The sequence below is a fragment of the Helicobacter felis ATCC 49179 genome, from assembly GCF_000200595.1.
Lineage (GTDB): Bacteria > Campylobacterota > Campylobacteria > Campylobacterales > Helicobacteraceae > Helicobacter > Helicobacter felis.
The window spans coordinates 1,552,580-1,610,250 of sequence record NC_014810.2 but is presented as its reverse complement, the minus strand read 5'-3'; the positions used below and the strand labels follow the sequence as shown (position 1 = coordinate 1,610,250).

General features: G+C 41.6%; 39 protein-coding genes and 2 pseudogenes (1 of these 41 cut by a window edge). 24 read left to right on the top strand and 17 right to left on the bottom strand.

The window, feature by feature from the left end; all coding sequences use genetic code 11:
- Positions 1-129: 129 nt before the first annotated feature.
- Both HFELIS_RS09080 and HFELIS_RS09075 read left to right on the top strand, forming a co-directional pair.
- The gene (locus HFELIS_RS09080) at positions 130-2,046 is read left to right on the top strand and encodes a coiled-coil domain-containing protein (RefSeq protein WP_013470066.1); all 1,917 of its coding nucleotides are present in this window, start codon (positions 130-132) and stop codon (positions 2,044-2,046) included.
- A gap of 94 nt (positions 2,047-2,140) precedes the next feature.
- On the top strand, positions 2,141-2,305 hold the full coding sequence (locus tag HFELIS_RS09075; protein ID WP_158305103.1) for a hypothetical protein: 165 nt from the start codon (positions 2,141-2,143) through the stop codon (positions 2,303-2,305).
- A 244-nt stretch (positions 2,306-2,549) separates the two neighbouring features.
- Here the strand turns inward: HFELIS_RS09075 and HFELIS_RS08060 are convergent, their stop codons facing one another.
- Positions 2,550-3,632, bottom strand: a complete 1,083-nt coding sequence (locus HFELIS_RS08060) for a replication initiation protein (protein ID WP_049776978.1) — start codon at positions 3,630-3,632, stop codon at positions 2,550-2,552.
- Between the two features lie 2,303 nt (positions 3,633-5,935).
- On the opposite strand from HFELIS_RS08060, the gene HFELIS_RS08045 reads away from it, so the two are divergent.
- Both HFELIS_RS08045 and HFELIS_RS08040 read left to right on the top strand, forming a co-directional pair.
- Complete coding sequence (locus tag HFELIS_RS08045) at positions 5,936-7,135, top strand: DUF4135 domain-containing protein (RefSeq protein ID WP_231844169.1); 1,200 nt, start codon at positions 5,936-5,938, stop codon at positions 7,133-7,135.
- On the top strand, positions 7,123-8,889 hold the full coding sequence (locus HFELIS_RS08040; protein ID WP_013470063.1) for an ATP-binding cassette domain-containing protein: 1,767 nt from the start codon (positions 7,123-7,125) through the stop codon (positions 8,887-8,889). The genes HFELIS_RS08045 and HFELIS_RS08040 overlap by 13 nt, the downstream gene beginning before the upstream one ends.
- Before the next feature lie 209 nt (positions 8,890-9,098).
- On the opposite strand, the gene HFELIS_RS09250 is transcribed toward HFELIS_RS08040, so the two are convergent.
- The 3 genes from HFELIS_RS09250 to HFELIS_RS08025 all read right to left on the bottom strand — a co-directional run bounded on the left by HFELIS_RS09250 (position 9,099) and on the right by HFELIS_RS08025 (position 13,907).
- Complete coding sequence (locus HFELIS_RS09250) at positions 9,099-11,453, bottom strand: coiled-coil domain-containing protein (protein ID WP_013470061.1); 2,355 nt, start codon at positions 11,451-11,453, stop codon at positions 9,099-9,101.
- Between the two features lie 62 nt (positions 11,454-11,515).
- Entirely contained in the window at positions 11,516-11,875 is a 360-nt protein-coding gene (locus tag HFELIS_RS08030) for a hypothetical protein (RefSeq protein WP_013470060.1), read from the bottom strand.
- A gap of 346 nt (positions 11,876-12,221) precedes the next feature.
- On the bottom strand, positions 12,222-13,907 hold the full coding sequence (locus HFELIS_RS08025; protein ID WP_013470059.1) for a replication initiation protein: 1,686 nt from the start codon (positions 13,905-13,907) through the stop codon (positions 12,222-12,224).
- On the opposite strand from HFELIS_RS08025, the gene HFELIS_RS08020 reads away from it, so the two are divergent.
- The 9 genes and pseudogenes from HFELIS_RS08020 to HFELIS_RS07985 all read left to right on the top strand — a co-directional run bounded on the left by HFELIS_RS08020 (position 13,894) and on the right by HFELIS_RS07985 (position 24,107).
- Entirely contained in the window at positions 13,894-16,155 is a 2,262-nt protein-coding gene (locus HFELIS_RS08020) for a tetratricopeptide repeat protein (protein ID WP_158305102.1), read from the top strand. The genes HFELIS_RS08025 and HFELIS_RS08020 overlap by 14 nt on opposite strands.
- A 241-nt stretch (positions 16,156-16,396) precedes the next feature.
- Positions 16,397-16,546, top strand: a pseudogene (locus tag HFELIS_RS09615) (hypothetical protein); the annotation flags it as partial.
- On the top strand, positions 16,519-17,976 hold the full coding sequence (locus tag HFELIS_RS08625; protein WP_013470057.1) for a tetratricopeptide repeat protein: 1,458 nt from the start codon (positions 16,519-16,521) through the stop codon (positions 17,974-17,976). The pseudogene HFELIS_RS09615 and the gene HFELIS_RS08625, both read left to right, overlap by 28 nt.
- 233 nt (positions 17,977-18,209) lie before the next feature.
- Positions 18,210-18,893, top strand: coding sequence for a tetratricopeptide repeat protein (locus tag HFELIS_RS08010; protein WP_013470056.1), 684 nt, complete (start codon positions 18,210-18,212; stop codon positions 18,891-18,893).
- The gene (locus HFELIS_RS08005) at positions 18,863-19,903 is read left to right on the top strand and encodes a tetratricopeptide repeat protein (RefSeq protein WP_013470055.1); all 1,041 of its coding nucleotides are present in this window, start codon (positions 18,863-18,865) and stop codon (positions 19,901-19,903) included. Before HFELIS_RS08010 ends, HFELIS_RS08005 begins: the two co-directional genes overlap by 31 nt.
- Before the next feature lie 771 nt (positions 19,904-20,674).
- Positions 20,675-21,250, top strand: coding sequence for a hypothetical protein (locus HFELIS_RS08000; RefSeq protein ID WP_013470054.1), 576 nt, complete (start codon positions 20,675-20,677; stop codon positions 21,248-21,250).
- Positions 21,243-21,503 (top strand): ribbon-helix-helix domain-containing protein, encoded by a 261-nt coding sequence (locus HFELIS_RS07995; protein ID WP_013470053.1) that lies wholly within the window; start codon positions 21,243-21,245, stop codon positions 21,501-21,503. Before HFELIS_RS08000 ends, HFELIS_RS07995 begins: the two co-directional genes overlap by 8 nt.
- 302 nt (positions 21,504-21,805) lie before the next feature.
- Positions 21,806-23,254 carry a glutamate decarboxylase gene (locus HFELIS_RS07990; protein WP_013470052.1) on the top strand — a complete coding sequence of 483 codons (1,449 nt, stop codon included), beginning with the start codon at positions 21,806-21,808 and terminating at the stop codon, positions 23,252-23,254.
- A 235-nt stretch (positions 23,255-23,489) separates the two neighbouring features.
- Entirely contained in the window at positions 23,490-24,107 is a 618-nt protein-coding gene (locus tag HFELIS_RS07985; protein ID WP_013470051.1) for an outer membrane beta-barrel protein, read from the top strand.
- Positions 24,108-24,167: 60 nt separating this feature from the next.
- Here HFELIS_RS07985 and HFELIS_RS08620 read toward each other — a convergent pair whose 3' ends face one another.
- The gene (locus HFELIS_RS08620; RefSeq protein WP_148229953.1) at positions 24,168-26,054 is read right to left on the bottom strand and encodes a hypothetical protein; all 1,887 of its coding nucleotides are present in this window, start codon (positions 26,052-26,054) and stop codon (positions 24,168-24,170) included.
- 211 nt (positions 26,055-26,265) lie between these two features.
- Here HFELIS_RS08620 and HFELIS_RS09525 point away from each other — a divergent pair, with 211 nt between their 5' ends.
- Entirely contained in the window at positions 26,266-28,386 is a 2,121-nt protein-coding gene (locus HFELIS_RS09525; RefSeq protein WP_013470049.1) for a methyl-accepting chemotaxis protein, read from the top strand.
- 53 nt (positions 28,387-28,439) lie between these two features.
- On the opposite strand, the gene HFELIS_RS08825 is transcribed toward HFELIS_RS09525, so the two are convergent.
- Positions 28,440-30,116 (bottom strand): phosphoethanolamine transferase, encoded by a 1,677-nt coding sequence (locus HFELIS_RS08825; RefSeq protein WP_013470048.1) that lies wholly within the window; start codon positions 30,114-30,116, stop codon positions 28,440-28,442.
- Between the two features lie 246 nt (positions 30,117-30,362).
- Here HFELIS_RS08825 and HFELIS_RS08615 point away from each other — a divergent pair, with 246 nt between their 5' ends.
- Together HFELIS_RS08615 and HFELIS_RS08820 are read left to right on the top strand one after the other, a co-directional pair.
- Positions 30,363-31,214 carry an SEL1-like repeat protein gene (locus HFELIS_RS08615; protein WP_013470047.1) on the top strand — a complete coding sequence of 284 codons (852 nt, stop codon included), beginning with the start codon at positions 30,363-30,365 and terminating at the stop codon, positions 31,212-31,214.
- A gap of 55 nt (positions 31,215-31,269) precedes the next feature.
- Positions 31,270-33,468, top strand: a complete 2,199-nt coding sequence (locus HFELIS_RS08820; protein WP_158305101.1) for an SH3 domain-containing protein — start codon at positions 31,270-31,272, stop codon at positions 33,466-33,468.
- On the opposite strand, the gene HFELIS_RS07955 is transcribed toward HFELIS_RS08820, so the two are convergent.
- Entirely contained in the window at positions 33,465-34,916 is a 1,452-nt protein-coding gene (locus tag HFELIS_RS07955) for an outer membrane family protein (RefSeq protein WP_013470045.1), read from the bottom strand. The genes HFELIS_RS08820 and HFELIS_RS07955 overlap by 4 nt on opposite strands.
- 1,536 nt (positions 34,917-36,452) lie before the next feature.
- On the opposite strand from HFELIS_RS07955, the gene HFELIS_RS07950 reads away from it, so the two are divergent.
- From HFELIS_RS07950 to HFELIS_RS08610, 3 genes are all read left to right on the top strand, one after another.
- A complete protein-coding gene (locus HFELIS_RS07950) occupies positions 36,453-38,024 on the top strand; it encodes a replication initiation protein (protein WP_013470044.1) in 1,572 nt (523 codons plus the stop codon).
- A 368-nt stretch (positions 38,025-38,392) separates the two neighbouring features.
- Complete coding sequence (locus HFELIS_RS07945; protein ID WP_013470043.1) at positions 38,393-40,387, top strand: methyl-accepting chemotaxis protein; 1,995 nt, start codon at positions 38,393-38,395, stop codon at positions 40,385-40,387.
- Between the two features lie 168 nt (positions 40,388-40,555).
- The gene (locus HFELIS_RS08610; protein ID WP_013470042.1) at positions 40,556-41,173 is read left to right on the top strand and encodes a tetratricopeptide repeat protein; all 618 of its coding nucleotides are present in this window, start codon (positions 40,556-40,558) and stop codon (positions 41,171-41,173) included.
- A gap of 62 nt (positions 41,174-41,235) precedes the next feature.
- Here HFELIS_RS08610 and HFELIS_RS07935 read toward each other — a convergent pair whose 3' ends face one another.
- The 6 genes and pseudogenes from HFELIS_RS07935 to HFELIS_RS07915 form a co-directional block, all read right to left on the bottom strand.
- A complete protein-coding gene (locus HFELIS_RS07935) occupies positions 41,236-41,610 on the bottom strand; it encodes a hypothetical protein (protein ID WP_049776975.1) in 375 nt (124 codons plus the stop codon).
- Positions 41,601-41,828, bottom strand: coding sequence for a hypothetical protein (locus tag HFELIS_RS08605; RefSeq protein ID WP_049776973.1), 228 nt, complete (start codon positions 41,826-41,828; stop codon positions 41,601-41,603). The genes HFELIS_RS07935 and HFELIS_RS08605 overlap by 10 nt, the downstream gene beginning before the upstream one ends.
- A complete protein-coding gene (locus tag HFELIS_RS08600; protein WP_148229952.1) occupies positions 41,806-43,014 on the bottom strand; it encodes a hypothetical protein in 1,209 nt (402 codons plus the stop codon). Before HFELIS_RS08600 ends, HFELIS_RS08605 begins: the two co-directional genes overlap by 23 nt.
- A gap of 81 nt (positions 43,015-43,095) precedes the next feature.
- Positions 43,096-43,908, bottom strand: a complete 813-nt coding sequence (locus HFELIS_RS07925) for a hypothetical protein (protein WP_148229951.1) — start codon at positions 43,906-43,908, stop codon at positions 43,096-43,098.
- A 64-nt stretch (positions 43,909-43,972) separates the two neighbouring features.
- Complete coding sequence (locus tag HFELIS_RS07920; RefSeq protein WP_041302915.1) at positions 43,973-44,521, bottom strand: hypothetical protein; 549 nt, start codon at positions 44,519-44,521, stop codon at positions 43,973-43,975.
- A 568-nt stretch (positions 44,522-45,089) separates the two neighbouring features.
- Positions 45,090-45,797, bottom strand: a pseudogene (locus HFELIS_RS07915) (hypothetical protein); the annotation flags it as partial.
- 847 nt (positions 45,798-46,644) lie between these two features.
- Here HFELIS_RS07915 and HFELIS_RS07910 point away from each other — a divergent pair.
- The 5 genes from HFELIS_RS07910 (at position 46,645) to HFELIS_RS07890 (ending at position 54,068) form a co-directional block, all read left to right on the top strand.
- Complete coding sequence (locus HFELIS_RS07910) at positions 46,645-48,240, top strand: type I restriction-modification system subunit M (protein WP_041303413.1); 1,596 nt, start codon at positions 46,645-46,647, stop codon at positions 48,238-48,240.
- 103 nt (positions 48,241-48,343) lie between these two features.
- Positions 48,344-49,141, top strand: coding sequence for a hypothetical protein (locus HFELIS_RS07905; protein ID WP_013470037.1), 798 nt, complete (start codon positions 48,344-48,346; stop codon positions 49,139-49,141).
- On the top strand, positions 49,110-50,447 hold the full coding sequence (locus HFELIS_RS08595; RefSeq protein WP_148229950.1) for a restriction endonuclease subunit S: 1,338 nt from the start codon (positions 49,110-49,112) through the stop codon (positions 50,445-50,447). Before HFELIS_RS07905 ends, HFELIS_RS08595 begins: the two co-directional genes overlap by 32 nt.
- 4 nt (positions 50,448-50,451) lie before the next feature.
- A complete protein-coding gene (locus HFELIS_RS07895) occupies positions 50,452-51,195 on the top strand; it encodes a restriction endonuclease subunit S (RefSeq protein WP_013470035.1) in 744 nt (247 codons plus the stop codon).
- The gene (locus HFELIS_RS07890) at positions 51,174-54,068 is read left to right on the top strand and encodes a type I restriction endonuclease subunit R (RefSeq protein ID WP_013470034.1); all 2,895 of its coding nucleotides are present in this window, start codon (positions 51,174-51,176) and stop codon (positions 54,066-54,068) included. The genes HFELIS_RS07895 and HFELIS_RS07890 overlap by 22 nt, the downstream gene beginning before the upstream one ends.
- A gap of 331 nt (positions 54,069-54,399) precedes the next feature.
- On the opposite strand, the gene HFELIS_RS09245 is transcribed toward HFELIS_RS07890, so the two are convergent.
- The 4 genes from HFELIS_RS09245 to HFELIS_RS07860 all read right to left on the bottom strand — a co-directional run.
- Positions 54,400-55,830, bottom strand: a complete 1,431-nt coding sequence (locus HFELIS_RS09245) for a coiled-coil domain-containing protein (RefSeq protein ID WP_013470032.1) — start codon at positions 55,828-55,830, stop codon at positions 54,400-54,402.
- A 14-nt stretch (positions 55,831-55,844) separates the two neighbouring features.
- Positions 55,845-56,060, bottom strand: coding sequence for a hypothetical protein (locus HFELIS_RS07875; protein WP_013470031.1), 216 nt, complete (start codon positions 56,058-56,060; stop codon positions 55,845-55,847).
- Positions 56,061-56,470: 410 nt separating this feature from the next.
- Complete coding sequence (locus tag HFELIS_RS08590; protein ID WP_013470029.1) at positions 56,471-57,040, bottom strand: replication initiation protein; 570 nt, start codon at positions 57,038-57,040, stop codon at positions 56,471-56,473.
- Between the two features lie 525 nt (positions 57,041-57,565).
- Positions 57,566-57,671 carry the 3' end of a hypothetical protein gene (locus HFELIS_RS07860; protein WP_041302913.1) on the bottom strand. Its footprint extends 179 nt past the window's final position, so the window shows 106 of its 285 coding nt (coding positions 180-285); the start codon falls outside the window, past its right edge; it ends in the stop codon at positions 57,566-57,568.

Here is a 57,671-nt window from a genome sequence, read left to right as displayed (position 1 = left end):
CTTGTGAGCGCACCCTTTAGGGTTGCCTAATCAAATTAGGCGACCCTAAAAGAGTTTCGTTTCGCAAGCTCACCGCCTAGTTTGCCCCTGCAGGGGGCTAAGAGAAAATTTTAGGAGGCATTGGTTGAAATGGGTAGCATCGCATCAATCAACTTTAAACCCACAAACAACATACAGCTACACCATAACGACCGCACAATACCACCTACATATTTGCTAGCCAAAGAATTGGGTTATGGTTTGGGTTATGGTTGTGAATGTGATAGAAGCGGTGATGATGCGTTAGCATTAAGACATGAACTAATTACTCAGGCTATTGAGAGGTATAGGCGCACTTTCAATCAGCCCTTTAAATCCAGGGGTGTTGATAAACGCATTAGCAAGGTTAAACGCATTGAGCCTAGAGCTTATGCGCAGATCATGGAGCAAGAGAAAACAAGGCGCAAAGAATTAGAAAGAGCACATAAAGAGCAGTTAGAAAGTTTGCAAGCTAACACAGAGAATCAACAAACAGAGTTACAAGCTCTACAACAAGAAAAGACAACGCTAGAACAAACCAACACCGCTTTAACACAAGAAAACACAGAACTTAAAAATTTAAACGCCACACAAGAGCGCACACACCAACAAACTTTAACAAACAAAGAACAAGCGTATCAGCAAGCTTTAGAGTTAAAGAATGCAAGCATCCATGCACTTTATCACAAGAACACTACTCTATCTCAAGAGAATCAAACACTCAAAGACAACAAGACAGAACTAGAAACCACATTGATAGACCTTGTTACAATCTTTGTCTCACAAGACAAACAAGACAAAAAGCTCACTATCAAAGAAGCTAAACCCTTACTTGAGAGTGTGAGAAAACAAATGATTACCATTAATCAGGGCTTAGGTGATCTCAAACTCTTTACACAAGAGGATTACAGAGCTTTGCGAGCCTTAAAAGATGATGGCTTGAGTATTAATGGTTTAAAAAAACGCATCACACAGATAGAGCAAGAAGCTAAGAAGCGTTATGAGAAATTACAAGAGCAATACAAAGACTATCTAAGCCCCAAGCAAGTAGAGGATAAGATAACAGCCACAAAAGCCCTATACGAGGATTATCTAAGCCCTAGTGCTGTGCAAGAGCTCAAGCAAGAACACACTAAAGAGCTTGAGAGCAGAGAGCAAAGCCACAGCAAAGCTTTGCAAGAAAAAGACATAGAACATGCTCAAGTATTAAAAGAGAAAGATAAGACCTTAGAGAAAGTGGCACAAGAACTGAAGGCTAAAGAAAGGCAAGTGCAAGAGCATGCTAGAGATTTGGCTGATAGTAACAAAGCTTTAGAGAAACTAACACAAGAACTAAAAGCCAAAGATACAGAACACACCAAAGAGTTAGAGGCACTACAAACACAACACGCTAAAGAACTAGAAAAGGCTAGAAACGAGATTGATAAAGATACAAAGCTACAAGGGTATGTGGGCAAGGTAAAAGATCTGTTGCAAAAGTTTGTGGATCAAGTCATTAATCCTATGTTAGAGAAACTCCAAACAGAGAAAGGAGCAGAGCTTAAAGCTGTGATCCAGTGGAAGAAAGATAATGAGAAAGAAAAGGCTCAATACCACGCACACCTAGCAACCCTTGCATATGATTTACTTGCAGGGAAATTCCCAAAAATAAACGCGATAGCTTTACTAATAAGCAGAGGGGGGGTTAAAAATGCAATGAACCCAGAATACTTTGAGAGCATCGCCAAAGATAGGCGAGATAGGTTTTTAAACAAACACATCAATGAGATTGAAAAAAGCCTCAATCAAGAACTCAAGCCCATTCTTGCCAAGATAGAACAAACTAGAGAATGGGAGCATAAAGCCTTGTTAGGGGGGATAAGGGGACTAGAAAATGGCATAGCCAAACTAGCTGAAGAGTTTAAGAACAGCGATGCATATGGGCAAATGCTAGAGACAGCCAAAGGGGATGCCCAATACTATAAGGGCAAAACCTTGAAGCTCACAACGGAGCTAGAAGAGAAGGACAAAAGGATTAAAAACCCTTGAGGATAAGAATACCAAGCTTAGAAACACCGATCTACGCTTGTAGAACAATGCACAGAAAACTAAGATTACAAAGCTAGAAAATCAAGTAGAGAGCTTGCAAACACAAAAAGATGATTTACAAAGAGAGCAAGACAAATTACGGACAGAGCTTATAAACACGCAAACGCAATTAAACGAGCAAGTTGCCATAACTACACAACTAAAGGCGGACTTAGAAAAATCTTTAGCGAATCAAAAAGGCAAGGGGAGAGGGATTTAATATTGATAAAAATGTTTTCTAGCCACACTAGAAGCCACTCTAAGTGGCAAAAGAGCTTGAAGTAAGGGTGGTTTATGAATGACTTAAAACCTAAAAACCCTAGCAAGACACAAGACAACACCATACAAGGCATGTTTTGTTGTTTTTTAGGCTTTAATCTAGAGCTAATCGAGCTTTTGTAAATACTCTGCAAGGATTATCTCTAGCTGTTTTTTATTGATTTTGTCTGTGGCTATATCTACCCTTAATGGCTAAATAGATCGTGTTCAGCTTGTTCTCTGTCTTTGCTAGTCTTTGTAACGGGCTGGAAGTAGAATTGAATGTGAGTGATACGATTGCCCATGCCTTTGGTTGTTAACTTTTTGTAGCAAAGATTTTCAAAGTGAGGGAGTTTGCTGAGTTCTTTGAGGGCGGGTTTGAGGATGTCGCGCTCAATTACTTCAATTAGCTTAATATTGCTAGAGATTCCCATCAATTCCCTAAACTCACTACACTCTTTCTTTGGAGGCACTCCCGTGCTTCTCCATTGCTTAAGAAGGCGATATAGGGTCTTAGCGTATTTGCTACGAATATTCTGAAACTCTAGCAATTCAAAAGAAGTGAAGTTAGCGTTTAAAAAATTGAGCAAATAACCAAAGTAGGGCATATTCACTTGGATTTCTATGCTCTTGATTTGAGTTTTTTTGGTGTCGTGATAGTTGATGGCAAAAGTCTTAAAGAGCATGTAGCTTTCATCTCTCTTGGGTAGGAGCATCCAAAAGTTAGCTAGTCTGATGTTTTTCCAAAGTCTTTTAACAACACCGCTTAATTCATTCTTACTGATTTTAACCGCATGCACCATTGTTTTGATCTCATCACAATCAAACACCAAGAGCTCATCTTGTTTGTCTTTGAGCTTGTTGAAGATTGCAAAGAGCAAGTTTGTTTCTAATGTACCTAGTTTGCCTAGAGAGACAGAATTGACATCGTTATGAAAAGTAACATACTTTTCAGAGATGGTATGGGGGATTGTGGGTTGGGGTTGGGTGATGACTTGGGTTTCTAGGGGTTGTTGCTCAGCGTTGGTTGTATTGGATTCTATAGTTGCCGGTTGCCGGTTTGGTGTATTTTGTGTGGCTGTGTCTATGACTTTGAGTTGGTTTGGAGTTGCAATTTGAGAAGTGGGCGTTGTTGAAACTTGCTTAGTTAGTTCTAATAGTTTTTTTAGGCAATCTGCTTGTTTTTGTTCTAAAGCATTTTTAAATACAGCGTCTGTTTCGACACTGATTAGGGCTTGTAGATCGTTGAGCTGTCGCATTAAAATTTGCTTTTGTTCCACCACATCCACATCTACACCTTAGAGAAAATTTGCAATGAATTATATAGATATTTACCTTAATTCTAGGTATTAGTGCGGATTTTACTAGGTATTAGTGCGGATTTTACTAGGTATTAGTGCGGATTTTACTAGGTATTAGTGCGGATTTTACTAGGTATTACCCCCCAACGAGCCCCCCACCACACGAGCCCCGCGGGGGGTCTAAAAGGTTAAAAAGAGCTTCGCTCTTTTAAAAGGTTAAAAACACGCGCGCGTATGCATGCGCGCATGGCGCGGGCGCGCATAATGCACGGGAGTCGCGCGCGCATGCGCGAGATTTCCTTAAAAAAAATGAAAATTTTTACGAAATTCGGTGTGTGAACGAATCGGTAAGCCAAGCTTACGCTTGGCATTTATTTGAAATCTTTCTTGGGGGGAAACCCCCCAAACCCCCTTTAGCTTTTGAGATGAGAAAATTGAGCTTAAAAGGTCATAGAACGCTTTAGGGGTTGTTGGTATGGGTTGAGGGTGTTGTGTTGATTGTAGAGCTTTTTAGAGGGGTCTATGAAGGTATTTGAAATAAAGGGGAGATTAGGTGTTCTTTTTGAAGTGAAAACAAGGCATAGGGCATAGCACATTGGAGACACTTTGCAATATACCCACTCAGTTTGGGATGGGCTTTAAAAGTGAGATTTTAAGGGATTGGATAGTATGGGGCTAGACAAATACACTAGGGGGTTTAGCGATTAGATGAACTTGGGGAGTAGAAGGGTTCTTTGGCTATATACTCTAAAAACGCTCAGAAATCGATTTTAAAGGCATTTAGGGGTGGAGATAGTTTTTTTTGGAGAGGTATGGTTTTTGGCTAAGTTGCGCTGTATGACCCATTTATGAGGCTAGAAAAGCTATGCAACAAACTGAGTAACATCGACAAATAATCACACCTACATCAATGATGAAATTTAAATGTTCTAGTTAATATTTACTAATCATAAGAAGAGGAAATCCGTCGTGAATATGCGATAGCCAGTATAACTCAGGTGAACTTGGCGAAAAGTATGGAGTTTCTCAAAAAACCATCAGCAATGTCGTTTACCGTGGTATTAGACGCAGTCATCAAAGTCCGATTTTTGTACAAACCAAATAAACGTGAGTGGAAACAATTGTACGGTGGTGATCGTCAATCAACCCAATGGAGAAAATTTTACCAAGGAAGAAAGGTCTATCGTCGAGGAAAAGGAGCAAGAGATTGTCATTATTGTTCCCGTGGTAATGATAACAAGTTATCTCGCCATTAAACTTCATTGCGCTCCATAGCACCCGCAGATTCCATCTTATTTCAGCCCGGAATTTTTGTCCTTTATGTTGTAAGTAAGCCTCCATGTCTTTTGCAATCATGTGTTCTCTCAGTGCTAAATCTTCTTGAGCTGATTGTTTACTTCTGTATCCTCGCCTACTTTTAAAACTACTTCTTTAGGTAAGAGGTAGTTAGGAGGAATGCTCCTATCGTTATGGTTAAGAGATTGCCTACTCCCCTCATCTCATTCTTGTTTCTTTTGTTGTTCTTGCCTACATTCTTCAAAAAGTGTTTTATTTGTTTCAGCTTGTTTTGTCTTAAATCAGCTAACTTATCGCGCCTTACGGTGCAAGCGAGTAAGCTTTTAACCATTTAATCGTTGGATGAAAAGCTGTCGTTGTGATACATAAACGCCAAAAAGACAAACAATCAGATGCATTATTCATTGTTGAGAGAGAAGACCTCTCAGCGAGCCGAACACATTACAAAAACAATAACAATAATGTAACTTTAAATATGATAATACTAATTAATTTATATTAAGGATTATTGCAGTAAAAAAGAGTACCATAAAATTTAGAAGAAGGAAGGAGGCTACAGTGTTGGAAGATTTCTACACAGGTTCATCTGAGATCAGTTTTGAAGCTTTGAAGCTAGAATTTTTCTATGGCGGAACGACAACTTGTTGTGCGACTGGAACTTGTGACCGCTAATGCAGGCTATAGAATCCAATCGTCTAAGATTTTATCGGGAACTTTTTCATAGTTGGTTCGATAAGGGGGAGGTGGATTCTGTGGCACTTTATGTTAAAGACTATCCTTCTTTGATATTCAGGGAGATGGAATTCTTCTTGATTCCAACGATTGCAAAGATAATCTTTGACGCTAAACAATCGGGGGGTCGTGATGTCTATGCAATGTATTTTTCAAACACAAAGCTTTTACATGAGAAGTTGGAGTCTTTCGGTATCTTAGGGAGACTCTGTGCTCATCTTAGGAATTTCGTTTTATGCACTCGGAGTACGCTACGGAGGACTTTGGATGCCCTGCTTCACGCCAATTTAATTACGTGTGCACGGGATGTCGTAAATGTTAGAGTAGGGCTGAGTGATTTGCACTCCCTAGGTTTTACATCCTCTTTGGCGACGACTAGAGATGGACAGAAATTTTTTGTAAAGCAATCCATTGCTGATCCAGCAAGGATATTTTATGATATGTGCGATCTGTTGGATGTCGATGTAAAAAAGAAAGAATATGTCGGTAATTACCATGACTTAAGCATTACACGGTTTTTACCCTATGAGCCGAATGTCAAAGATGCTAGAGTCTTCTATAGGCGTATGGCGACATTAATGGCATTAGCTACAGCCTTAAATCTTACAGATATCCATTTAGAAAATCTCTTGGTCCATGACCAGTACCCCGTGATCTTGGATTTTGAATCTTTATTCACTTTCAAAGAAAATCAAGATTTAAGCGATGTGGAGTCCACCTTGTTTGTAGAGCAAGTTTCTGCCGACTTTGATGGACCCATAGCAAAAAGTTTTATCTCTGCCTTACAGGGTGGTGCAGTTAGAAGCAAGAGCTTTTTACATCCTTTTGTCGTTGACGATGGTAGCGATAATTTTAGAGTTAGCTATAGAAAATTGAGTAACTATGAGTCTCACAATAGGATTATTAGCGGTCATAGAGTCGTGCAACCACATCATTACTTGAAAACAATCATCAGCTATTTTGTAAAAACTATGCAAGGTATTAGGAAAAATAAGCTGAAGATATTGAACCTATTTTCTAGTGTTTGTCTAGGTAGTCATAGATATCGCTATATCTTACGCCCCACCGCTTTTTATCATTTCTTGTTTGTAAGGAGTCACCAGCCTTCAGAGTATATGCATTTGGATGCGTATTGGGATAAAATCCGATCTAAGCTTGATGATGTGCAGGTTAGCCATTTTTGCAAATCTGCCAAACAAGAGATTATTGCCTATGAACTTGAGGCAATCAAAAATGGGCTTATACCTTTCTTTTATAGAGATAGCCATACTCTCAACTTATATACAATAGATTCCAAAGTGATATGTCATGCTTTCACGCAGACTTTAGAAACAAATTTGGTAGAAAAAATACATAGGATTTCCGATCGCTATATCCAGGAAAACGCTTTGATTATTACCAAAAGCCTAAATAAAACTGGAGAAATTGACCAAGTGGCGCGCAACGCAGGATGGATCGTCTAGTCCCCCTACGCACTTTTTCTGCACTTTGCACAAGCGCGCCTAGACTTATGGTCTATGCTTTGGGATTGGTCTTATTGACTGGCGCGTTTCCCTCTCTGAGTGTGGCTATTACTATTAAACTCGTTGATCTTGTCGCTTTGATGTTGCGACATAAAAATCTAGAATACAAACCTCTAATAGAGATTTTGTCTTTAGGGGCTCTGGTGTTGTTTGGATCACATGTGTGTGCCCAAGCCTTAGCCCACTTGCAAACCCTAATTGCCGAAAAGTTTTCTACCTGTATCTTGAGTAGGCTAGCTGATAAATTGGAAACGACTGCCGATCTAAGCTTCTTAGAAGATAAAGAACGCAGTGTGCAAATCAACACGCTTAAGAACGGTTTGCACATCAGACCACTTAACTATGTTAATAATCTATTTTTCAATTTACAACGTCTCATTAGTTTGCTCTCCCTCTTCATCGTGCTTGGTCTGATGAGTTGGTATTTGCCCTTTGTGATGCTTTTAGCAAGTGCCCCTAGTCTCTTGCTCTCTAATCATATCGCTAGAAAACACAGTCAAGAATTAGATTCTCTGCAAGATCAAAAAGAAGCCCTGCAAAGCTACTTACAACATGGCTTAGATAGCACTAAGAATAAAGACAATCTTTTATTTAATTTTATTGCTGCTTTCAAGAAAGACTTCACTTCTAAGAAAACGGAATATCTTAAATCTTTTACGCAAATCAACCAAAAACAATTGATCCATAGCCTGTTTTTAAATATCTTAGTGGCTTTGTTTAACGCGAGTCTCTTGTTTTTAATGATCATTGTTTTGTTAGCTAAGAGTGTAGGTGTAGGGGCTGTGGCTGGGTATGTCCAAGCCTTTAGCATGGCCAACCAACAATTAGAGGACTTGGTTCTCTTTGGGCGGTGGTTTTTTGTAATCAATACCTATTTCAAAAACTATTTCGCACTTTTAGATGCCCAAGATCAGGCAGAAAAAAAGCAGGTGTTAGAAGAAGCCATTACGCATATCCGCTTCAAAGAGGTGTGTTTTTCTTACCAAAATAAACAAGTCTTGCACAATATCAATTGTGCCTTTAGCGCGTCTAAAATTTATGCTATCGTGGGTAAGAACGCGAGTGGTAAAAGCACTTTAATTAAATTATTGATGGGCTTTTATGCGCCTAGCTCAGGGGAAATTATTATTAATCACCGCTATTTATTAAAAGATCTGAACCTCAAAAGTTACCGTCACCAACTTAGTGCTATTTTTCAAGATTTTTCTTTCTATACGGGCTATAGTCTTGAGAACAATATCTTTATGCAAACCCAGCCTAGTCCAGTCCAACTAGCTACTCAAGAACGCGCCCTAAATCTCCTAGAATCCACTAAAGAGCTTTTGGCACAATTTGGGAAAGATATTTTTGGTGTCCAATACAATGGACAGGATTTTTCAGGAGGGCAAAAGCAAAGCCTAGCCACTTTGAGAGCCTTTTTAAAAGAAAGTTCTTGCATTATTTTAGATGAGCCTTCAAGTGCTATCGACCCAATAGCCCAAAAAGATTTTTTAAATTTCATTTTTAAAATGCTGGATGACAAAATGGCAATCTTAATTACCCACCACATCATTAGCTCAAAAAATGTCCATGAGATTCTCGTCTTAGAGGGAGGGCATTTAGTTGAACGAGGGGATTTTAATACTCTATCAAACCAAAAGGGCTTATTTGCTAGGCTGTATAGAGAGAGTTTAAGGGATGGTAGCAAAACTTAATGTTTCTCAACAACAATGTTTTCTTTTTACGCTTGGGGCAGGTAGTTAGTGGTGCAGTGGTTTCTCTGCTCACCTTTAGTAGTACGTTAGCAGGCAAATAGCTTTTAGGACCAGTGTAATCACTCTCTAAGGATGCAACGGGGTGTTGATGTTAGAAAGCAAATGATATGTATAAGTAAAGTGTATTTACTCCCATTTCTCTCTAATGTCTAAAGCAATCCTTTACCCCCGCCCCCCTTGCCCTTTTTTGCCTGCTCTTTGATAGCTCTCTCATACAATTCCATCACAGCGTCTTTAAGGCGTGGAAAATCAAAAAGCAGAGAATCTGCCCAATTTACTAACCCCTGCACCATTTCAGGGTCTATTTCGGCTAGTTTTGCCACTTCGGGGTCTATCTTGGTTAGCTTTTGGGTTAGGACATACATTTCCCCCATTAGAGTCTGCAAAGCTTCTGTCTGCACATTATTAGACAAACGCGCGTTTTCTGACTGCAATTCTGCAATCTTTTCATCTTTATCCGCAATCTCTTTGTCTTTAGCCTCGTATTGCCCTTTTAAAGCCTCATATTCGGCTTGTAAGCCTTTGGGGGTATCTTCCCCCTTCTTTGTATCCTCTGTTGATTGTGGGGCGTTTTGAGCGGTTTCTAGCGCGTTTTCAAGCTCTTGTATTTTTCCCCTAAGACTTCCTATCGTTTTCTTATCCTGCTCACCCTGCAAGCTCAATGCGTTGTTTTGCCCCTTCAAAGTCTCGTTCTCACCCCTTAAAGCCCCATTCTGCTCGTTTAAGGTCTTATTTTCGTTTTGCAAGTTCTCAAGGGCGGTTTTATCCCTCTGCTCGTTCTCTTGGGATTTCTGCGCCTCCTGAAGGGCGTTAATGCTCTTTACAAGCTCCTCAATCCTCCCTCTAAGCTTTTCCCTAGCGGTTTCAAGCGTATAAGCCTCGCCCCCACCTGCAAGATCACAAAGCTCAACAAAAGACTCTTTTATGCCTTTTTCAAACTCCCGCTTATCCTTTCTCAAATCACTGATACTCGTTGCAAGACTAATCAAAGCTTCGTGAGCGTTTTGAGGCAAATCCTCGTTTGACATGCCCGCAAAAGTGCAAAGGTAACCCAAATCCTTTAGGCGTTTGGCTTCTACTTGCTCGGCTACCTGCTCAGGGCTCAAATAATCCTTATATTGATTCGTAGCGTTTTTAACAACAAACTCCACTACATAGGGGCTCAGATACTCCTTATACTTCTCTTTCACCCCTTTCAGCTCCTCACTGCGTTTCTCAGCCTCCTTCTCTAGCTCGGCAATGCGATTCCTCAAATCCTCAATACTCAAACCCTCATCTTTTAGAGCATTTAACGCCTTGTAGTCCTCCTGCGTATAGTGCGCTAGATCACCCAAAGCTTTCAGGTCTTTATTTTTGGCTATCCACCGCTTACGCGTTTCGCTTACCAATGATTTTGTTTCACCCACTAACGCCCTTGCAAACGCCGTTATCTCTTTACGCGTGAGCCTTCTGTTTCTTTCTAGGTGAAGGGAAGGTTTTCTCTCCTCTTTAGGCACTATGATGTCGGCAAGATCAAGCAGGGCGGTTACTACTTCCCCATACCCTTCTGCAAGCTCTTGGTTTTCCTGCCGAAGTCCCCTTTCATCCCTCTTTTGATACTCCTCATCTCTCAAAAGACTCTCCGCCTCCTCTTTAAAAAACCGCAAACAAAAATTCATTATTGCAAGGACATCATCATCATTCTCTGTCGCTTCTTTTAACCTATAGATACTCAACCCATACAAGCTACAAAAAGTAGAAAACCCAGAACCAAACCTTTCTCCCTCCCTAGCCCTCTCCTCAAGCTCATCAAGCAATCCAAGCACGCCATTTCTATACCGCTCAAGCGCACTCTTATACGACCACTTAGAATAAGGGGACACCTCCTTTGAAGACTCGCGCTCTTTCTTTACCTGCTCCATCAACCGCCCGTAAGCTCTAGGCTCAATGCGCTTTCTGCCCGTGCCCTTTACAAAGTTGCCATTCTCATCTATGTAGTCGCGCTTACGCTCCCCCCTATTCATCTTTAGAATCTCTGCGGTTTCTGTCTGTATATTCATAAGCGTAAATGCAGACACCGCCTTCATGCGATTCTTACCCGTGTGTTCATCAAGCGTTACAAACTCTAAATGCGCATGGTGATTGATATGCTCTACCCCCTCATCATCTACATGCCCCTCATCTCTATGGATGGCGATTTGATAACACTGAAACCCGTATTTGTCCTTAAAGTGCTTGGCTAACCGCTCTAGGTCTTGCATGGTGCTAGTGTCCTTGAGATTAACTACAGCACTCCACAGATAGTTCTTAGCCTGAAACTTTTGCCTGAAACGCTGATAATAAACCTCCATAGCATTCTGCACAAGGTTATCTCTTAGGGCTGAAGCCTCTTGTGCATTCCTATTGCACTCAATACCTAACCCTCCACTCTCTAGCACATAGCTAGGTGCAATACTGCGGTCATTGTGATTAACTTGGATATTTAACTTTGTGGGCTTGAAGTTGATTGAGGCAATATTGCCCATTGACTACCCCCTTTTGGTTGTGAGCTTTCTCTTTCTAGGTGAAAGGAAGGTTCTCTCTCTCTCTACTTATTATCCTCCGCTTGTTTATCCATGAGCATTTGGCTTGCCTGTTTTTGTTGCTCTTTGAGCTTTTCAATCTTAGCATTCGCTACCTCAAGGTTACGCTTTGCCTTATCACGCTCAGTTTTAGCTTTTACGATTTGTCTACTTAAGCGCGCTACTTTATCCCCCAACTCTCGGGTTGTCATTTCCTCTAATGGTTTCATGCTTTTGCCTTTTGGGGTCTGTGTTTGACTACGAGTCGGTTGTACCTGATTATGAGCTGTCTTATCGTTCACAACTTTACCCCCGTGTGGTTGCCCTGCACCCCTAGCCTGCATATTTACCCCCGGTTGAACACTTAAATCATCCATATTGTCCATACAAAGCCTTTTTAAAGAATATCGCTACAATTATACCATACTAAAAAGCCCCGCAGGGCAAATTACACCAATGAGTTTACGAATGTCCCCTTTAGGGGGGTGTAATTTGCAAATTACTACCCCTAAAGGGGGCGCGCGCAAGTTTGCTTAGTAATTTGCCCCTCAAACGCCGGGGGGCTTAAAATCCTAGTATAAGGCAATCATCTTAAAAGTCAAGTTTATATTATCTTGGGGTCTTGGGGTGTGGGATTGTGTTGTTTAATTTGATTGTTATCTACCATTAAATGATGTGGGGAACTTTAAAAGATTTTTTTAGATGTGTGGCGATTGTTGGTTTACAACACTCTCACTCCTCATACTTCTTAAACCAATTTTCAAAGTGTTTTGCACTCTTAAAACTAAAAGGTTCTAAAGCTTTGCGGGGTTTGTCTATGTCTTTAATTTCTACTTGAATTTGTCCATCCTCTAATGTAGAGATGTTTTTGATTTTGAGAGAAGAAGGAATGCCATTAGTGTTCATATAGAGATTTCTACCAATGTATTCTGTTAAATCATTGCTAGAGTTTAGATCTTGAGCTTGTTTAGGTTTTTGTACTTTCTTTGGTTTTATCAAGCCCTGCAAAGTTTTAAAGCCATTGTGTTCTTGCAACTCTAGTGTTGGTTGTGATGATTGTTGTAATGTGTAGTCTGTTTGTATTTCTAGTTTTTGATAACCTGATTGGGCTATTTGCTCTAATAAAACTTCTTTGTTGGGTGCAGGGGCACATCTCTCTTTAAACACTTGACCATCTTGGTAATATTTGACTAAAAACTCATAACCTTCTGGAGTGGGTTGCACACTATCAATAGCAAGAATGATCTCAGGCTGTTCAGGTTTATAAAAACACAGACCTAAGACTTTCATAGCTTCGTCATGCTTGTGTTTCTGCTTCATTTGTTTTTGAAGTTGCTTGATAGTTTTTTCACTGCGGATATGCCATGCAATGGTTCTTAGATCGTGTTCAGCTTGTTCTCTGTCTTTGCTAGTCTTTGTAACGGGCTGGAAGTAGAATTGAATGTGAGTGATACGATTGCCCATGCCTTTGGTTTTTAACTTTTTGTAGCAAAGATTTTCAAAGTGAGGGAGTTTGCTGAGTTCTTTGAGGGCGGGTTTGAGGATGTCGCGCTCAATTACTTCAATTAGCTTAATATTGCTAGAGATTCCCATCAATTCCCTAAACTCACTCCACTCTTTCTTTGGAGGCACTCCCGTGCTTCTCCATTGCTTAAGAAGGCGATATAGGGTCTTAGCGTATTTGCTACGAATATTCTGAAACTCTAGCAATTCAAAAGAAGTGAAGTTAGCGTTTAAAAAATTGAGCAAATAACCAAAGTAGGGCATATTCACTTGGATTTCTATGCTCTTGATTTGAGTTTTTTTGGTGTCGTGATAGTTGATGGCAAAAGTCTTAAAGAGCATGTAGCTTTCATCTCTCTTGGGTAGGAGCATCCAAAAGTTAGCTAGTCTGATGTTTTTCCAAAGTCTTTTAACAACACCGCTTAATTCATTCTTACTGATTTTAACCGCATGCACCATTGTTTTGATCTCATCACAATCAAACACCAAGAGCTCATCTTGTTTGTCTTTGAGCTTGTTGAAGATTGCAAAGAGCAAGTTTGTTTCTAATGTACCTAGTTTGCCTAGAGAGACAGAATTGACATCGTTATGAAAAGTAACATACTTTTCAGAGATGGTATGGGGGATTGTGGGTTGGGGTTGGGTGATGACTTGGGTTTCTAGGGGTTGTTGCTCAGCGTTGGTTGTATTGGATTCTATAGTTGCCGGTTGCCGGTTTGGTGTATTTTGTGTGGCTGTGTCTATGACTTTGAGTTGGTTTGGAGTTGCAATTTGAGAAGTGGGCGTTGTTGAAACTTGCTTAGTTAGTTCTAATAGTTTTTTTAGGCAATCTGCTTGTTTTTGTTCTAAAGCATTTTTAAATACAGCGTCTGTTTCGACACTGATTAGGGCTTGTAGATCGTTGAGCTGTCGCATTAAAATTTGCGCACAGGCTTATGATAAGAAGCAATATAAAAAAGCTGTGGATCTTTTCCAAAAAGCTGCGATGATGGGCAATTCTAAGGCGTATGCGTATCTAGAAGGGGTAAAACAACTTAGCTTAAATACGGCTAAGGACAGATTTGATGTAGGAGATTCGAACGCGCAAGGGGGCAAAGTCGGGGTAGCTCAAGCTTATTATAACTTTGGGCTTCTCTACTACAATGGCCAAGGCGTGTACAAAAACTACGCCAAGGCTTTCCAGTATTTTCAAGCAGCTGGATGGAATGGTAGTGCCCAAGGGTATACCCGTTTGGGTGATATGTATTACAATGGTCAAGGTGTGCGTCAGGATTACCAACAGGCTCTGAAATATTACAACAAAGCAGGAGCAATGGGGGATGGGGTAGCCTACAGAACTTTGGGTGATATGTATTACAATGGTCAAGGTGTGTCCAAGGATGAAGAGCAAGCTGTTTCCTATTACACCAAAGCAGCTAAAGAGGGCGATGTCGCCAGTTACTATAATTTAGGACACATGTACCAAAAAGGTCAGGGTGTGCCTAAGGATTACATGGAGGCTTTAAGATTTTACAAAAAAGCAAGCGAGATGGGTAATTCTAAAGGGTACACTCGCTTAGGCGACCTTTATTACAATGGTCAAGGTGTGCCTAAAGATTATGCCAAAGCTTTTGATAATTACCAAAAAGCCGCAGAGAAAGGAAGTGCTGAGGCTTATAACAAATTGGGGTTGATGTATTATGAGGGCAAGGGAGTTCCGAGGGATTATAAAAAAGCTTTAGGTTATTACCAAAAAGCGGGAGAAATGGGGGATTTTCGGGGATATATTCGCTTAGGCGACCTTTATTACAATGGTCAAGGTGTGCCTAAAGATTATGCCAAAGCTTTTGATAATTACCAAAAAGCCGCAGAGAAAGGAAGTGCTGAGGCTTATAACAAATTGGGGTTGATGTATTATGAGGGCAAGGGAGTACAACAAGATTACCCGCAAGCTTTAGAATATTATACAAAAGCTACCAAGATGGGGAATGCCAATAGCTATGCAAGTTTGGGAACCTTTTACTATGATGGTCAGGGTGCCCCTAGAAATTACAAAAAAGCCCTAGAGTATTACCAAAAAGCTGGAGAAATGGGTAGTGCTAAAGGGTACACTCGCTTAGGCGACCTCTACTACAATGGCCAAGGTGTGCCTCAGAATTACCAACAGGCTCTGAAATATTACAACAAAGCAGGAGCAATGGGGGATGGGGTGGCCTACAGAACTTTGGGCGATATGTATTACAATGGCCAAGGTGTGCCTCAAGATTATGCAAAGGCCATCGACTATTATAAAAAAGCGGCTGAAAATGGAGATAGCGTAGCTTATAGAATTTTGGGAGACATGTACGCAGATGGTGCCAAGCAAGCTCAGGTGAGTCATGTTGAGGCGAATATCGCGCCAAGTGCTCAAGAAGTTGTAGAAAATACCAAGCCTAACCCCGTAGAAAAGATTGGAGAGGCGCAAGTAGATCATGGCATGGATACAAAACAGCATGATAAGCAACAGGAAGACCATGTTGTGCAACAGGATCAAACCTCTCCAAAAAATAAGAATCTAGAAAATTTAGAAAAAATGGAAAAAATAGAAAAGGAGAATGCGCAACAATATTACAGTCTAGGCGTGATGTATCGCAATGGTCAGGGTGTGCCTAGAGATTACAAAAAAGCCTTTACCTATTACCAAAAAGCGGGGGAAATGGGGGATGCTAGGGCTTACAACAATATAGGGACAATGTATTACAATGGTCAAGGTGTGCCTCAAGATTATGCAAAAGCCATCGACTATTATAAAAAAGCGGCTGAAGAGGGGAGTGCTGTGAGCTATTACAGTCTAGGCGTGATGTATCGCAATGGTCAGGGTGTGCCTAGAGATTACAAAAAAGCCTTTACCTATTACCAAAAAGCGGGGGAAATGGGGGATGCTAGGGCTTACCGCGTCCTAGGCGATATGTATATTAGCGGAGGTTCACCTGTGGAGGGAGGTTTGCCTAAAGATGATGGGAAGGCTGCCAAATACTATCAAAAAGCGGGGGAAATGGGAGAATCGAGTGCTTATGCCATGTTAGGGGATATGTATCAAGATGGTCAGGGTGTGCCAAAAGACCTCGGCAAAGCCAAAGAATACTATAAAAAAGCCTGCGACATGGGCTATAAAGACACTTGCTTCTCTAGTTCTAAACTTTAGATTTTCTCTAGTGAGCGCTTGCGCTCGCAAATTATTCTCATCTACGGCCCTAAAAACTTCTCGTACACAAATAGGCAATCTCTAGGGGTTGTCTCTTCATTCTCTATTTAAAGTCTAAGCTAAAACTAAGCACCAAAGAATCATTTTCTGCCATGATCTGCCATACTATCCCCGTTGAAATATTCCAAAAAGCGGCGGATAAGGGGAGTGTGCGGGCATATAATAGCTTGGCTTTCATGTCAAAAATGGCCAAGGTGTGCCTCAGGACTACCAACAGGCGTTGAAATATTACCAAAAAGCGGCGGATAAGGGGAGTGTGCGGGCATATAATAGCTTGGCTTTCATGTACAAAAATGGCAAGGTGTGCCTCAGGACTACCAACAGGCGTTGAAATATTACCAAAAAGCGGCGGATAAGGGGAGTGTGCGGGCATATAATAGCTTGGCTTTCATGTACAAAAATGGCCAAGGTGTGCCTCAGGACTACCAACAGGCGTTGAAATATTACCAAAAAGCCGGGGAAATGGGGGATGGGGGATCGTATAGGATTTTGGGGGATATGTATTACAACGGGCAAGGTGTGCCTCAGGACTACCAACAGGCGTTGAAATATTACCAAAAAGCCGGGGAAATGGGGGATGGGGGATCGTATAGGATTTTGGGGGATATGTATTACAACGGGCAAGGTGTGCGCAGGGATTATGTCCGGGTTGTCAGCTACTACCAAAAAGCCGGGGAGATGGGGGATACCAAGGCTTACAACATTCTAGGAGACATGTACAAAAATGGGCAAGGTGTGCCTCAGAATTATCCAAAAGCCTTTGACTATTACCAAAAAGCCGGGGAGATGGGGGATGGGGGATCGTATAGGATTTTGGGGGATATGTATTACAACGGGCAAGGCATGCAGAAGAACTACCAGGGAGCGGTGGCCTATTACCAGAAAGCTGGGGAAATGGGGAATCCCTATGGGTATGTTCTCTTAGCAGACATGTATTACGGAGGGCATGGGGTAGAGCAAGATTATGCTAAAGCCTTTGATTACTACCAAAAAGCCGGCAGTTGGGGGCATGGAGTGGCTTTTTACCACCTAGGTAACTTATACCAAAACGGGCAAGGTGTCCAAAAAAGCCCTGTATTGGCATTAAAATATTTCCAAAAAGCTTGCGATGTTGGCTTTAAAAAGGCTTGCGCTATCGAGGGCGTAAAAGATTCAAGTGTCCAACAAGAAAGCAAACAAGCACTACAGGCAAAGGCTGATAGAGAAAGAGTGATAGTCGTTTCCAAAAAAACCGATGCTTTGGCGACAAAAATTGAGGATATTGGCAAAGAAATAGATGCCCTGACAGAAAAAATTGAGGATGTGGCCAAGAAAATGGACGCATACGCAACTCAAAAAGATCAGGAGACCAAAGCTGGCAATAACTCCGAGCAAACCATAAAGCAGTCTGATACAACCCAATTGTCTACACCATCCGGTAAAGACACAAGTCTTCCTGCTGAAGCTAAGGAAGCTAAGGAAGCTAAGGAAGCTAAGGAAGCTAAGGAAGCTAAGGAACAACCTGAGCCACAGGCAACACAAAAGCATGAGATTGTCATCCAACCTGTTAACATTGATCGCAATCAATCTGAGGCCACTCAACCTGTAGCTACCCCCGCCAAATTGGAATTGCCACGCGCTGGAGCTGTGGATACAACCCAACCTCAGTTAGAAACCCCACCCACTCCAGTTCCTGCTAAAAAAACAGCAGAGACTCCTGCGCAACCACAAGCGCACACACCCGTATTAAAATTACGGCCTATGAGCAACACTTTACAATAGGTCTCCATAGGTTTTCTTCTAGGCACGCTATCCAAGTCTAAAGCTACAAATAAGGAGAGGGGTTAGATCAACTCTCTCCTCTTTTCTTACCTTAAAAAATTTTACATGTTTTAATACTAAAAGGTGTTTCACAACAAAATTTCTTTTTGAAAAAGAAATTGTGATAGCTTACTGGTATTTTTAGTAGGGAAATAGGCTATAATAGGGGTTAGATTTTGAGAATAGGGAAGCAAATGGCAGTAGTGGGTTTGAATCGTATCTCTAGGGTTGCGTTAGTAGCGTGTGTTTTGTGTTCTGCAGGGTTGTTGCAGGCAAAGGACAAGAAAGCAGAACAGCTAAAGCAACAAAGCAAACAGGAGCTCCAAGCTAAGCAGTATTTTGATGCGGGCGCACAGGCTTATGATAAGAAGCAATATAAAAAAGCTGTGGATCTTTTCCAAAAAGCTGCGATGATGGGCAATTCTAAGGCGTATGCGTACTTGAGCAAGATGGAAAGTCAAGGGCAGGGAGTGCCTAAGAATTGGAAAGAAAAAATTGAAGATTATTACAAAAAGACAGGACAAAAGGGGAATAACGCTTCTTATGAAAAGCTAGGAGATATGTATGCAGAAGGCAAGGGTGTCCCTAGAGATTATAAGAAAGCCATCGATTATTACCAAAAGGCCGCAGAGCAAGGAAGTGCTGAAGCCTATAATAAATTAGGAATGATGTATTTTGAGGGAAGGGGTATGCCTAGAAACTACACCAAGGCTTTTGATTATTACCAAAAGGCCGCAGGAATGGGTGATGCTAAGGCATACAACAATCTAGGGCTTATGTATTACAATGGTAAGGGCGTGCGTCAGGATTACCAACAGGCTTTGGAATACTATAAAAAGCCGGTAAGATGGGGAGTGCTGATGGGTATGCCCATTTAGGCGACCTTTATTACAATGGCAAAGGTGTTTCTAGGGATTACACTAAAGCCTTTGAGTATTATAAAAAAGCAGGGGAGATGGGGAGTGCTTTGAGCTACTATAAATTGGGGGCAATGTATTATAGTGGTCGAGGAATGCAACAAGATTATCAAGAGGCTGTGGATTACTACAAAAAAGCAGGACAGATGGAAAGTCCTGATGGTTATGTCCACTTAGGGGATATTTATTATAGTGGCAAAGGCGTTCCTAAAGATTATACGCAGGCTCTTAGCTACTATAAGAAAGCCGGTGAAATGGGGGATGGTGTGGCTTATGAGAGACTTGGAGATATTTATGTAGAAGGCCAAAGCGTTCCTAGAGACTACGCTAAGGCGATGGATTATTATACAAAAGCAGCTCAAAATGGGGATGTTGATGGCTATTACAAAGTAGGTTCTCTCTACTACAATGGCCAAGGTGTGCCTCAAGATTATGCAAAAGCCATCGACTATTATAAAAAAGCGGCTGAAGAGGGGAGTGCTGTGAGCTACTACAGTTTAGGTGTGATGTATCGCAATGGTCAAGGCGTGCCCATCGATTTCCAAAAAGCCTTTGGTTATTACAAACAAGCGGCCAAAATGGGGAGTGCTAAAGCTTATGTTGGTTTAGGAGATCTTTACAGTGTAGAGGGAGGCGCGCCTGGAGGTGTGCCCAGAGATTATAAAAAAGCTGTAGAATACTATCTTAAAGCAGGGGCGATGGGAGATGGCGTGGCTTACCGCATCCTAGGCGATATGTATATTAGCGGAGGTTCACCTGTGGAGGGAGGTTTACCCAAAGATGATCGAAAAGCCGCAGAATACTATCAAAAAGCGGGGGAAATGGGAGAATCGAGCGCTTATGCCATGTTAGGGGATATGTATCAAGATGGTCAGGGTGTGCCCAGAGACCTTGATAGGGCCAAAGAATACTACAAAAAAGCCTGCGACATGGGCTACCAAGACACCTGCTCTCCAAGTTCTGAGTTTTAGATTTTCTCCGCTGAGCGCATCTTGCGCTCACAAATTATTCTCATCTACGGTCCTAAAAGCTTCCCATACACAAATAGGCAATCTCTAGGGGTTGCCTCTTCATCCTCTATTTAAAGTCTAAGCTTTTCTTTCTCTTCATTGCTTGCCATTTAAACTCCGCTGTCAATTTGGATAATGGGGGTAGAAGTTAGAAAAGCAGAGCTTTTAATTAAACAATGTATTTAATACTATTTAAAACATTAAACAATGTATTTAATACTATTTAAAACATTAAACAATGTATTTAATACTATTTAAAACATTAAACAATGTATTTAATACTATTTAAAACATTAAACAATGTATTTAATACTATTTAAAACATTAAACAATGTATTTAATACTATTTAAAACATTAAACAATGTATTTAATACTATTTAAAACATTAAACAATGTATTTAATACTATTTAAAACATTAAACAATGTATTTAATACTATTTAAAACATTAAACAATGTATTTAATACTATTTAAAACATTAAACAATGTATTTAATACTATTTAAAACATTAAACAATGTATTTAATACTATTTAAAACATTAAACAATGTATTTAATACTATTTAAAACATTAAACAATGTATTTAATACTATTTAAAACATTAAACAATGTATTTAATACTATTTAAAACATTAAACAATGTATTTAATACTATTTAAAACATTAAACAATGTATTTAATTGAAAGATGTTAAGCTTTTAGCGCAAACTCTAATGATTAGGAGATACATTTGATTTTTTCCACAATTAACAAAAAAGGTGGGGTGGGCAAGACAGCTTTTAGCTTTTCTATTGCCAAAGATTTGAAGCTATTTTTACAAAGCAATGACAACTCCATTATCGAAAGCCTCTATCCAAACAAGACCAAGATCAGCGCGCACCCGTCTTTATTGCAAGATTGCGTTTATGACTTTGGAGGATTTATAGAAAGAGGCGTGTTGGATATCGCGCGCAATAGTGATGCGATTCTCATCCCATGCACACCTCTATATAACGCTGTTTTGAGGACTATTGAGAGCATTCAGGAATTACAAGGCATCGCTGTGCCCCTGATTGTGCTCATTACAGATTTTCAATCCCAAAAGGAAAAAGAGCAAGTTGTGTCGACCCTGCAATCCAATTTTACAGATCTGCATTTCTTTTTCTTTAAACATTCTAGGATTTTAGAAAACTCTATGCGCACAGGTTTGAGCTTTAAAGAATTGGCCATGCAAACCCCTCTTGCTAAACTTCAGTATAAAACTTTCATTGATGAATACCAATGCCTATTAGAAACCCTACAATCCAAAGGAAAACAACATGGATAAAAAGATTCCCAACTCCATTCAAGAGGCTTTAAATAATAAGGCTATCCAAGAAAACACTTTTGCTAAAAAAGACAAAGCCAAGCCGGGCAGAAAATCCATCCCTGAACATTTAAAACAAAAATTTGTGGTTTCTTTCTACTTATCTAAGGAAGAATACACGATCCTAGAAAACCTAGCAAATCAAGAAGCAGACAGCGTAGGATTTTTTATCAAACGCTATGTGTTAAAAAATCTGGTGCATGGGAAGGGTTAGATGGGGGCTTTACGCCCAATCATGTTTTAACGCATTGATAAAGGCGAACCTAAAGTTTTTAAAAGAGATGCGTATTTTTGCTTATTATCAGCAAACCCAGCCTGTGTCTCCAATACATTTACCTTTAAGACACCTTTAAGACTATAATAGGGAAAAAGAACGCGGGGTAGGTCGTTTTATACACACTCAATGTAAAAACAGCGCACATGGAAATACCAAACCTAAGGCACGTTTAAAAAAAACAGATTGAGTAGTGAGTTGCGCCCTACAACCAGCATACAGAATACCATAGGAGGTTTCCCATGTTGCATACAAAGAGTCATATTCAAAGAGATAATGAAAAGTTTGTCTTCAAGGCAGACAATTCCTCTACACCTATTTTTGGTAGCGCTGAGAGCGATGTCCTATTGCCCCGCGATAAGATTGGTAAAAATATGATGGATCCGCGCATCGCCTATCAATTAGTTTCTGATGAGATGATGCACGATGGTAACCCGCGCTACAATCTTTGCACCTTTGTGCAAACCTACATGGAAGAGGAAGCTAGAAAAATCATGCTCGATTCTATGGCGACTAATGCCATTGATAAATCCGAGTATCCTCAAACTACAGAGATTGAAAAACGCTGTGTGAATATCATTGCCAATCTTTGGAATGCTAACCATGCAGAGGATTTTATGGGGACTTCCACTGTGGGCTCTTCAGAAGCGTGTATGTTGGGCGGGATGGCGATGAAATTTCGTTGGAGAAAACGCGCGCAGGCTCTAGGAATTGACATCAGCAAACAAAAACCTAATCTCATTGTCAGCTCTGGCTATCAAGTAGTTTGGGAAAAATTCTGTGTCTATTGGGATGTTGAATTGCGCGAAGTGCCTATGAGTGATTTTAACAACCTCACCTTAGACCCTAAAGAAGCGATTAAACTCTGCGATGATTACACCATAGGCATTGTGCCCATTATGGGGATCACTTACACGGGCGGATTTGACGACATCGTAACTTTAGACAGACTTCTTAGTGAATACAACCAAAAAGCTAAAATCAGCGTGTCCATCCATGTCGATGCCGCTTCGGGTGGGTTGTATCTCCCCTTTATCAATCCGGATTTAACTTGGGATTTTCGCTTAAAAAATGTCGTTTCGATCTCCACCTCTGGGCATAAATATGGGCTCATTTATCCGGGAATTGGCTGGGTGATGTGGCGGGATAAACAATTTTTACCCGATGAGCTGATCTTTAAAGTGGCGTATTTGGGAGATTTTGAGCCTACTTTTCAAATCAATTTCTCTCGCTCAGGTTCGCAGATTTGGGCACAATACTATTGCTTTGTGCGCTGGGGCTTTGAGGGGTATAAAGCTGTGCATGCAAAAACCCGCGATGTGGGACTCTTCTTAGCAAGGGGCATTAAATCCTTAGGGCTTTTTGACATGATTAATGAGGGGCAGAATATTCCCATCATCTGCTGGACCATGAACACTAAAGCGCAAAAGGAAAAGCAATGGAATCTTTACGATTTAGCCGATCGTCTGCGCTTTAATGGTTGGCAGGTCCCTGCTTATCCTCTTCCTGCCAATTTCCAAAATGTCTCTGTGATGCGCATTGTGGTTCGAGCCGATCAGAGCATGGAGCAAATGTCGCTCTTTTTAAAAGATTTGAAACAAGCCATCAGAGAGCTAGATACAGCAAACCTAGTGAGCCATAAGCACCCATCAGAAAGTGATGATGTCGTCCCGGTAGGCTATACGCATTAATTCTCAGCTATTCAAGATGCTAAAACTACGCCCACAAAGTCTTTGCTCCACATTTAAAGTTTCCAGACACACCATCTCCAATCTAGCACCCCATCTTACTTTTTACTTAATCCATAAACCCCTCTGATGAGATCGCACATTGCTTTTTTCAAAAATTTAGACCCAACTTTAGACACGAGAGAAGATGCCGATTAGTGGTCTTTAAAAAATTTAAAAAAATTAATAAGGGGTTTTTATGGCTTTCAAGATTCAAGCAAAAAGTTTGGCATTTTTAACGCTAATGGCAATGGGCACTCCTCAGATTGCTCAAGCAGATGAAAAGAGTGGTCTTTTTATAGGTCTTGGTTACCAACAAGGTAAAGGTGGGGGAGGAGAATACAAGAAAGCTTTGTCAAGCGGGTTTCCTCTCTATGGTTTGGACGCGCAGGTGGGGGGTATTGGGTTTGTGAATAAATGGTTTGGCGGACAGGTATATGGTTTCTTTGATTGGAACAATAGCGGTTTCTTTGATAATTGGCGCATTTGGGAGCAGTTTGGGAAATCTGGCGGAGGCAAATGGGATGTTTACACCTACGGCGGGGCTGCGGATATGATTGTAAATCTTATTGCAACCGATACTCTTGCTCTTGGTTTAGTGGGAGGTGTCCAACTAGCAGGCAACACCTGGAGCTACAATAACTTTTCTCATAGCGGTTTTCAGTTTCTCTTTAATGCGGGTGGACGCGTCCGTTTGACAGAACATGTGGCCTTTCAAGCAGGGATTAAATTCCCCATGATTCCTCAAAAGATCACCGCAAAAATAAAGGATATCAGACGCTATGTTTGGTATGTCAATTTGAACTATATTTTCTAAACAGGTAAATTGACACAGCTTACACACTTATGAACTGAGAGCGCAGATGATAAGAGAGTCTTAGAAAATTAATTTCTCATAAGTGATAAAAATTCCCATGTCTTTAGCGCTCTCATCAAGTTGCAGATGGGTAGAACCTATCTGCCAGTTGATGTCATGAGGCATGAGTGGAATATCAACCCCCCACTTGATAATATTTGTGGAAAACTGGAATCTAAGACCTAAATCTACATCTAGGTTATAAGAAGTGCGCCATAGATTTTTATTACCCGCACCCAAAATAAATTCTGTGAAACCTCCCTCTAAACCAGCAAACACTCCATAAAACAAGTGAGATCTATCGTCTTTGGGCATATTAAAATCGTAGATCAAATTTCCACCCAAATCCATTTGGACATCCTGCAGGCGTTTAAAGAATGAGAGATTATTATAGGTAGGGCTATGCATGTAGCCATAACCTAACGAAGCGTTGAGTGAAAAACCAAAATGACGGCTAAAAAAGCGTTGGTAGCCGGCCATCAGGCTACCTGTAATATTTATGTTGTGATAAAAAGCATTGTTAAAAGCGCGCGTCATGTTTGAGAAATTGGGACGGGTGGCAAATTGAGGGGTGCTTAAGCTGGCTATCTTGGCAAAGTTAAATCTATAGTTAAAATTTGGGCTAGGGAGCGGACTTACTGGTGGAACTGGTGTTGGGGGCGTGGGATCTGCATAGGGGTTTTGTGCGCGTGGAGGAATTGGAGGACTAGCAGAAAGAATATGCAAATAACATTCGTAGGCACTAATAAGACTTGCTTTAGTATCCAAAATGTTTTGATTAGACCCACCGCCTAGCATAGAGATCTGTATGGCTTCTTGATAGAACCACGATTGGATTTCTACCAACTGGTATTGAGTGGTGGGCAAAATTCCATCTAGATTGGGCATGCTGTTCTCTATACAGGTGATGAAATCTTGCAATGACAAGCTCACTTGCGTCCCCGCCCCACATTGCCCAGCCACATTGTAACCCCTTTGTTGATATTGACTAAAAGTTTGGGAATCCCATGGCACATTTTTTAATATCTCTTTGTTTGCGCTAATCATTGCATTGATCGTGTTAAAATTATTATTGATGGATGTGAGATTATTTAAAAAAGCCGACCATGAAACCACCTTAGTGATTGGGTTTCCTTGATTGTTAAATTGAAGCGCATCTTTTTTGATATTATTGATCAAATCGCCTAGTATTTGGTTGTAATTATTGACAACCCCTGAGGCTGTGTCGTATTGTTGTTTCTCTTGGTTGTATTTCTGCTCTTCCTTTTGATACTGGATATTTTCTTGTTGGGTTGTCTGGTGTTTTTGAAGAGCATCTTTATAGACAGTTTTTGCATTAGCCAACGCTTTATTGTAGTCGTTGATCATGTCATCAACTTCATGGGCTAAATTCTTAGACCCCTCTTGCAAAGTTTTTAGAATATTGGCATATTCTGCGCTGGCTTGCTGGACTTTTGAAGTGTCTGGAATCTGCTTGTTGGCTATCATCGCATTGAGCGCTTCAATTTCTTGTGCTATCGCCTGCTCTAAGGCATTATCCTGACTTTCAAGTTTGCCCAAAAACGAAGATAAAGGGCTAAGATCGTTTATATTAGTCGTGATAGAAACTTGGTTATTTTGGATCTGATAAGCCACTTTGCTATCTTTTAAGACATTTTCTAGGGCCTTGATCGCTGCGTTATTTAAATTAGTCGTCAATTTATCAATATTGGTATTGAGTTGTTGCTGCAATGCAAAAGCCTTAACTTCAGTATTAGAAGAGCTGGAGGCATTTTTCTGCGACATTTCATAAGAAGGGCTTGCATTTTTCAAGTCCAATTGTCCCCCTATAAAAAACCCATCGCGCACATCAGCAGACACCGCGCTCAATACAAAAAACATGAATAAAAATCTCTTAAGCTGCAACATGTTTTACGATCTACTCATTTAGGTTAATGATAAATCAACAGCAAGTTTAGAAATAATGTTTATCTTCTCTTTTTGCGCAAAAATTGACAAAAACTACTATAAACTTCACTTTGGCTACTTTATGTTAGAATCGCGAGTTTGGGTTCTTATGATAGAACATAAAAAAATGGGTTTTTAAAGCAATGGTGGTGTCGCTTAGGAAGGGCAGATTGTGAATTTATCCAGCCTTAGAATCGGGACAAAGCTTGTTTCTCTCATCATCGGGGTCTTGCTTGTCATTTTCATCATCCTCTCTTTGGTGATCACCTACAAATCTTCTGAAACTTTGCAAACAGAAGCTTACAAGACCCTCTATAATGTCGCCAAAAGACATGCCAATCGCATCACCCCTGCTTTCAATCAAGGTTTTGCCCTACTAGAAACCTTAAAGGCGACAATTCAGACCTCTATTGCCCATAACTCTTTGCGTGAAGACGAATTGATTAGTTTTATCCGCACGGCCTTTGATGAGGCCAGTTGGTCGGATTATTGTTTCCTCTATCTTCCCCGCGCAGCTTTCAAAGACAGAGGCGACCAAGCTATCCCCGGCTTTAAAGATGTGGGATACCTTAATAAAAAAGAAGGCTTTTACCTTGCGCTCAAAGACACAGATGTCTCTCAAGTAGGCGGGATTGCTCCCCTCTCAATTGAGCAGAGTTCTGGTTTTTTCAACGACCCCAATGTCAAAGAGGCCATGCTAGCTAATAAAAACACCTTGAGTGAACCTATGCGCGTCAACATTGCTGGGGATGATGTAACCTCTGTGATCGCCACAGTGCCCATTCAAGATAAGCAAAATCGGGCCGTGGGTTTTATCAGCTTTTCGATCAATCTTGCCAAAATGCGCCAAGAAATCATCTTGGAAAAAACAAGCTCTGTTTATCAAGGTGATATCATTGCAGTCGTCTCTTCTACAGGCCGGGTTGCCGCCTTCCCCAATACCAATATGATTGGTAAATCTTTACTAGAAGTTAACCCGGGACCTTTGACAGAGGCTATTTTAAAGATCGTCAAGGAGCATAAAGAGGGGGTGTTTCCCTATATCAATATTAGACATGAACAATCTTTTATCGGACTGGTAAATTTCAAAGTATGGCGCGACATCGATCAATTTTGGTCAGTCTTTATTGTCGCTCCTAAACACTCTATTTTTAAACCTAAGGAAGAATTAACCAAGCTCGTTATCACGACCGCATTTCTTTCTCTCATCATTGCAGGGATATGTGTGGCTTTACTGGCCAATAAAATCATTTCAGCGCGCCTCTCTGTCGTGTTGGAGGGGTTAATTTCCTTTTTTAGGTTTTTAAACCACGAAAAAATTTCTCTCAAACCTTTGAAAATCCAAAGCAATGATGAGTTGGGGCAGATGGTGAGCGCTATTAACACCAATATCCAAAAGATCCAAGTATCTTTAGAAGAAGACGAACAAGCGGTGTCCCAATCTGTCAACACGGCTAAAATCATAGAATCGGGCGATTTGAGCGCGCGCATCACGCAAATTCCTGCCAATCCCCAGCTCAAAGAACTCAAGAATGTTTTAAACACCATGTTAGATGCCCTAGAACGCAAGGTGGGGAGCAATATCAATGCGATCAACGCCGTTTTTGAAGCCTACAAGCAATTTGATTTCACTGCTGAAATCCAAAACGCTAAGGGAACGGTGGAGACAACCACCAACATGTTAGGCCAAGACATCCGCCAAATGCTCAACGCCTCTTTTGCTTTTGCCAAAGAATTATCCTCACAAAGCGCGGTTTTAAAAGAATCTATGCAAACCCTCTCTCAAAGCAGTGTGTCTCAATCTAACTCCCTAGAAGGGACTGCTAGGCAAATTGTCCAGATTACAGCCTCTATGCAGAGCACCAGCGCACAAACTACGGAAATTAGCAAACAAGCCCAAGAGATCAAAAACATTATTGGCATCATCCAAGACATCGCCGATCAGACCAATCTCCTAGCTTTAAATGCCGCCATCGAAGCTGCGCGCGCGGGCGAGCATGGCAGGGGTTTTGCAGTGGTGGCCGATGAAGTCAGAAAGTTAGCTGAGAGAACTGGGAAATCTTTAGGGGAAATAGAGGCTAATGCCAATGCATTGATTCAGAGCATTGATGGGATTGTTTCTAATATCCAAGAACAGACTATGGGAATTGAGCGGGTGAATGAAACAGTTGAGCAACTAGAGATTGTGGTGCAGGAAAACGCTCAAATTGCCCTAGACACCGACCAAATCACCCAAAAGGTCAATGACATCGCTAAGGAAATTTTTGACGATGTCAAGAAGAAAAAGTTTTAAAGCGCCGCACAAACGATAAGCACATTCCAAAGAATGACCAAGCCACTCGATGCTCATGGAGCAGTGGGGGATTGCGTTTTTAACACATGGTTGCCACAATAAACTCTCTTGCGCCTAGTGTCAAACTTTGCGCTCAAAAGATTTTTACTCTCTAAATTATCCTTTGTGTGAATACCTGCTAAGGGCAATAGAGTGTGGATGAGATCATCGCTCATAAAGGGTTTATTGAGCGCTTGGGCGAGTTGCTGGACCTTTTGAGGGTGTTTCTGCTTGAAGAGGTCGCTAACATAGATTACAAAGGGGATTTCTACCCCATAATCAGAACAGCGGTGGCCATAGGTATCACTGCTCTCAAAAATATCTTGGGCATGATCGGAGAGATAAACAATCACCGCGTCTTTATCTTTGAAAAGTTTAAAAATCTCTTCTAAGACATGGTCTGTGTAGTAGAGCGAATTGACATAGTCTGCTACAATTTGTTTGTCTTGCTCATTTTTGACATGCAAACCTCGATAGGGAATTTGTGCTGGGGTGAATTTGGCAAAGTCTTTGGGGAAGCGCGATGTGTATGTGGCATGGCTTCCAAAAAGATGGAAGAGGATGAAATTCTTAGAAGCCAGCTTGGATTTTGCACGCTGGTTAAACGCCTCAACTAACCACTCATCTAAGGTCGCATTAGGGACATCTAGGGGACCATTACCCCAAATACGATGCGTGAAGGGGTAGGACCATAGGGCAAATGATCGGTTATTCTCCAAGTCATCCTGCGCATCAATCCAAAAGGTTTGGTAGCCTGCTAAGTTAAAAATACGCCCCAACTTTTTCTGCAAAAACCAAGGCGTGGCACTATTTTCTACATCACCATAGTTGAGCAGAGTTTTAAAAGTGCTGTAAGTGTTAGCAAAGGCAGAGATCACATCCCTAAAGACAAAGAGATTTTGCGCATCATCTCTAGCTAAGGCACTCAAAAAAGGCGTGTTGGGCACGCCATAGCCATAAACCCCCATGAAATTCCTCGAAGCACTCTCTCCTACAATCAAAACCACATTAGACACACTATCAGCATCCACATGCACATAGTCTTTAGGGTAGGGTTTTTTGAGACTAGAGTATATTTCCTTGCTCTGCGCGTATTCTTTCAAATGAAATACAATGGCATAGATCTCTTTGACAACAGGAATCACTCGTGTGGGGATGTTGGGGTTGATCAGGAAACTATGGCGTTTTTGTAAATAAAATGCTCCAATATTGTGCGCCCAAAAAGCCACAAACAGAACAAGAAAAGTTTGGAGGCTTTGTTTAATACTCAAAATCAACTCAAAACGCACAAGATATAAGAAACCTGCACAAGCTGCTAAATAACCTAAAACAAACCCCATATGAGGAAACACCATACTTTGCAAAAATTCGCGACTCTCTCTAATATTGGTCGCTAAAAGAGTGCCCACTAGAGAAGGGGTAAAGCCCATGTGGAAGTAATAAGAGGCAAAGAAATCTATAAAGTTCAGACTTAAACTTAAAATTAACATCGTATTTTTTAAGAATTGAACCAACTTGGGAAACCTAATCCACTCCACAAGAAAGTAAAACACATAAAACACAAGCAGGCTATAAAAAGCCACTTTAAGCACATGCCAAAACATCCCCTCCCACACTTGCACATCTACTGAAAAAAAACTTGCCACAATGGGAGCAAGCCACATCAACCAAAAACGCCTATCTAAAACCATGCCAACAAACCTCAAATTAACTTAATGGCGCACATTTTACCGCGACTTCATTTGAAGTTTTGGATTTGATTACCTGCACCACCACCGCGCTGGAAAAAACACACCACATCCTCATTTTTAGCTTATTTTAATATTAAATACTTCAAAATTCTAAGGATTCTTGATTGTCTTGATTAATCTTTAGCGCATCTTTATCGATTGTCTTGATTTTCTCGATCGCAAATTTTACTCTCAAAAGGACCTTCTATGCCATTTGCTTCTCTAAAAAACTGGGGGGGGGGGGCAACACTTCTAGCTTCTCTCTTCCTCTTTTCGGCTTGCACTACAAAAATAGGGAGCATTAACCCCAACCAACCTACCGACCCCAAAATGCAATCCGTTTATGGGGTAGCCTGTAAAGCTTTCACATGGCCTTATGGCAACAAAGATGATGATGAGCTTAAACAACAAGCCATGCAACAAGTCAACACTCAAGCACAGGCTTATGTAACTGCTGCTAATGCCAAAGAAGCAGAGCTAGCTAATGTTAATATCACCAAAAACATTTGGCCATGGTTTTGGGGACTTATGGGACAGAAATGTGTAGAGGCAAGAGGTTATGCTATTCCTAAAGGTTTATCTGCTCAAGCGCAGGCACAAGCAGATGCCGAAAAAGCAAATAAGGAAAACAACACCACAAGTTGTGAAGGATGGAAGTATGTACCAGACCTTGAAAGTGTCATCACCGATTCGCTTGATGGAGAAGGAGGAGCACCCATGGTCAGTCCTGCAAACGCTAAAAACGCTTTAGAAGCTTTTACAAGAGACTCTAAAAGTAGCGATCTACACACCAAAGCATGCGCTTTAGAGGGTTTGGGCACTCTTTATTACACTGGCGTAGGTGTCAAAAAAAACAAGCGTAAAGCCATTGAACTTTTCGAACAAGAGGGCAAACTGGGCTATGGCAATGGCTATCGGGTCTTGGCAGACATGTTTAGGACTAAGGATATTAAAAAATCAGAGCACTATCTAGAATTATGTAAAACCACCTCTCATAAGCCACCCCATCAACCAGGTGAAGATGGCGATAGTTGCCAACTCACAGATTTGCGTGGGTGATGATCTATCCCCATAAATCAGAACTTGTAATCCCCTGGCATAAGCGTTTTTGTGCGTGAAGTTCTTAGTCACGATCTTCATTGTCGCGCTTTTGTGTGCAGGGTGTTTGGATCACAAACCAAGTCCAAAGCCCATAAGCGACCAAGCTAAACCCCAAAAACCCGATCCCACACCAAAAAACCTTTCAGTCCCAAATCCAGCTACACTTCCGCAGCCACACACCGCGACTAAACCAAACTCCAATTCTAAAGTCCAACCAAACCACAAACCATTAAATTCTCTCGCTCCACAGGCACATCTTAAAACATCTTCGACTCCAAAATCCATCGTTATACCCATAACCCCTCTTCCTGCACCCCAAGAGCACAAAGTCTTAGAAAATCCAGTTCAAATCAATAACTACTTACAATTAGCTCAAAGAGCTTATGCCTATAAAGACTACGACAAGGCTAAAATCTATTACCAAAAATTAGCCGACTTAGGGGATGCTAGGGGTTATTATGGTCTGGGTGTAGTGTGGAGCACTTATTACTACGATGATCAAGATGAAGATGTCCCGCCTGATTACCCTAAAGCCTTAAAATACTTACAAAAAGCTGCTCATTTGGGCAGTGCTCAAGCGCACATCAAACTGGGCGACTTTTATGCAGAAGCCAAAGGGGTGTTTTTAAACCCCAAAAAGGCAATTGGGCACTACCAACGGGGTGCAGAGTTGGGCGACCCACAAGGTTATTACAAGTTGGGGGTTTTATACCGCGATGGCAAGGGCATCTCCCAAGACCTCCAAAAAGCGATTTCCTATTTTCAAAAAGCAGAAGATCAAGGAAGCGTGCCCGCAGGATTGGCTTTGGGCGCGCTTTTTCGAGACAGCGCGAACCCCCTCCAAGCTCTAAATCACTTTAAAAAAGCAGCCAATCTTGGTAGCGCGTTCGCCCACACTCTTTTAGGAGACATGTATGCTAATGGCTATGGCGTTTCTGAAAATCTTAAGCTTGCCAAAGAGTATTACAACAAAGCCAAGCACACCTCAAAACTTCTTGTGGAAAAAGAAATTTTATTTGATCCTCTCCGTCTTCCCCAAAGAGCTAGTTACTACTCTACTAAAAACACTTTACCCATTCCCTCCCCCAGCAAACTCAAAAACTCTTATTTAAAACATTGGTACACGCCTTGGAAAGCGATGAAAGTCATCCCACGCAAAGAAGTCTTTTGGACACGCTATAGTCTTGCCACCCCTGGTTACAAAGAGGATGGCACGCACCACGATCTCAAAGTTTTGCGGCACATTGAAACAGACATGGACATTGCGCATTATCCTAATGCGCACCTAAGAGGGGTGATTGTGGCTAACACTTCCGTGCGCGCTGTCCCTACAACTCTAGCCTACTACCCCACACAACGCGACTACCCCTCTGATCTTTGGCAAAATTCGATGATTTTTGCGGGCACTCCTGTGCTCATCACACATTACAATAAAGCCAAGACCTACGCCTTAATCCAAAGCAGTTTCACCATAGGGTGGGTGCGCATCCAAGATGTCGCTCCCATTAGGCCAAAAACGATTGAAAAGATTTTACACATCCAAAATTACCTCACTCCTTTAATAGACACAATGCCCAATGCCCGCATGGGACAAATTTTTCTTAAGGTCCCGCACACTCCCAATCAGATCTACACTTTTACTAGGAATCCACAAGGTTTTGCGCAACTTACACAAATCACCATTAATCCCCAAAATTTCACCTCTTTTCCTAGAAAATTTACCACTCAGACTATGGCAAAAGTTGTAGACACCCTACTAGGACAAAGGTATGGTTGGGGTGGAATAAATCAAAATCGCGATTGCTCAGCCTTCACCCGCGATAGCTTTGCGGGTTTTGGAGTGTTTCTGCCCAGAAACTCTCTAGCTCAGGTGCGCTACGCTCATAACACCATCGATCTGCATAAAATGTCTGCTTCTAAGAAAGAAACTTATATCATCAAGCACGCCACGCCATTTGCCACGATTCTATGGCTCAAGGGGCATATTATGCTGTATTTGGGCACTTATCACAACCAAGCCATTGTGGCACATAATATTTGGTCTATTTCTATCTCTAAAACCCATAAACCCACACACCTCTATCATGTCGAAAAAGCCGTTATCACCACCCTGAAATTGGGAGCAGAACATAAAAATTTTACGGAAAAATCCACTTTTTTAATCGATCGCATTGAAGCCATGTCTGATCTTTATGCTAGGCAATTCCACTAAAAGGTGGCAATCAGTTGGGTGTAGAGCGCGCTTCTGTCTTGATACCCACCTACACAATAATTCGAATTGGGATTGCAAAAAGCGTTTAAACCCGCCTTATAACCCTTATTTGTGTGCACACCATAATAGGAAATATTGAGCAATGCTTTTAAAAATTGTGTAATTTGGTAACCTAAAGACAGGATCACCCGTCCCTCATAAGAAACCGGCGCGCTACTCCATTGCCAAGTCATGTTCCATGTGAATTTATTCTTAAAGTGGATACCTCCATAGGCAAAAGCTCCGGTAATGGCATCGGCTTTTAAAGCCGTGCCCACATATCCCGCCCAAACACTGTTGCCATAAAATTCAATCCCGGCTGGGTTACCCGTGTTACCAACCCAAGCATTGGCGTTACCAAAATTCTTATAAAAAGTCCCCGTAATGTAGAATTGATCAAAATCAAAGCGTTGGCGGATGGTAAGACTTTGTCCCTCAGCACTTACGGGAGTGTCGTAGCGATAGATGGCACCCCCGGTTTTATTAATCACCATCCAAGGGGGATAGAAGGCAAATAGAGCGATGAGAATCGTATTAGAACGAAAACCCTTGCTATTAAAGTTAGGATCACTATCCCAACCCACCTTAAAACCTGGTGCATTAAACATTTTAGGAAAGAAATAGAAAAATCCCTCTAGAGAGAAATGGTGCTTTTTATAGCTGAGTTGCACGGCATGCGTGCCTAAGGAGACCTTGTGCCCATGGGGAGTGTAACCCCCTTGAGCGTTTTTAGTGTAACCTCCGCTATAAACCACTCGAGGAGCATACCAATCCCATATTAAAGGCCCTGTGGAGAAAGCTCGCCCCCAGGAGCTAAACCACCACAAGCGCACTTCCTTATATTGACCAAAGACTTCAAAGCCCTCTGTTTGTCCGCTTTCATATGGGGCCTTGGAATTATAACGGCCCATTTTAATCCCAAAGTGATTTTCATATTCGTATTCTAAATACGCGTCACTAAAAACATAAAGACGGCTTAATTTAGAGATTTTGCTGTTTTTGATGGCGACTGAATCGCTTTGCACAACATCGGCTTTTCCGCCATAAAACCCATTATAAAAACCAAATCTTTGATACACTATTGAACCGCTTGAAAAATGTTTAGTCCCATCATAGAGCACGCCACCTACCATTCCTCCTATAGACCCTTTGAGATGATGGCCTTTACCCTCTAGTTTTTGTGGCAATAAAGAAAAATCTAAGGAGAGATACCCTGAGATCGTGGCGTATCGTTGCATAGGGTAGATGCCCTTGTTTTGGTTGATGGGGGTTTCATTAAAACCAATGGTAGAAGCTTGATTGGCAAATCCATGCAATTTGTAACTATAGGCTAGGCAGAAATTTGTAAATATCAAAACATGCAAAAGGATTTTGTAGAATTTTTGGTACATTTGTTTTAGTGTGAACATCTTTCTCCTTATAGCATGAAACAATGGATTCTAATATTTTGGTTTTGGTTGGTGTCTTTAGAAAATCTTCAATGTGGATATTCTGGTTAGTTGTAGCAGGAAGCGGAAAATATGTAACATTTACCGATCTTATGGCGTGTCTTCTTGATGGTTAAAATGTCTTATAAACGCGCTTTAAAGGTGTCTGAGACCCCGATGTTTGAATCTCAGAATGGTGGTTAACATGTGACGCATTAAGAAAAATTTTTCTTAATATTTTCATAGTAATTGATTAAGTTTATCTTTATTTAATCTTTTTCTGTTCTTAAAGTTTTTCTTATTTTCTCATTTATCCTCTAATTTCAATAATGCATGATAGAGCGTTTATATTGTTATGGCAGAAACTAAAGACATGAGGTGGGCAAATTAAGAGCATTACCTTTTGCAAGAGTTAAGTTTTAATGACATTTTAAAAGAACGGTTTTTCTTTTTGACTTTTTTTTGACTTTTGGCTGTGAAGCGTGTGTTAAAATTTCAAAGATTTTCTTAGCAAGATCATTGATTTTTGAATGACTGTAGGGAATTTTGGTGTCTTTTACATTCTGTGTCTCTAAGTGGTCTAACCTCCATCACTCATTTTTACCCATAGTCCAACTTCCTTCCAAGGCAAGATGCAATATTTTAATTTTGCTTTAGTAGGCTTTGCATAGAAACTTAAAAAAATCTAAAAAATGCTTAAAAATCCAATTTATCCTGTTTAACTCCAAAATCCGCTCAAATCGCTTTAAAACCTTTAGACTATATTCGGATATTCTCAACCTCTAACTTTTCGATTTATGGGCCATTTAAAGCGATTTAAGAGCTATCTTTGTTTTATCTTTACTCTTAAAATCTTGATGTTTCTAAAAATCGTTAAATTATTTCGTGTTCCATGCCTATCACCTCTTGTTCTGAAATGGGTTAAACAAAGCTTTTCACAGGTTTTGGTCTGCTTCAAATCGAAGTTTGTTTTTTCTTGACCTCAAAATACCTTCATAAACCCCTCTAAAATGCCCCACAATCGATGAAATACCCTAGAACCATACCAAACCCTGTTTGAGTTCCAAAAGCGTTATATGAGCATTCTAAGCTCAAGTTTTTATCTCAAGAGCTAAGGGGGGTGTGGGGGTTTCCCCCACAGGCAAATGTAAGCAGTGCGTTAGCGCTGCATTCCAAATTGTGCCAAGTTTAAAACTTGAACCTGAAGCGTTTTTTGCTCGCGCGCGCGTTTAAGACTTTGTAATATTTTGTAAATATTTTGTAGGCGTTTTTTTTTTTTTTCGTGTTTCTTTTCAAGCCCGCAAAATACGCACCTCGCGAGCCAATTTTAAGTTTTTTTTAAGCGTTTTAAGGTTGATTTAAGGGGGAAATTCGGCGATTTAAGGGGGAAATTCGGCAGATTTAAGGGGGAAATTCGGCAGATTTAAGGGGGAAATTCGGCGATTTAAGGGGGGTAAAAAATAAAACTTCTCTTTTGTGGTAAAATAGGTCGAAATTTGAGCTGTAAAAGGACCTAAAATGACTATTTTGGAACAAAAACAAGCTTTGGGTGATGAAATTAAACAGATCCAGGTGCTCATAGACCTAGAAACAGACGCTACTCTCAAAAACATTTTGGAACTCAAACAAAACGCATGTCTAAAAAAACTCGTGGCTCTAACTACAGCCTCTAATTTGCCAACACCCACTCAAGAGCCACAAAAAGAAGAGTGCTCGCAGGTTCTTCTGCAAAACAACCAGTCCATGCACAAAGACCAAGTAGTCATTGAAGAGTCCATGCCAACTCGACCTGCGGAATCAGAGATGGCTGTTCAAAATGACATAACGGAAAGCCCTCAAAACTCTAAAGCTGTCCCTATTAACCAGATATCTATTGTCCATCCTGACCAAGTGGCCATTCACAACGATATCTACAAGGTCAATCTGGGCAAAATGGGCGCATGGGAGAGTAATTTACTGTTCTCTCTATTCAGCCGATTCAAGGATCAACAAGACACCTGCATCCAATTCACATCCCAGGAGGTTAAAGAGCTGATCGGCGCGCCAAAAATTGATGAAACCAACTTATTGCGAATAGTAGAAACCCTTTGGAAAAATGTAAGAACCGCCAACTTTTGGGAGATTGTCCGCTTTGTAGAAAATGGCGAGGAGCTAACAGAAAGAACAAATTACTTCTTATTCAAGCATTTTACCATTACATCAGACAAAACCCCTAGACTTAGGTACATAAAAGTTGGCATCAATACCCCATATTTCACTCATCTACTCAACGATCTCAATGCCAACTTCACCTCCTTCCAGCTCAAAACTTTCTTGTCTTTACGAAGCAAATACGCCAAAACTTTGTACCGACTCTTGGTGCGGTTTGAGGATATAAAAAAGAATTGCATGTGCGATGTGTTCACTTATAAAAACGACTTTAATGGGTTTAAAGAGTTCATGGGCATTCCCAAAAGTCTATCCATAAGGGATATTGATGAATATATTTTAAAACCCGCCTGCCGCGAACTTGCTACACCCTTTGAGGAAGGCTATGATCCTAAAAATCCTAATCGAGATTTGCCTTACGAAACCATCTTTTATGTGAAAGAAAAAAAAGGCAGAGGCAATAAAGTCGTTGGCATTACCTTCCACTTCATGCCTCATCCCCATGCAGACATGCAAAAGGAAATTCTCAAACGCCACACTCAAAATCGCATCCAAGACACCATAGTGAAGGTACAGAGCAAGAAACGCAAGGAGGAGAACGAACAAGTCATGGCGCAAAGGAAAGCCCAACAAGGCTATTATAACAAGCAAGAGCGCAAAAGCATTGAGAGATTCTGCGGATTGAGAGGTTCGCTTTACATCCAAAACCCTGAACATATTTTTCAAAATGTCAAACTAATTAGCACCCTCACACGCTTAGGAGATAACCCTTCCATTGTGTGCTTATTCCAACTAATACCAACACATCCTAAAGATCGCATCTATGCGAGTTATTGCACGGAACATTTGGAACGCTTTGATGTTAATAGCCCGGATTGTTTCACGCACATTTTTAAAGATCATGAGGATTTTTTGAATAACTTCGTGAAAGATGCGCAGTAGATAAGAGTAAAGGTCTTAAAATGCGTAGAGAGTTTTTAGTCATCTAGGGCGTGGATTCTCAGATTCAAGGGAACACCATCATAACTTCTGGCAAAAATAGTTAGGCGACCACAAATGATCTTCTCATAATTATGCTAAACTCCAAGAATGCAGATTGATGAGGGTTTTAAATGCTGCTTGTTCCCTACACACACAATCAAAAAGCTTTGCTCACGCCAAAAAAAGATGACCAAGAAAACTAAACTTAGGGATATACAGCAAAAGAGTGGCTTGAATGGCCCTGTTCTCCATGCCCTATTCTACCAAACCCCCTAATTCTTACCATGCGAACTTCCTTGAGGAAGGGCGATTCACCTTGGGAGCCTTGATTGCGCTTGTTTAGTGGTTTGAAATTACAAAGCAAGATTATCTTAATGGTTTCTATCCCCCTGATCGCTCTGTTGTGCTTTATGTTTTGGGAATTACACGGCACCTACAATATTTTGGCACATAATAAAGATTTGGCATGCCAAATAGAGGTGTCTAAATACCTGTCTTCTTTGGTGCATGAGATGCAAAAGGAGCGGGGGATGAGCGCGGGTTTTTTGTCCAGCGGTGGGGTGCAATTTGCCAACACTCTCTTAGAGCAAAGAGAGCGCACGGATGAAAAGTTACAAAATCTCAAAAAATTTCTAGATTCTGCTTCGGGCTTGGACTCCAAGTATCTACAGACCTTGCGAAAGGGGCTTGATTTTTTAGCCAAACTGCCACAAGTGCGTAGCTCGATGGAGACTACAGATAAAAAAGCGATTGTAAACAGTGTGGTTGCCTACTACACACAGAGCATCAAGATGTTTTTAGACACTGTGCTCAAATCTATCAAGATCATCCATAATTCCAAAATTTCTAGTGCTGCGATGGGCTATATTAGTTTTCTTTATGCCAAAGAGATGTCAGGACTGGAGCGCGCTACAGCCAATCGTATCTTTATTACCAACACTCCTGCTAACCCCCAATACGCAAACTTCATCACTCTAGTCGCCAAGCAAAGCGTTTTTGATCAATATTTTCTCTCCTTTGGAGATGCGCCCAGTGTAGCACTATTCCATCAATTTTCTAAGGATTTGAGTTTCCAAGAAGTAGAAAAAATGCGCCAAATTTTGAGGGAAAAATACCTTGTGGGAGGGTTTGGTATCGACCCTTCTCTGTGGTTTAACACCATCACCAAGAAAATCGACCTGCTCAAACGCGTAGAGAATAGCATTAGCGCCCATATTACAGAACTCACTCAAGCAGAGATTGCCAAGAACACCCGCTATTTTATCTTTCTGGTGATCTGCGAAGTGTCGCTAATTCTCATCACAACCTTCCTATCTTTCTTGGTGGTGCGCAGTATTTTTAAAAGATTACAAAATGTCAACAAGACATTAGGGCACATCATAGAAAATAAAACCTTCACAGACAAGATCAACATCACAACTAATGACGAGATAGGCTTGATGACCAAGTCGGTGAACGTGTTCATAGAATACATGCGAGACACACTGCAACGAATCTTTAAAGAGGTGCAAAACAACACCGCGATATCTAAATCTCTAAGCGCGATCTCCAAAGATCTTGATTTAAACTCCAAACAAATAGAGCAGATCAGCCATAACAACACAACTCTAAGCCATTCTAGCCGACAAATCCTAGATTCAAGCGTGGCGGTCTCCACTGCCACAAGAGAGCTTTTAGAAGGCGTGCTTCAAAATGTGTCCGAAACGCAAGCGGCGGTGGCTGTGATCAATGAGCAAGTCCAGCGCAATATGACTTATGAAGAAAATGATGTGGCGCACATGCAATCTTTATCCACAGAGGCGCAAAACATCCAAAGTGTCTTAGATGCCATTACAGATATCGCCGATCAAACCAATTTACTTGCCTTGAATGCTGCCATTGAGGCGGCTAGAGCAGGGGAGCATGGGCGTGGGTTTGTCGTGGTGGCAGATGAAGTGCGGGCTTTGGCGGAGAGGACACGAAAAAACATCACAGAGAGCGCATTGATTGTCAATCACATCTTAGAATCCATTGCCAAGATCAATCAGGATAGAAAAGATAATTTAGTGCTCATGCAGACTCTAGTCCAGCGTTCAGTCCATATGCAAGATCAGGTCAATCATCTCTCTAACACGATTGCAAGTGTAGTGGATCAGTCTCTAGTCAATCTCAATAACATCCACGAAATCAACCAGCACACGACAAGTATCCTTGAAAACGGGGACAAAATCGCTTCTTGTGTGCAAGATTTGTTAAAAATTAATGATTCGATGCAAAAGGCCTCTAGTGAGCTTAAACAACAAACTATCGATTTGAGCGGATTTTTGAACGCGTTTAGAGTTTGAGTTTAGCCCTATCTTGCGCGCTTTTTCATGCACTTAAATCTAAATTGAGATTTTAGACCTCTTCTTAGTATCCATCTTCAGTATTCGCCTTAAAGCTTCTATAATCCCTAATTTTTTTATCTGAAATAGGCTATAATAGGGATTAGATTTTTAAAAATAGGGAAGCAAATGATAGTAGCGGGTTTGAATCGTGTCTCTAAAGTTGTGTTAGCGGCGTGTGTTTTTTGCTCTGTAGGATTGCTACAGGCAAAAACAGAGAGGGTGCAGGCACGCCAATATTTCGATGTGGGTATGAAAGCCTATGCCAAAAAGCAGTATAAAAAAGCTATAGGGTATTTTAGAAAAGCGGCCACATTGGGCAATGCGCAGGCTTATGCTTATTTATCCGGAATGTATAATTTAGGTCAGGGTGTGCCAAAGGATTGGGATAAAGCAGAAGAGTATGAGCAAATGCTTTATTCTGTGGCTTATAGGGAGTACGCAGGTAGATTTAAGGGCAATAATCAAGACCTTGGAACGGCCGAGGAAGCTTTTAAACGAGGAGATTACCAACAGGCGTTGAAATATTACCAAAAAGCGGCGGATAAGGGGAGTGTGCGGGCATATAATAGCTTGGCTTTCATGTACAAAAATGGGCAAGGTGTGCCTCAGGACTACCAACAGGCGTTGAAATATTACCAAAAAGCGGCGGATAAGGGGAGTGTGCGGGCATATAATAGCTTGGCTTTCATGTACAAAAATGGCCAAGGTGTGCCTCAGGACTACCAACAGGCGCGATCCCAGTGATCAAAAGCGCATCATCATCCTTAGTAACCAACAAATAGACTAGGTCTTTTTTACCCTCTTGTCTAAATGTTTTGACATACTCTTTTTTTTGCGGGTGCTTTAAAGATAAGTTCAATATCTGGATTCTTTAATGTAGGCTCTACTAAGTACAAGTATTCTAAACGCCTTTGCCCATCGGTACGGCTTGCCAAATGCTCAATAAAGTTTTTATGATTTTTAACGCCCTCTAATGTCTTTAAAAACCCTTCCACATCTAAACTTACAGGTATAGGCGTAGCATGCGCGCTCAAATCAAGGCTTTTAATAAATGCCTCTTTGTCCTCTGCTTTTTCAATGACAGCAATGGGTTTAATCTCCCCATCACCATCTCTATTGGACTTCCCTCCTCCTTTATTAGGTTCTGCGCTAGAAGGACTAGGCTCCTCTTTTAGTGGCATTCCTCCCCCTCCATCATCCGGTGGTAATCCCCCCTCAATCTCTCTAATAAGGGCTTTGGTGGCGTTGTCAAACTCCGACTGCGTTGGCCTAGAGCGCGTAGGTGTTGTTTAAAATCTCCTACGCTAACACTCTTATTCAGCGCGGCTTTGATGTGGTATCTTAGGGCCGCTTGGCTGACCTTGCTATTGATGCTCTTAGCAAAAGGAATATGAAACATTGTGCGCACTACAAGCCCAAAGAGTGCCTTTGTAACTTGGTATTGTACAGCTCCTGAAACACTGGTGGCAATCGAAGAGCCTACTTGCTCGCCCGTGTTGGCTTTTAAAGGCGGCGGCAATCTTAGCATCTTGGTTAAAAAGGCGGTTAAACCCGCTGGCAATATCGATAAAGTCCTTAGAAGCTTGGCTAGAAAAAGTCCCCTCTTTAAGCCCCTCTAATCTTTTAAAAAAGGCTTGACTATCAAAAACCCTTAGCCCGTCATTTTCAAACAAAGAGCTTTTAAAAAGCCGATCTAGCATGTTGAGCTCTAGCACTTCTCTATTAGCTGGGCTTAAGCCCTTGCTTAGGCGCGTGAGGTTATCTAGCCCTGCTTCTCCCTGTCCTTGTGCGTATTTGAGCAAGCCCTCTAAGGCCTTTGCCTCGCTGCGTTTGGCATCTCTTAGCTTTAATCCTCCCCCATCCACCATCTTGAGCGTTTCTTTCATGGTGGCGTAGTCTTTGAGAGTGGTGTGATAGAGTTCTTGGTATTTTTTCCCTATTTCTGTAGGGAGCTGGCTAAAAAGGTCATCAATGCCCTCTTTAATGTCATGACGGAAAATATTTTGCGTGGTGTTGCGGATATAATCCTTTAGCCCCGGATTGCTGGCGTGTTTGGCGTGGCTATTGAGCGTTTTAAGCGCGTTGTTAAGCTGAGTGAAGCTTACCCCCTCTGGATTGTAGATATTGTTCTCAATGTGCTTTAAAAAGGGACGGGCTTCTAGCATAAGTCCCTGTTCTTCTAGCTCCTTGTAGATGTTTTTGACTTTGCTAGGCTCAAGTGTGGTCTTAAAGCCCTCTAACACCTCGGGGATAATGCGCTCTGTAGCCTCTGCATAACTCTGCCTAGTGCCCTTGTCTAAATCCTCAAAGATAGTCTTAATGTCTGCGGGGTTTAAGTGCAGTTGCTCTAATTGGGCTTCTAGGTTGCGCGTGGTTTTGTTTAAAATGCCTTTGAGCGTGTTGTGCGCGCGCGGGCTAGAGTTAGCCGCCTCGCTCATAAAGGCCAATAGAGTCCCGCTCTCATCGGCGCGAATCTGCTCAATAAAGGCACTTTGACGCTCAGAATGTTTGGGCAAAGTTAAGATATTATTGACAATATCATACGCCTTAAACATGGGCGAAGTTTCCCCAAACCTCTCTTTCATAGTCTGGGTTAAAGCAGAATTAGGAGTGTAAAACTTTGCCCCTGCGCCAAATTGTTCCCCAAACTCTTTAAGCGCGGCTTGTTACTCAGGGGTGCGCACCTGATCTATCAATCTTTGGGCGGCTTTGACATTTCCATTGAGCGCGCGCATGCCCATCCCTACAAAAGGCACATACTCAGCAATATCGCTAACTTTGTGCGCGATTTTGTGCGCGTTATTGGCTACGCCCTTAATGGTTTTACCTAGCAGGATACCAGCAACATCGCCCACCACATTGAGCGCGCCCTCTTGGAGCATATGGGCTAGATTTTCTTGAAAATTGTTCTCACGCTCTAGCACAAAGTTAGTCAAGAGCGCATCTAGTCCGCCCCCTCCAAAAGCCCCTAGCGCGCCCCCTGCTATCATGCCTGCTATCCCGCCCTTTTTGCCGGCTAAAACTCCCCCGGCAATGCTTCCAGCCATAGAAAAGGCGTTTGCTTTTAAAAGATTGGGGAATTGGTCAAAAAAATTATCATTGACCTTATAAAGCTGGCCCTCTTTGGCTACAAACATCTCCCCCTTTTCATCAAACACCGCCTTTTCAAACCCAAAACCCTTAGCTAGAGTTTGGGCCTCTTGGCGGTATTTTTCTTTGACTTTGGGGTCGCTGGAGCTAAAGAGTTCTTTAATATTCTTGTGTGCGGCAATGTTGTTTAAAAAAGTCATTGCCTTAGAAACATCTGCCACTAAACCCCGCCCCTTGATGTCCTCTTGATATTCCCTTAGAGCGTCATTATCCTCTTTGCTCAGGGCGTTCCAAATATACTTACCAATACTGGTGTCTTTGTAGATAAGATGCTTTTGTTCTTCGCTTAAGTCTTTGGCATCCTTAATTTTTAGAATGTCTTGGCGCATCTTCTCCTTATTGTATTCCTCCTGTGCGGCGTTTTTAAGAGGATTGCTCAATATCCCTATATTCTCAAAACCCTTTTTTTGCTAGATACTCTTGGGCTTGTTTGGGCAATTTGGCATAGGGCACTTTGCTTTTGAGCGCATCAAGGATTAGAGCCTCATAGCCTAGTCTCTGCTTTTTTGCCCCCTGTGTTTCATAAAGTCCTAGAGTGCCTACATAAATTAAGTCATCTGTCCAATTGGCCTCTTTTTCTAATGCTTGCGCGCGCGCGTTTAAATCCTCTAGGTTCATCTCTTTTACAAGCGCGCTAGGAGGCTCTAATTTCGCTTTTACATCTTGGCGTGGTGTATTTGTAGGCTTGATGCCATTCTGGGGCAATTTAGCGGGGGTTTGTTCTGGAGTTTGAGGGGGCTCAAACTCAAAACTCACTTTGGAGTTCTTTAAATCGTTATAGAGCGCGCGCTCCACTTGCTCAGCGTCTAGGCCATTGTCTTCATAATACTTTTTTAAAGGCGCGTAATTGAAGTTATTCTTTTGTGTTTGAATGAATTTTAAAACTTCTTCTTGGCTCACCCCATCGGCTTCTAAACGGGCAAAATCTAGCATCTTTGTCATCATAAACCCCTTGATAAGGGGCTAAGATAGCCTAAAACACAGAGGGAAAAAAGGGTTAACGACAGTTACGCACTCACGCCGCGTGGTTTTAAAGCCACGGTGGTGTAGTAGTGCTTGCCTTAATTTTGCTATAATGCTTGCAGGCTATGCTTTGTGTGTCCACTTTTAGGCAATTTGGAGAAATTAACTTTTGTTAATGGGTTGGGGGTTATAGCGGGTGATACCCCAGAAAGGGGATACACAAATGAAGCTAATCATTGTTTTAGTGGTCATGATGGTGTTCGCCTCACCATTGTATTAAAGACCTAGCGGGGGTAACCCCGCTTAACCACTAGAACAAGTATAGCTTATTTCTTTTCTTTCGTGCTTAAGTCCTATGTGGAGCTCTTTCACGCGGTGGGGTTTGTCAAAACAACATGCCATGATTTAGTGCCTTTAGCTTTTGCCTCTGCTTAGTGTAGTTCATCTTAGTTTTACTTGGCTCTTTTTTAGTTTTACGCGCAGAGACATACTCCCCATAGCTAAAGCTAGGGGCTTTACGGCGCGGTTGGTAAGATAACCCCTAGGGCTACACCCTCCAACTTGGGCGGGGTTTAAAAACACTCCTTGTAGGCTCTAGGGCTTTAAAAGGGGCTTTGACCTCCGGGTGGTTGATGCAACTAGCCAGCGCGTCAATACAATCATCTTGTTTAAAGGGTCTATCAGGATTAAAGCTAAAAAGCTCTTTTTGGAGTTGCTCGATATTTTGGCATGCATGGCTAAAGACTAAAAAACCTGTGTTGTAGTAGGGACGCATGGCCTTAATTTTCTCCACTTTGGAGACTTTTCTACTAGGGGTGTAGCAAAAGATAGAATCGTTTAAAGGGGCTTTATGTTGTTCTTTGGCCCTTTGATTGAACTTGACAAGCTCGACTAATAAAAGCCTGTGCAAGATGAACCCGCCCCCATCACTCTCAATATAAGTCTTAGCCTCTGTGTATTGCGCCTTAGCCTGTAAAATGTGCTTGATGGTGTCCTCCTCGCTCCAAATTCCACAAAAACAATCCAGCACACAATAGCGCGCGCTGTCTTTATAATTCTCCACCCCCACCACCACCACCGCGCGGTTATCCGCGCTTTCTTTCAAACTCATCGCATTATCCACAAAAATATAAGTGTTCAACTGCCCCAATTCGTGCAAAAACACGCTTTTAAAATAGTCTTGCTCAAAATAACCCCCAGAACTCGCTAGAGGCTCTTGGAGATATTGCGCGCTGAACTCGTAATTACCCATCTGCGCCTCTTTGATGATTTGGGGGATGCAAACAAGGATGTGGCTTTTATTAACGCGGGATACCTATGTCCTTTAAGCTCTTTGTGGGGGATAAAATGTTTCTTTTACCGCAATTTATCGTTAAAAAACCATTGCCTCACCTATTATATACGTAAAAAACTATAAGAAAAAACTTTTTGAACGCGCGCATGCACGCGCGCCCGTGAGCTATAGTTTTTTAAACAAAAAACATTTGAACTTAGATCAACTGGAATGTAGTGCTAACGCACTACTTACATTTTGTCTGTGGGAGGGAAGACCCCCCACACCCTCCCTTTAGCTTTTAAGATGAAAAAATTGAGCTTAGAAGGTCATGGAACGCTTTTTGGGTGCAGGTAAATGTTTTTAGAATATGGGTTGATGGTATTGTGTTGATTGTAGAGCTTTTTAGAGGGCTAGAAACGCTATTTAAACAAACAAAACCATAAGAGGACAAAAACGGATCTAAAAGTCCATTTTCACTTAAACACTTTTCCACAATTTATCTGTACAAGAAACAATGCAACGCACACAAAAATAGGTCAAGACCAGGGGACACAGCCCCCAAACCCCCAAAAGAAGCTTTTGAAATGGGAATTAGACATTTTGTTTGAAAAATCCACGCTCCTAGAGCAATCATGTTTTATGAGTGTAAAAGAAATGTGTTAAACTAAACATACATAGCGTTTAAATCGTTTCTAGGGGGTCATAAAGCACTAAGGTTAGGGGTTATCAAACTATGGTTTAGGGGTGTGTGTGGCTTGTGGTGGATTTTGGAGTAAAGATTGTGAAACCTAAAACTTGTGTTAAAATACCCCTTTTTGAGGATGCCATGCAAGAAATTGCCACACAAACAAAGCAAGACAAGGGACAAGACGCACAAGCCAAACGCAATGAGTTGTTTAAGACCATTTGGGGCATTGCGGATAAATTGCGCGGAGCGGTGGATGGGTGGGATTTTAAGCAATTTGTGTTGGGTATCATCTTTTACCGCTACCTCTCGGAGAATTTAACAGCCTATATCAACGCCAATGAGCGGGCTTTAAACCCGGATTTTGATTATTCTGCTCTTCAAGACGCACAGGCCAAGCAGGCTAAAGATTTGCTTTTAGAAGAAAAGGGCTTTTTCATCCCCCCTAGTGAGCTTTTTAGCAATGTGCTTAAGCGGGCGGATACAGATGGAAACCTTAATACCAAGTTAAATAAAATCTTTCAAAACATTGAAGACTCCAGCCTAGAGGGCGAGGCACAGGAGAATTTTAGAGGGCTTTTTGCAGATTTGGACATGGATAGCAACAAGCTAGGCAATGGCGTTAAGGAGAAAAACGAAAAGATTAGAAGCCTTCTAAAAGCTGTGGGGGCGATGAAAATTGAGGACTACCAAGAGAGCGGGATCGATGTTTTCGGGGACGCTTATGAATTCTTGATGGGCATGTATGCCAGCGATGCCGGCAAGAGTGGGGGCGAGTTTTTCACCCCCCAAGAGGTGAGCGAATTATTGGCTAAGCTGGTTTTGCACGGGCAAAAGGACATCAATAAAGTTTATGACCCTTGTTGTGGGAGCGGGTCGCTCTTGCTCAAATTTGCCAAGATTTTAGGTAAAGAGAACATCAAGCAGGGCTTTTTTGGCCAAGAGATCAACCTAACCACCTACAACCTTTGCCGGGCGAATATGTTTTTACATAACATTGAATACAACCAATTTGACATCGCCCACGGCGACACCTTGCTAAACCCCCAACTGGAGGACTTCGAGCCCTTTGATGCCATTGTGTCTAACCCCCCCTACTCCACCAAGTGGGTGGGCGATGATGATCCTTTGCTCATCAACGACCCCCGTTTTGCCCCTGCGGGGGTGCTCGCTCCCTGTAAATATGCGGATTTGGCTTTTACCATGCACATGCTTTCTTGGCTCTCAGTTAAGGGGACTTGTGCGATCGTGCAGTTTCCCGGCGTGTTGTATCGGGGCGGGGCAGAGGCAAAGATCCGCCAACATCTCATAGATCGTAATTTTGTGGATGGGGTGATCGCTTTAGCTCCCGATCTTTTCTTTGGGACCAACATCCCCACTTGCGTGTTGATCTTACGCAAGAACAAGCCCGATGATCGGGTGCTGTTTGTGGATGCCAGTGCGGAGTTTGTGCGTCAAGACACCAAAAACAAGCTAGCCCCAAGTAACATCGCTAAGATCCTCAAAGTCTATGAGAGCCGAGAAGAGATCGCGCATTTTTCGATCTTGGTGGGGGCAGAGCAGATTAGAGCCAATGGCTATAATCTCTCGGTGAGTCGGTATTTAGACCCTAAAGAAGAGGGAGAAGCCCTAGACATTGCTCACTTAAACGCCCAAATCGTCGCCATAGTGGCTAAACAACAAGCCCTAAGAGAGGGGCTAGATAAAATCATCAATGGTTTAGAAAATGGAGCATAAGAGAGAATTTAGAGCGTCCTCTTGCAGGCAAGTACCCGCTATTCATAGCGGTGAGACCTCTAAATTAGACAGATTATACAACAAAGTTTCCATAGGAAGTTGAATGTTTGATTTGCAAAATGCATTTTTTCAAAAAATATCCGCATTATTTTTAGATATGCCACATTTGATGACAGAGGAGTTTGAAACAAAAATCAAACAAAGCATTGGGGTTTTACACCACGGCTATTTATGGGGGGCTTGTAAAGAAGCCCAAATCTTACTCAAAAAGAAAAATGGCGCGCTTGAAAGAAATCTATTTGATCTGATCATGCAGTTTTACAACAAAAGGCGCAACGCCCACCAAGCTAGTTTCTTGCTGTTACAATGTTTTGAGAACGCCCTAAGAAGCACGATGGCTGTTGTGGTTGCTAATGCGCTCAACACAAACCAAGATGATTGGTTCATGCAAGACTCCCAAAACCAGATGCAACAGCACCTTGTGCAGAAAATCGATGCCATCATTGCCCTACGCAATAAGAAACGCCAAATACCCAAACACACCATGAATTCGTTTGATGTCTTTGATTTGTTCTCTTTGGGGGACTTAGAATTTATTTTAAACAGGCATTATTACCCGTATTTTGAATCTTTTTTTGCAAAGCCAAAAACCTACAAAAATCAAGAAATCCCTATCTTTGGCACAAAGACACATGCGCTCAACACCATCGCACGCATTAGAGATGCAAGAAATGAGATTTTTCACAACAAGCCCACAAAGATCAAATTTAAAAAAGACTTGGAAATTTTGCTGGTGAGGCTGGGCTACAACCTCCAAAAAGCTTGCGCCCTAGAGGATTTGCGCCCCTTTTTCCATCTAAAATTCAACTATGCCAAGACTCAACGAGCGCAACATGCCTAAACACCCCTTAGAAAAGCTGTTATTAGAGCATTGCCCGCAGGGGGTGGAGTTTGTGGAATTGGGGGAGGTGTGTAGTTTGCTTAATGGTTATTCCTTTAAAAAAAGCGACTATGTGGAAAAATCTAACACTTTGTTAATCAGAATGGGCAACATCCGCCCTAATGGCGGGTTTAATCCTGAACACAAACCCATTTACTTACCTGACAGCTTTTTAGAAAAATATAAAAATTATGCTTTGAGCGATGGGGATATTCTTATCGCTATGAGTGGCAATAATGTTGGTATGACATCCCTTATCAAAAATATTAAGGGCAGAAAATTATTACTTAATCAGCGTGTTGCCAAACCTCACAATCTCAGTCCTAACATTCATGTCCCATTTTTGTATTATGTTTTAATTACTCAACGAGTCAAAAAATATATTCAATCTTTATCGGATGCAGCGGCACAACCAAATTTAAGCACAGCAAGCATTCTAGCCCTCAAAATCCCCCTACCCCCTCTAATCATACAAGAGAAAATAGTAACCATTCTTGATTGCTTTACAGAGCTTAGCGCAGAGCTTAGCGCAAGAAAAAAACAATATTCTTATTATCTCAATGCTCTTTTAGACTTTGGCACCCCCACAAGCCCCCGCCTTGGACGCCATGCCCTGCTTAAGGAATCGTTTAAGGTGGAGTGGGTGGAATTGGGCACTATTGGGGAATTTGTGCGGGGTAGTGGGCTGACTAAGGCGGATTTACACCCTGATAATCCTAACGGGGAGCTAGTGGGGGCAATCCACTATGGAGAGATTCACACTTTTTATAATGTCCACACGAGCAAAACTAAAAGCTTTATCACGCAAGAGCTGGCTAAGAAGTTAAAACCTGTATATTGTGGGAACTTAGTGATTGTGGGGGTGAGTGAAAACCCCGCTGATGTGTGTAAGGCGGTGGCTTACTTGGGGCAAGAAACTATCTATATAGGCGGGGACACTTTTGCCCTAAGACACCAACAAAACCCGAAATACTTGGCCTATCTGTTTCAAACACAAGCCTTTAAGGATTTTAAGCTGAAATACACTTGCGGGGCAAAGGTGAGTCGCTTGAATTTACAAGACTTAAAGACTTTTTTAATCCCCCTCCCCCCTCTTGCCCTGCAAGAAAAAATCGTGGAGATTTTAGACCAATTTAACGCCCTCACCACAGACTTACAGCAGGGACTACCCGCTGAGATCGAGGCAAGAGAAAAACAATACACCCACTACCTAAACGCGCTTTTAGACTTTGGCGTGGCTACTGGGGGGGGGGGGGGTAAGCCTTGATTGGTTGGACAAACACCCGCTTAAAACTTGGATTTTACAAGAGTGGGGCACATCTGTGCTAAAGCCCACTTCTAAACATCCCTTAAAAAAGTTATTGCAAGAGCATTGCCCGCAAGGCGTGGAGTGGGTGGAACTGGGCGAGATTGGGGAGTTTGTGCGGGGCAGTGGGCTCACTAAGGCAGATTTACACCCCGATAATCCTAGCGGGGAGCTGGTGGGGGCGATCCACTATGGAGAAATCCACACCTTCTACAACACCCACACCGCCCAAACCAAAAGCTTTGTTAGCCCAGAGCTGGCTAAAAAATTAAAGCCTGTGTATTGTGGGGACATTATCCTAACCACCACTAGCGAGGATTTAAAGGGGCTTTGTAAGGCTGTGGCGTGGCTTGGAGATAGCCAAATTGTAACAGGAGGGCATGCCGCTATTTTTAGGCATCACCAAAACCCTAAATATCTAGCCTATTGGTTTCACACTAAAGATTTTATTAAGCAGAAAAGAAAAATCGCCTATGGTACAAAAGTTACAGAGGTGAAGCCCAGCGACCTTGCCCGCTGTATAATCCCCCTCCCCCCTTTGGCGATCCAAGCTAAAATCGTAGAAATTTTAGACCAATTCAACGCCCTCACCACCGACCTACAAGAGGGGATCCCGGCAGAGATAGAGGCAAGAGAAAAGCAATACCAACACTACCTCAACACCTTGCTAAATTTTAAGGAGAGCGCATGTCAGAGCAGAGCACTTTAGAAAAGATCGCCCAAGGGGATTTGAGCACCGTGGTGGCTAGCAAGCCCGCCAACAAGGCTAGAGCCACCACCTACCAAAAAGAAGCAGAGCTAGAGGCGTATTTAATAGAACAACTCCAAGCCCAAGGTTACACTCTGTTAAAGCCCGCCACTGAAGAGAGCCTTAAAGCGAATTTAAAAACCCAAATTGAAAGGCTCAATGCTCTTACTTTCAGCGATCGCGAATGGGCGCGTTTTACCCAACAAATCAACCCCCGTAATGCCACCTTTATCGACAAAACCCGCATGCTCCAGCACGAAAATAGCCAGTCCTTTAAATTTGACAATGGGGACACGAAAAATATCCAGCTTTTAGACAAAAGGCACATCCACAACAATTATCTACAAGTGATCCAGCAATACCCCACCCCGGGCAAAGAGCACCGCTATGATGTGAGCATTTTGGTCAATGGTCTGCCCCTAGTGCATATCGAGCTTAAAAAAAGAGGGGTGCAGTTAAAAGAGGCTTTTAGCCAAATCCGTAACTACCACAAGACAAGCATGGACGCTCCGGGTAGCTTGTTTGGCTTTGTGCAGATCTTTGTGATCAGCAATGGCACACAGACCAAGTATTACAGCAACACCACAGCCAGCGACACAAGCAAGGACTCTTACAAATTCACCAGTTTTTGGGCGGACAAGAATAACGAGCACATTGGGGATTTACAGGATTTTATCCCCACTTTCTTTGACAAGCACACCCTCTTAAGCCTTCTGCTTTATTATTGTGTGTGCACCAGTGAATCTAAGTTGCTTGCCATGCGCCCTTACCAAGTCGTGGCGGTGGAGGAGATTTTAAAGCAGGTTGTGATCACACACCACAACAAAAACTACGGCAAGCCCAAGAATGGGGGCTTCGTGTGGCACACCACGGGCAGCGGTAAGACTTTAACCAGCTTTAAACTCGCCCAGTTGGCAGGGCGTTTAGACTTCATCTCTAAAGTGGTGTTTGTGGTGGATCGCAAGGACTTGGACCACCAAACCATGAAAGAATACGAGAGATACCAAAAAAACAGCGCAAGCTCCAACAAGAACACCAAAACCCTACAGCTCCAGCTAGAAAACCCCGACCCTAGCAAAAAGACCATCATCACCACGATCCAAAAGTTGCATAAATTCATCAAGAGTAACCCTAAGTCATCCATTTTAGAGCAAGAGGTGTTGTTCATCTTTGATGAGTGCCATCGAAGCCAGCTAGGCAAAATGCACGCCGACATCGCGCGGGCTTTTAAGAAACACCATTTTTATGGATTCACCGGCACGCCCATTTTTGAGGAAAATTGCGAGGGCAAAGAACACGCCATCACACAAGAAAGATTTGGCAGAAAATTACACCATTACACGATCGTCCATGCAATCCAAGATAAAAATGTCTTGCCCTTCTTAATGCACTATTGCCACATCAGTACAGATATGGAACTCAAGAGCGAGGCGGATTTTTGCCACCCTAAACGCACCGCTAAGGTTGTGGAATACATCTTAAACAATTTTGCCCAAGTTACAAAGGGGAGTTTTAATGCGATCTTGGCATGTGCAAGCATTGAAATGGCTAAGACCTATTACCAAGCCTTTAAAGAGTACCAGCACCCCCTAAAAACCGCCCTCATCTACAGCTATAGCCCCAGCGATGACCTCGAGGATGAAAACAACGAAGAGGCAGATAAGCTCTTGCCCACCGATAAGGATTTTTTAGCACAAGCGATCCAAGATTATAACCGCAACTTTGGGAGCAATTACGGTATCGATCTCTTTAACGACTACTATAAAGATGTTTCTCAACGGATGAAGGGCAGAGAGATCGATTTGCTCATTGTGGTGAATATGTTTTTAACCGGCTTTGACGCGCCCACTTGTAACACGCTTTGGGTGGATAAAAACTTAAGATACCATGGCTTACTGCAAGCCTTTTCAAGGACAAACCGCCCCCACAATAGCGTTAAGAGTGAGGGCAATATTGTGTGTTTTAGACTTTTAGAAGAGAATTTAAACGACGCTTTAAGGCTCTTTGGCCAAGAGGATTCGCATGAAATTGTGATCTTGGGGGGCTTTGAAGAGACCTATGCCAAATACAAAGGTTTGGTATCCAAACTCTTAAGCACATATCCGCTCAGCGCATTTGCACAATACACAAGATCGGAGAGCGACCAAGAGGTGTTCATCAATCTTTATGGTGAAATTCTCAAAATACGCAATGTTCTAGTGTGCTTTGCCGAGTTTAGTGCAGATAAAGAGCTCATTAGTCCTAGAGATTTGCAAGACTACCAAGGGCATTACTTAGACTTGCATGAGCGCTTTAGGGGGTCTAGAGAAAGTCCAAACAAAGCACATCAAGAGTTTGACGATCGTTGTGTGTTTGAAATGGAGCTGGTTAGGCAAGTGGAGATCAACATTGATTATATTTTAAACCTCATTGCAGAGGGTAAGGCTGAAGAAGATATTTTACGCGCCATCAAATCCAGCCCCAAAATGCGCAGCAAACAAGAAGTGATTTTAAGCTTTTGGGAGTTCTTCAAACAGCACCCAAGTCCAGATATCCAAGCCAGTTTTAGAGATTATATGGATAGGCAACGCAAACAAGAATTTGCCCGCATCATCCAACATTATCAACTCCAAGAAAAACTCGCCTATGATTTTATATCCAAAGCCTTTAAGCACCATAACATCAGCTTTAAGGGGACGCAATTTCCCACACTTCTGCCTAAAGAAAGGGCATCGTTTTTTAGTATAAACCCTGAAGATCGGCCCATGCGCAACCATTTAAAAAATCAAGTACAATCTGTTCTACAAGCCTTTTTTGACAAATACCATGATATTTCTACTCAGGATTGGAAATAATTGAGTAGTTTTGTGAGCAAAAATTTTGATTTTAAAACAAAACACTCTAGTTTAGAGTTTAACGCTAGACTGGTTCCAAGAATTGCACAGGCAGAAATTTATCTAAGAAACATTGTAGATTTTTGTATGCAAATAAACGCCAATAATTTTGCGTGGATTGTGGGCGAGTCCTACTTAAACACTGAGATTGATAAAATCAATAGACGAGCGAGAAGAGATAAGCAACTCAAGAAGACATAGAGCATGTCCAATCAGCCGATTTAAGAGCTTATAATTCTTACTTGTTGTCTAATTTAACTTTGGGGTCTATCATTGTTATTATCAAACAAAATCATTTACAAAATTTGATTTTTGATTTTAGAAAACATAGACTGGATTTTAGAGATTTTTGCGATCTTAACAGGAGAGTGGATTTAAAACTTCCTTTGGCTGTCTCTAGCATCTGCCCATATGCATCGCTGTTTTTAAACTCTTCGGTTAGCTTACCAATACCATTTTCTAGCCCTCTTATCTCCTCTAGCAAAGCTTTGTGTTCCCACTTTCTAGTTTGTTCTATCTTGGCAAGAATGGGTTTGAGTTCTTTATTGAGGCTTTTCTCAATCTCACTGATGTGTTTGTTTAAAAACCTATCTCGCCTATCTTTGGCGATGCTCTCAAAGTATTCTGGACTCGTGGCTGTTATCTTGTCCTCTACTTGCTTGGGGTTTAGATAGTCTTTGTATTGCTCTTGCAATTTCTCATAATGCTTCTTAGCTTCTTGCTCTATCGTTGTAATGCGCTTCTTTAGATCAGCAATGCTTAACTCCTCATCTTTCAAAGCTCGCAAAGCTTTGTAATCCTCTTGTGTGAAAAGCTTTAAATCACCCAAACCCTGATTTATGGTAATCATTTGCTTTCTCACACTCTCTAGCAGGGGCTTGGCTTCTTTGATAGTGAGCTTTTTGTCTTGTTTATCTTGTGGAACAAAGATGGTAACAAGGTCTATAAGTGTGTTCTCTAGCTCTGTTTGCTTGTCTTTGAGTTCTTGGTTTTCTTGAGTTAAGGCAGTGTTTGCTTTCTCCAGCGTGGTTTTTTCTTGTTGTAGAGCTTGCAATTCTGTTTGTTGATTTTCTGTGTTAGCTTGTAAACTTTCTAACTGCTCTTTATGCGCTTTTTCTAATTCTTTGCGCCTTGTTTTCTCTTGCTCCATGAGCTTGGCATAAGCTCTAGGCTCAACGCGTTTAATTCCGCTTATGCGTTTATCTATCCCTCTTTGCATGCCTAGGATGGTTGCCACTTCTGTTTGGATTTGCTTGAGCATTAAAGAAGGCACTCTTTTGAAGTTGTTCTTACCTGTATTCTCATCTAGTGTAACAAACTCCATATGGGCATGGTGGTTAATGTGCGTATTGCCAAACTCATCTATATGTCCTTCATCTCTGTGGATAGCAATTTGGTAGCACTGAATGCCATATTTGTTTTTAAAATGTGTGGCTAGTTTTTCTAAGTTTTGCATGGTGTGCGTGGATTTGAGATTAACAACGGCACTATAAACATAAGTTTTAGCTTGAAACTTCTGTCCTATTCTTTGTATGTAGGCACTAATAGCCTTGTCTATCATTTCTTGCTTTAAAGCTTGTGCTTCAAGACCACTTCTATTGCAGATAGTATAAAGTTGCCGTTCTTTAGGCAAGAGATAATTGGGGGGTGTGCTTCTATCATTGTGAAACACCTGCACGGGGTTTTTTGTGGGTTTGAAGTTGATAGATGCAATTATCCCCATTGCTTTCTCTCTGTCTAGTGCTTGCTTTGATCGCTGTTAGATGTCTTTTGGGATTGTGTGTTGCTCTGTGGTCTCCATTTAGCTGTATCCTCTTTATACTCCTGCAACTTCTTAAGCACTTCGTTGTATTTTTCTAGGGCTTCAGTTTTAGATTTTAGCACTTTCTTTAGCTTTTCATGGAGTCTTTCTTCCTCTGTTTCAATTTTTGTAGGTAAAGTAGTCGGGGGCATCACATTCCGGGATTGCTCTTTTAAAAAGTCTATTTCCTTCTTTACTCTGTGATGGCGTTTGGCGATTTCTAGGTCTGTGTCTGTGGGGTTAAGGATTTTAAATAGAGATAGAACATCTTGTTCTGCGTCTTTGATTTTAGCGATGAGTTGCTACAAAAATTTCTGTGCTTTGGTTTGTGCTTGTGGGTGCACTTTGGAGGGTGTCTGTTGTAGTAGTATCTGTAGTAGGGTTATCTGCTTTGGAGGAAGCCTTGTGGTTTTAGCAGCACCATTTTTGTGAGCGGTGTTTAAAAATTTGTTTTTGAATTCCTCAATGTTTTCAAAAACAAGAGTCATATACTCATTGCCACTGACTTGAAACAGCTGCATATGTTTTCTATGCAAGGCAATCACTTCCATCATCTTAGGGTCTAAAACCCATTCACTCTAAATAGCACACAGATTCTTTTAGTTTTTGGGCTAGGTTGGATGTTCTCGATCATTGCATTGTTAAAGGTAAAGTTGTTGTTGTTTTTGTCTTTAACACTGAGCTTGCCTCGTGCGCCTATTACCTTTTCAAGAACTTTAAGATCTTTTTTACCAAAGCGTTTAAGGGGTAGCGTTTTAGCATTTTCTAGTGCTTTTTCTTGCTCGACTATAGCGGGGTTTGGAACAACTTCGAATGTGTAACCTAGTACCTTCTGTCCTCGTGCTTTGGCTTTGTTTTTGATCACTTTAATGGATTTGTAGGGGGGTTCAAGAGGATTTTTTTGGGTTTTTTGGGTAAGTTGCTTAATGGTGGGGTTTAGCATATGAATATCGATGTCGCTTATTCTGGTGCCTTTTGGAATACCCATAAAAGCACAAAAGCCTTCTATGTTATTTTCGTACATATATACTTGAAAAACGCCGTTTTTGGTGGCATTTTTAAACCGCTCCAATAGTCTAAATAAGTTCTTAGCATATTTGCCATTTAAATCTACAAATGTTCGCAGTTGCATGCTGGTGAAGTTTGTTTCTAAGTCGTTTAGTAGGTATGTAAAATAGGGGGGTCATTGACCTATATGTCTAAGTATTCAATTTTTTGTTTTTGTCATGCTGTATCTCAAACTTTTTAAAAAACATGACTTTACTTCTTCGCACCTTCTCATCATCGAGCATTTTGATTAGATCAAAGTTAGCCCTAGCTATGTTGTTAAAAAGGTTAATAACCAGTTTATAAAGCCTTTCATTATCCATATGCGGATTACCGGCTAAAGCTTTCAATTCTTTTGGGGTGAAGCGGATGATGGTGTCCTTTTTGTCTTTTAAGCGATTGAATAGACTAAAAAACAAATTGCTTTCAAGTTCACTCAAAGTACCAAATTGACTTTGTAGATGTTGTTGTGCATGATGATTTGCCCGTGATTGGCGATGCTTAAGTCTTTTGCTAAAGTGGGGTTTTCTTGTATCAGGGGCTGTGTGGTTTCTTTAGGGAGCTCTTGTTGCACGGCGGGCGGGAGTGTGGTTTTCTCACTAGATTCAAACTACACGGTTAAAGTGCTAACTATGTCGTTTAAAGTTATTGTGTAGCCTTTCTTCAACCCCTGCTTTAGCATTGGGTTATTGGTCTTTTTTGAAAGCTCTTGTATT

Coding starts and splice junctions, on each gene's coding strand:
- HFELIS_RS09080 (WP_013470066.1), top strand. CDS start 130: ATGGGTAGCATCGCATCAATCAACTTTAAACCCACAAACAACATACAG.
- HFELIS_RS08040 (WP_013470063.1), top strand. CDS start 7,123: ATGGATCGTCTAGTCCCCCTACGCACTTTTTCTGCACTTTGCACAAGC.
- HFELIS_RS09250 (WP_013470061.1), bottom strand. CDS start 11,453: ATGGGCAATATTGCCTCAATCAACTTCAAGCCCACAAAGTTAAATATC.
- HFELIS_RS08030 (WP_013470060.1), bottom strand. CDS start 11,875: ATGGACAATATGGATGATTTAAGTGTTCAACCGGGGGTAAATATGCAG.
- HFELIS_RS08025 (WP_013470059.1), bottom strand. CDS start 13,907: ATGCGACAGCTCAACGATCTACAAGCCCTAATCAGTGTCGAAACAGAC.
- HFELIS_RS08010 (WP_013470056.1), top strand. CDS start 18,210: ATGGCAGTAGTGGGTTTGAATCGTATCTCTAGGGTTGCGTTAGTAGCG.
- HFELIS_RS08005 (WP_013470055.1), top strand. CDS start 18,863: ATGGGGAGTGCTGATGGGTATGCCCATTTAGGCGACCTTTATTACAAT.
- HFELIS_RS07995 (WP_013470053.1), top strand. CDS start 21,243: ATGGATAAAAAGATTCCCAACTCCATTCAAGAGGCTTTAAATAATAAG.
- HFELIS_RS07990 (WP_013470052.1), top strand. CDS start 21,806: ATGTTGCATACAAAGAGTCATATTCAAAGAGATAATGAAAAGTTTGTC.
- HFELIS_RS07985 (WP_013470051.1), top strand. CDS start 23,490: ATGGCTTTCAAGATTCAAGCAAAAAGTTTGGCATTTTTAACGCTAATG.
- HFELIS_RS08620 (WP_148229953.1), bottom strand. CDS start 26,054: ATGTTGCAGCTTAAGAGATTTTTATTCATGTTTTTTGTATTGAGCGCG.
- HFELIS_RS08825 (WP_013470048.1), bottom strand. CDS start 30,116: ATGGTTTTAGATAGGCGTTTTTGGTTGATGTGGCTTGCTCCCATTGTG.
- HFELIS_RS08615 (WP_013470047.1), top strand. CDS start 30,363: ATGCCATTTGCTTCTCTAAAAAACTGGGGGGGGGGGGCAACACTTCTA.
- HFELIS_RS07955 (WP_013470045.1), bottom strand. CDS start 34,916: ATGTTCACACTAAAACAAATGTACCAAAAATTCTACAAAATCCTTTTG.
- HFELIS_RS07950 (WP_013470044.1), top strand. CDS start 36,453: ATGACTATTTTGGAACAAAAACAAGCTTTGGGTGATGAAATTAAACAG.
- HFELIS_RS08610 (WP_013470042.1), top strand. CDS start 40,556: ATGATAGTAGCGGGTTTGAATCGTGTCTCTAAAGTTGTGTTAGCGGCG.
- HFELIS_RS07935 (WP_049776975.1), bottom strand. CDS start 41,610: ATGCCACTAAAAGAGGAGCCTAGTCCTTCTAGCGCAGAACCTAATAAA.
- HFELIS_RS08605 (WP_049776973.1), bottom strand. CDS start 41,828: ATGTTTCATATTCCTTTTGCTAAGAGCATCAATAGCAAGGTCAGCCAA.
- HFELIS_RS08600 (WP_148229952.1), bottom strand. CDS start 43,014: ATGAAAGAGAGGTTTGGGGAAACTTCGCCCATGTTTAAGGCGTATGAT.
- HFELIS_RS07925 (WP_148229951.1), bottom strand. CDS start 43,908: ATGCGCCAAGACATTCTAAAAATTAAGGATGCCAAAGACTTAAGCGAA.
- HFELIS_RS07920 (WP_041302915.1), bottom strand. CDS start 44,521: ATGACAAAGATGCTAGATTTTGCCCGTTTAGAAGCCGATGGGGTGAGC.
- HFELIS_RS07910 (WP_041303413.1), top strand. CDS start 46,645: ATGCAAGAAATTGCCACACAAACAAAGCAAGACAAGGGACAAGACGCA.
- HFELIS_RS07905 (WP_013470037.1), top strand. CDS start 48,344: ATGTTTGATTTGCAAAATGCATTTTTTCAAAAAATATCCGCATTATTT.
- HFELIS_RS08595 (WP_148229950.1), top strand. CDS start 49,110: ATGCCAAGACTCAACGAGCGCAACATGCCTAAACACCCCTTAGAAAAG.
- HFELIS_RS07890 (WP_013470034.1), top strand. CDS start 51,174: ATGTCAGAGCAGAGCACTTTAGAAAAGATCGCCCAAGGGGATTTGAGC.
- HFELIS_RS09245 (WP_013470032.1), bottom strand. CDS start 55,830: ATGGGGATAATTGCATCTATCAACTTCAAACCCACAAAAAACCCCGTG.
- HFELIS_RS07875 (WP_013470031.1), bottom strand. CDS start 56,060: ATGCCCCCGACTACTTTACCTACAAAAATTGAAACAGAGGAAGAAAGA.
- HFELIS_RS08590 (WP_013470029.1), bottom strand. CDS start 57,040: ATGCAACTGCGAACATTTGTAGATTTAAATGGCAAATATGCTAAGAAC.